The sequence below is a fragment of the Gordonia rubripertincta genome (assembly GCF_038024875.1).
Classification (GTDB): Bacteria; Actinomycetota; Actinomycetes; order Mycobacteriales; family Mycobacteriaceae; genus Gordonia; species Gordonia rubripertincta.
The window spans coordinates 4368738-4426408 of the sequence record NZ_CP136136.1 but is presented as its reverse complement, the minus strand read 5'-3'; the positions used below and the strand labels follow the sequence as shown (position 1 = coordinate 4426408).

General features: G+C 68.8%; 50 protein-coding genes and 2 pseudogenes (2 of these 52 cut by a window edge). 30 read left to right on the top strand and 22 right to left on the bottom strand.

The window, feature by feature from the left end:
• On the bottom strand, positions 1 to 445 hold the beginning of the coding sequence (locus RVF83_RS20090) for an alkaline phosphatase D family protein (RefSeq protein ID WP_005197426.1). The gene continues 1220 nt to the left of window position 1, outside the view; the window shows 445 of its 1665 coding nt (coding positions 1-445); the start codon lies at positions 443 to 445; its stop codon lies beyond the left edge, outside the window.
• A gap of 104 nt (positions 446 to 549) precedes the next feature.
• Here RVF83_RS20090 and thyX point away from each other — a divergent pair, with 104 nt between their 5' ends.
• The 6 genes from thyX (at position 550) to RVF83_RS20060 (ending at position 9243) form a co-directional block, all read left to right on the top strand.
• Positions 550 to 1302 (top strand): FAD-dependent thymidylate synthase, encoded by a 753-nt coding sequence (thyX, locus tag RVF83_RS20085; protein ID WP_005197423.1) that lies wholly within the window; start codon positions 550 to 552, stop codon positions 1300 to 1302.
• Positions 1303 to 1340: 38 nt separating this feature from the next.
• Positions 1341 to 2246, top strand: a complete 906-nt coding sequence (gene dapA, locus RVF83_RS20080; protein WP_005197420.1) for a 4-hydroxy-tetrahydrodipicolinate synthase — start codon at positions 1341 to 1343, stop codon at positions 2244 to 2246.
• A 424-nt stretch (positions 2247 to 2670) separates the two neighbouring features.
• Positions 2671 to 4269, top strand: coding sequence for a ribonuclease J (locus RVF83_RS20075; protein ID WP_341261972.1), 1599 nt, complete (start codon positions 2671 to 2673; stop codon positions 4267 to 4269).
• A 21-nt stretch (positions 4270 to 4290) separates the two neighbouring features.
• On the top strand, positions 4291 to 4923 hold the full coding sequence (locus RVF83_RS20070) for a TIGR03085 family metal-binding protein (RefSeq protein ID WP_039880274.1): 633 nt from the start codon (positions 4291 to 4293) through the stop codon (positions 4921 to 4923).
• Positions 4924 to 5021: 98 nt separating this feature from the next.
• Positions 5022 to 8027, top strand: a complete 3006-nt coding sequence (locus RVF83_RS20065; RefSeq protein WP_168432558.1) for a DNA translocase FtsK — start codon at positions 5022 to 5024, stop codon at positions 8025 to 8027.
• 220 nt (positions 8028 to 8247) lie between these two features.
• Positions 8248 to 9243 (top strand): TerC family protein, encoded by a 996-nt coding sequence (locus RVF83_RS20060; RefSeq protein WP_039880261.1) that lies wholly within the window; start codon positions 8248 to 8250, stop codon positions 9241 to 9243.
• Between the two features lie 9 nt (positions 9244 to 9252).
• Here RVF83_RS20060 and RVF83_RS20055 read toward each other — a convergent pair whose 3' ends face one another.
• Both RVF83_RS20055 and RVF83_RS20050 read right to left on the bottom strand, forming a co-directional pair.
• On the bottom strand, positions 9253 to 9531 hold the full coding sequence (locus RVF83_RS20055) for a YciI family protein (protein ID WP_005197407.1): 279 nt from the start codon (positions 9529 to 9531) through the stop codon (positions 9253 to 9255).
• Positions 9532 to 9535: 4 nt separating this feature from the next.
• A complete protein-coding gene (locus RVF83_RS20050; RefSeq protein ID WP_005197405.1) occupies positions 9536 to 10111 on the bottom strand; it encodes an amino-acid N-acetyltransferase in 576 nt (191 codons plus the stop codon).
• A gap of 170 nt (positions 10112 to 10281) precedes the next feature.
• Between RVF83_RS20050 and pgsA the strand changes: the two are divergent.
• The 7 genes and pseudogenes from pgsA (at position 10282) to RVF83_RS20015 (ending at position 15576) form a co-directional block, all read left to right on the top strand.
• Positions 10282 to 10993, top strand: a pseudogene (gene pgsA / locus RVF83_RS20045) (CDP-diacylglycerol--glycerol-3-phosphate 3-phosphatidyltransferase).
• Positions 10994 to 11081: 88 nt separating this feature from the next.
• A complete protein-coding gene (locus RVF83_RS20040) occupies positions 11082 to 11420 on the top strand; it encodes a helix-turn-helix domain-containing protein (RefSeq protein WP_005197401.1) in 339 nt (112 codons plus the stop codon).
• 110 nt (positions 11421 to 11530) lie between these two features.
• Positions 11531 to 12352 carry a phage shock protein PspA gene (gene pspA / locus RVF83_RS20035; RefSeq protein ID WP_005197400.1) on the top strand — a complete coding sequence of 274 codons (822 nt, stop codon included), beginning with the start codon at positions 11531 to 11533 and terminating at the stop codon, positions 12350 to 12352.
• Positions 12353 to 12362: 10 nt separating this feature from the next.
• Positions 12363 to 13556: a glycosyltransferase gene (locus RVF83_RS20030; RefSeq protein WP_005197397.1), complete on the top strand. Its 1194-nt coding sequence runs from the start codon at positions 12363 to 12365 to the stop codon at positions 13554 to 13556.
• A complete protein-coding gene (locus RVF83_RS20025; protein WP_005197392.1) occupies positions 13547 to 13741 on the top strand; it encodes a DUF3046 domain-containing protein in 195 nt (64 codons plus the stop codon). Before RVF83_RS20030 ends, RVF83_RS20025 begins: the two co-directional genes overlap by 10 nt.
• A 231-nt stretch (positions 13742 to 13972) precedes the next feature.
• Positions 13973 to 15016: a recombinase RecA gene (gene recA / locus RVF83_RS20020; RefSeq protein WP_005197385.1), complete on the top strand. Its 1044-nt coding sequence runs from the start codon at positions 13973 to 13975 to the stop codon at positions 15014 to 15016.
• A gap of 20 nt (positions 15017 to 15036) precedes the next feature.
• The gene (locus RVF83_RS20015) at positions 15037 to 15576 is read left to right on the top strand and encodes a regulatory protein RecX (protein ID WP_005197383.1); all 540 of its coding nucleotides are present in this window, start codon (positions 15037 to 15039) and stop codon (positions 15574 to 15576) included.
• A gap of 27 nt (positions 15577 to 15603) precedes the next feature.
• Here the strand turns inward: RVF83_RS20015 and RVF83_RS20010 are convergent.
• From RVF83_RS20010 to RVF83_RS19995, 4 genes and pseudogenes are all read right to left on the bottom strand, one after another.
• Positions 15604 to 16483, bottom strand: a pseudogene (locus RVF83_RS20010) (ABC transporter permease subunit).
• Positions 16480 to 17157, bottom strand: coding sequence for an amino acid ABC transporter permease (locus RVF83_RS20005; RefSeq protein ID WP_005197381.1), 678 nt, complete (start codon positions 17155 to 17157; stop codon positions 16480 to 16482). Before RVF83_RS20005 ends, RVF83_RS20010 begins: the two are co-directional and overlap by 4 nt.
• A gap of 12 nt (positions 17158 to 17169) precedes the next feature.
• A complete protein-coding gene (locus RVF83_RS20000) occupies positions 17170 to 18201 on the bottom strand; it encodes a glutamate ABC transporter substrate-binding protein (RefSeq protein ID WP_005197380.1) in 1032 nt (343 codons plus the stop codon).
• Between the two features lies 1 nt (position 18202).
• Entirely contained in the window at positions 18203 to 18931 is a 729-nt protein-coding gene (locus tag RVF83_RS19995) for an amino acid ABC transporter ATP-binding protein (protein ID WP_174351882.1), read from the bottom strand.
• A 143-nt stretch (positions 18932 to 19074) separates the two neighbouring features.
• Here RVF83_RS19995 and miaB point away from each other — a divergent pair, with 143 nt between their 5' ends.
• Positions 19075 to 20619 (top strand): tRNA (N6-isopentenyl adenosine(37)-C2)-methylthiotransferase MiaB, encoded by a 1545-nt coding sequence (gene miaB, locus RVF83_RS19990; protein ID WP_005197374.1) that lies wholly within the window; start codon positions 19075 to 19077, stop codon positions 20617 to 20619.
• 43 nt (positions 20620 to 20662) lie between these two features.
• Entirely contained in the window at positions 20663 to 21280 is a 618-nt protein-coding gene (locus tag RVF83_RS19985; RefSeq protein WP_005197373.1) for a hypothetical protein, read from the top strand.
• 45 nt (positions 21281 to 21325) lie between these two features.
• Here the strand turns inward: RVF83_RS19985 and RVF83_RS19980 are convergent, their stop codons facing one another.
• The gene (locus RVF83_RS19980; protein ID WP_005197371.1) at positions 21326 to 22696 is read right to left on the bottom strand and encodes a DUF349 domain-containing protein; all 1371 of its coding nucleotides are present in this window, start codon (positions 22694 to 22696) and stop codon (positions 21326 to 21328) included.
• Between the two features lie 214 nt (positions 22697 to 22910).
• On the opposite strand from RVF83_RS19980, the gene RVF83_RS19975 reads away from it, so the two are divergent.
• The 4 genes from RVF83_RS19975 to hflX are packed head-to-tail and all read left to right on the top strand — an operon-like array spanning position 22911 to position 26987.
• Entirely contained in the window at positions 22911 to 23645 is a 735-nt protein-coding gene (locus tag RVF83_RS19975) for a hypothetical protein (RefSeq protein WP_005197370.1), read from the top strand.
• Entirely contained in the window at positions 23642 to 24553 is a 912-nt protein-coding gene (miaA, locus tag RVF83_RS19970; protein WP_005197368.1) for a tRNA (adenosine(37)-N6)-dimethylallyltransferase MiaA, read from the top strand. Before RVF83_RS19975 ends, miaA begins: the two co-directional genes overlap by 4 nt.
• 22 nt (positions 24554 to 24575) lie before the next feature.
• Positions 24576 to 25478: a diaminopimelate epimerase gene (gene dapF, locus RVF83_RS19965; RefSeq protein WP_005197367.1), complete on the top strand. Its 903-nt coding sequence runs from the start codon at positions 24576 to 24578 to the stop codon at positions 25476 to 25478.
• Between the two features lie 51 nt (positions 25479 to 25529).
• Positions 25530 to 26987, top strand: a complete 1458-nt coding sequence (gene hflX, locus RVF83_RS19960) for a GTPase HflX (protein WP_005197366.1) — start codon at positions 25530 to 25532, stop codon at positions 26985 to 26987.
• A gap of 6 nt (positions 26988 to 26993) precedes the next feature.
• On the opposite strand, the gene RVF83_RS19955 is transcribed toward hflX, so the two are convergent.
• From RVF83_RS19955 to RVF83_RS19940, 4 genes are all read right to left on the bottom strand, one after another.
• On the bottom strand, positions 26994 to 27254 hold the full coding sequence (locus tag RVF83_RS19955) for an HPr family phosphocarrier protein (RefSeq protein ID WP_005197364.1): 261 nt from the start codon (positions 27252 to 27254) through the stop codon (positions 26994 to 26996).
• 77 nt (positions 27255 to 27331) lie between these two features.
• Entirely contained in the window at positions 27332 to 29401 is a 2070-nt protein-coding gene (locus RVF83_RS19950) for a PTS fructose transporter subunit IIABC (protein WP_005197363.1), read from the bottom strand.
• A gap of 69 nt (positions 29402 to 29470) precedes the next feature.
• A complete protein-coding gene (pfkB, locus tag RVF83_RS19945; protein WP_005197361.1) occupies positions 29471 to 30430 on the bottom strand; it encodes a 1-phosphofructokinase in 960 nt (319 codons plus the stop codon).
• Positions 30427 to 31197 carry a DeoR/GlpR family DNA-binding transcription regulator gene (locus RVF83_RS19940; protein WP_005197359.1) on the bottom strand — a complete coding sequence of 257 codons (771 nt, stop codon included), beginning with the start codon at positions 31195 to 31197 and terminating at the stop codon, positions 30427 to 30429. The genes pfkB and RVF83_RS19940 overlap by 4 nt, the downstream gene beginning before the upstream one ends.
• Positions 31198 to 31346: 149 nt before the next feature.
• Here RVF83_RS19940 and RVF83_RS19935 point away from each other — a divergent pair, with 149 nt between their 5' ends.
• Entirely contained in the window at positions 31347 to 33047 is a 1701-nt protein-coding gene (locus tag RVF83_RS19935; protein ID WP_005197357.1) for a phosphoenolpyruvate--protein phosphotransferase, read from the top strand.
• Here the strand turns inward: RVF83_RS19935 and lexA are convergent.
• Complete coding sequence (gene lexA / locus RVF83_RS19930) at positions 33025 to 33732, bottom strand: transcriptional repressor LexA (protein ID WP_005197355.1); 708 nt, start codon at positions 33730 to 33732, stop codon at positions 33025 to 33027. The two genes, RVF83_RS19935 and lexA, sit on opposite strands and share 23 nt — an antisense overlap.
• Positions 33733 to 33971: 239 nt before the next feature.
• Here lexA and RVF83_RS19925 point away from each other — a divergent pair, with 239 nt between their 5' ends.
• Positions 33972 to 34508 carry a LysM peptidoglycan-binding domain-containing protein gene (locus tag RVF83_RS19925; RefSeq protein ID WP_005197353.1) on the top strand — a complete coding sequence of 179 codons (537 nt, stop codon included), beginning with the start codon at positions 33972 to 33974 and terminating at the stop codon, positions 34506 to 34508.
• Between the two features lie 99 nt (positions 34509 to 34607).
• Positions 34608 to 35075 (top strand): transcriptional regulator NrdR, encoded by a 468-nt coding sequence (gene nrdR, locus RVF83_RS19920; RefSeq protein ID WP_035754175.1) that lies wholly within the window; start codon positions 34608 to 34610, stop codon positions 35073 to 35075.
• Here the strand turns inward: nrdR and hrpA are convergent.
• Positions 35049 to 39035, bottom strand: a complete 3987-nt coding sequence (gene hrpA, locus RVF83_RS19915) for an ATP-dependent RNA helicase HrpA (RefSeq protein WP_005197345.1) — start codon at positions 39033 to 39035, stop codon at positions 35049 to 35051. The genes nrdR and hrpA overlap by 27 nt on opposite strands.
• Positions 39036 to 39057: 22 nt before the next feature.
• Here hrpA and RVF83_RS19910 point away from each other — a divergent pair, with 22 nt between their 5' ends.
• Positions 39058 to 40335 carry an aspartate aminotransferase family protein gene (locus RVF83_RS19910; RefSeq protein ID WP_005197339.1) on the top strand — a complete coding sequence of 426 codons (1278 nt, stop codon included), beginning with the start codon at positions 39058 to 39060 and terminating at the stop codon, positions 40333 to 40335.
• Positions 40336 to 40410: 75 nt separating this feature from the next.
• Here RVF83_RS19910 and RVF83_RS19905 read toward each other — a convergent pair whose 3' ends face one another.
• Together RVF83_RS19905 and RVF83_RS19900 are read right to left on the bottom strand one after the other, a co-directional pair.
• Positions 40411 to 40944 (bottom strand): alkyl hydroperoxide reductase, encoded by a 534-nt coding sequence (locus tag RVF83_RS19905; protein WP_005197338.1) that lies wholly within the window; start codon positions 40942 to 40944, stop codon positions 40411 to 40413.
• Positions 40945 to 40958: 14 nt separating this feature from the next.
• Complete coding sequence (locus tag RVF83_RS19900) at positions 40959 to 41546, bottom strand: peroxiredoxin (RefSeq protein WP_005197337.1); 588 nt, start codon at positions 41544 to 41546, stop codon at positions 40959 to 40961.
• Between the two features lie 127 nt (positions 41547 to 41673).
• On the opposite strand from RVF83_RS19900, the gene RVF83_RS19895 reads away from it, so the two are divergent.
• Entirely contained in the window at positions 41674 to 42606 is a 933-nt protein-coding gene (locus RVF83_RS19895; protein WP_005197336.1) for a hydrogen peroxide-inducible genes activator, read from the top strand.
• Between the two features lie 4 nt (positions 42607 to 42610).
• Here the strand turns inward: RVF83_RS19895 and RVF83_RS19890 are convergent, their stop codons facing one another.
• Entirely contained in the window at positions 42611 to 44692 is a 2082-nt protein-coding gene (locus tag RVF83_RS19890; RefSeq protein WP_005197334.1) for a DEAD/DEAH box helicase, read from the bottom strand.
• Between the two features lie 20 nt (positions 44693 to 44712).
• Positions 44713 to 45690: a proteasome assembly chaperone family protein gene (locus RVF83_RS19885; protein WP_005197333.1), complete on the bottom strand. Its 978-nt coding sequence runs from the start codon at positions 45688 to 45690 to the stop codon at positions 44713 to 44715.
• A gap of 254 nt (positions 45691 to 45944) precedes the next feature.
• On the opposite strand from RVF83_RS19885, the gene RVF83_RS19880 reads away from it, so the two are divergent.
• Both RVF83_RS19880 and RVF83_RS19875 read left to right on the top strand, forming a co-directional pair.
• Complete coding sequence (locus RVF83_RS19880) at positions 45945 to 46610, top strand: hypothetical protein (RefSeq protein ID WP_005197324.1); 666 nt, start codon at positions 45945 to 45947, stop codon at positions 46608 to 46610.
• A gap of 91 nt (positions 46611 to 46701) precedes the next feature.
• Positions 46702 to 47796 carry a DUF4192 domain-containing protein gene (locus tag RVF83_RS19875; protein WP_005197312.1) on the top strand — a complete coding sequence of 365 codons (1095 nt, stop codon included), beginning with the start codon at positions 46702 to 46704 and terminating at the stop codon, positions 47794 to 47796.
• Between the two features lie 36 nt (positions 47797 to 47832).
• On the opposite strand, the gene RVF83_RS19870 is transcribed toward RVF83_RS19875, so the two are convergent.
• Positions 47833 to 48543, bottom strand: coding sequence for a metal-dependent transcriptional regulator (locus RVF83_RS19870; RefSeq protein ID WP_005197304.1), 711 nt, complete (start codon positions 48541 to 48543; stop codon positions 47833 to 47835).
• A 161-nt stretch (positions 48544 to 48704) separates the two neighbouring features.
• Between RVF83_RS19870 and RVF83_RS19865 the strand changes: the two genes are divergently transcribed.
• On the top strand, positions 48705 to 49961 hold the full coding sequence (locus tag RVF83_RS19865; protein WP_005197302.1) for an acetoin utilization protein AcuC: 1257 nt from the start codon (positions 48705 to 48707) through the stop codon (positions 49959 to 49961).
• Positions 49954 to 52812, top strand: a complete 2859-nt coding sequence (locus RVF83_RS19860; protein WP_005197299.1) for a bifunctional GNAT family N-acetyltransferase/acetate--CoA ligase family protein — start codon at positions 49954 to 49956, stop codon at positions 52810 to 52812. The genes RVF83_RS19865 and RVF83_RS19860 overlap by 8 nt, the downstream gene beginning before the upstream one ends.
• A 43-nt stretch (positions 52813 to 52855) precedes the next feature.
• On the opposite strand, the gene RVF83_RS19855 is transcribed toward RVF83_RS19860, so the two are convergent.
• Both RVF83_RS19855 and RVF83_RS19850 read right to left on the bottom strand, forming a co-directional pair.
• Positions 52856 to 53794 carry a sigma-70 family RNA polymerase sigma factor gene (locus RVF83_RS19855; protein WP_174310882.1) on the bottom strand — a complete coding sequence of 313 codons (939 nt, stop codon included), beginning with the start codon at positions 53792 to 53794 and terminating at the stop codon, positions 52856 to 52858.
• A 285-nt stretch (positions 53795 to 54079) separates the two neighbouring features.
• Positions 54080 to 54517, bottom strand: coding sequence for a DUF3099 domain-containing protein (locus RVF83_RS19850; RefSeq protein WP_005197295.1), 438 nt, complete (start codon positions 54515 to 54517; stop codon positions 54080 to 54082).
• Between the two features lie 111 nt (positions 54518 to 54628).
• Here RVF83_RS19850 and RVF83_RS19845 point away from each other — a divergent pair, with 111 nt between their 5' ends.
• A complete protein-coding gene (locus RVF83_RS19845; protein ID WP_005197294.1) occupies positions 54629 to 54901 on the top strand; it encodes a DUF3039 domain-containing protein in 273 nt (90 codons plus the stop codon).
• A 20-nt stretch (positions 54902 to 54921) separates the two neighbouring features.
• Here the strand turns inward: RVF83_RS19845 and RVF83_RS19840 are convergent, their stop codons facing one another.
• The gene (locus RVF83_RS19840; RefSeq protein WP_005197293.1) at positions 54922 to 56208 is read right to left on the bottom strand and encodes a YihY/virulence factor BrkB family protein; all 1287 of its coding nucleotides are present in this window, start codon (positions 56206 to 56208) and stop codon (positions 54922 to 54924) included.
• 268 nt (positions 56209 to 56476) lie between these two features.
• Here RVF83_RS19840 and RVF83_RS19835 point away from each other — a divergent pair, with 268 nt between their 5' ends.
• Positions 56477 to 57671, top strand: the 5' portion of a protein-coding gene (locus RVF83_RS19835; protein WP_005197292.1) for a DEAD/DEAH box helicase. 560 nt of this gene lie beyond the right edge of the window; only the first 1195 of its 1755 coding nucleotides appear in the window; its start codon is at positions 56477 to 56479; the stop codon falls past the right edge of the window.

Below are 57671 nucleotides of genomic sequence, written 5' to 3'. Positions count from 1 at the left end.
CGGGAGCGGTGCGGGTGGTGCCGACCGGCGAGGTGGCCCCGGCGGCCGGTCCCGACGTCACGGTGAACCGGTAGTGGTACGTCGTCCGCGGACTCAGCCCGGTGGCGTCGACCTTGACGGTGAAGTCCTTTTCGGCCGATGTCTGCTCGACCCCGGAACCGACGATCGCACCGAAACCCGCGTCCCGGGCGATCTCCCAACGGACCGAACACGTTTGTCCCACACCGGAACCCGGCGTCGACGCAGGGGACTGGGTGATGCGGGTCCACAGGATGACCGCGTCGGGCAGCGGATCGCCGGAGGCGATGCCGTGGACGAAGACGTTCCGCGGGGCGGCCTGCGCCGGGCCGGGTTCGGCGAGGGTGGGCAAGGTGAGGGCGGCGCCGGTGACGACCGCACCGGTTCGCAGGAAAGTCCGTCGGGTGGACTCATGCCGAGTGGACACATAGGGACCTTACCCACCGCGGACCGCGACTTCAGGCCGAATCCGAGCCCGGCGGAGCGGTGGGGGACAATCAGGTCACACAAACGTCGAACGGAGGGGACTGCGTGTCCGAGTTGGTGCCGCTGAAGGTGCAGATGGTCGCCATGACCCAGTTCACCCCGCCCGAGGACGTGCCGTGGAGCACGGACGCCGAGGGCGGTGAGGCGCTCGTCGAGTTCGCGGGCCGCGCCTGCTACCAGAGCTGGGACAAGCCCAACCCCCGCACCGCCACCAACGCCGGCTACCTCCGGCACATCCTCGAGGTCGGGCACCTGTCGCTGCTCGAGCACGCCTCGGTGACCTTCTACATCTCCGGGATCTCGCGCTCGTGCACCCATGAGCTGATCCGCCACCGGCACTTCTCCTACTCGCAGCTCTCGCAGCGCTTCGTGCCCGAACACGACTCCAATGTCGTCGCGCCGCCCGCGATCGTCGGCGACGAGCACCTCGAGGAGCTCTTCACCGCCGCCACCGACGCGAGCCGTGCGGCGTACACCGAACTCCTCGACGCGCTGGAGGCGAAGTTCGCCGACGTCCCGAACGCGATCCTGCGCCGCAAGCAGGCACGTCAGGCGGCGCGATCGGTGCTCCCGAACGCCACCGAGACCAAGATCGTCGTGACCGGCAACTACCGGGCGTGGCGGCACTTCGTCGGCATGCGCGCCACCGAGCACGCCGACGTCGAGATCCGCCAGCTCGCCGTCGAATGCCTGCGGCAATTGATGCAGGTGGCGCCCACTGTGTTCGGAGATTTCGAGATCGGCACGCTCGCCGACGGCACCGAGGTCGCGACCTCACCGTTCGTGCTGGAAGGGTGAGACCCGTCACGGATACGGAGGCGGTAGCCTTTAGCACCATGAACGCAGTCCAGGAACCGCTGCACGAGCATCCCTTCGGGACGAACGTGGTGGCGATGGTGACCCCCTTCCGTCCCGACGGAAGTCTCGATCTGGACAAGGCCGCCGTCCTGGCCGACCACCTCGTGTCCAAGGGTTGTGACGGGCTGGTCGTGTCCGGAACCACCGGCGAGTCGCCGACCACCACCGTGCCCGAGAAGCTCGACCTGCTGCGTGTCGTGCTGGACGCCGTCGGCGACCGCGCCCGCATCACCCAGGGTGCCGGTAGCTATGACACCGCCGAGAGCGTGCGGTTCGCCATCGAATCGGAGAAGATCGGCGCCCACGGTCTGCTCGTGGTGACCCCGTACTACTCCAAGCCGCCGCAGGCCGGCCTCCTCGCGCACTTCCGGACCGTCGCCGACGCGACCGCACTTCCCGTGCTGCTCTACGACATCCCGCCGCGCTCGGTCGTGCCCATCGCCAACGAGACGATGCTGGCCCTCGCCGAACACCCGAACATCCGCGGCGTCAAGGACGCCAAGGGCGACCTGCACTCGGCCGCCGGCCTCATCGCCACCACCAAGCTCGAATACCTCTCGGGCGAGGACGCACTCAACCTGCCGTGGCTGTCGATCGGCGCCACCGGATTCGTCAGCGTGATCGGGCACCTCGTGCCGGATCGCCTGCGCGAGATGCAGATCGCGGTGGAGAAGGGGGATCTCGCCACGGCCCGGACCCTCAACACGTCGATGCTCCCGCTCGTCAACGCCATGGGACGCCTCGGAGGTGTCACGATGGTGAAGGCCGCGCTGCGCATTCTCGGACTCGAGGTGGGCGATCCGCGCCTGCCGCAGGTGCCCGCTTCCGGGCCTCAGATCGAGGAGCTGATCGTGGACCTACGTGCGGCAGGTGTTCTCGCCTGATGACCGACAACACCGGCAGCGACACCAACGGTCCCGAAACGCGGACGCCGCGCACCCGACGCCGCGCCGCCTCCCGTAAGGCCGGACCCCCCGTCACACCGCCGGTGGAGGCCGTGCCGGTGGATCCGGTACCGGCCACGACCGCGCCCGACGCTCCTGCCGCACGGAAATCTGGGAACGCACCCCAAGGCCGAGACTGCGCCGAAGGCTGAAACCGCACCCCAAACACGCCGCCAAGCAGAAGTCCGGTTCGTCGTCCGGTGGTCGGCGCGGCCGCCACGAACGCGGCGGCGACCCCCGCGGGGGCCGTCGCAACGAGCAGGCGACCCCGGCTCCCGTCGATCGCCTCGGCACCCCGCGCCGCCTGCCCAAGGGTGGACTGAGGATCGTCGCGCTCGGCGGTATCGGCGAGATCGGCCGCAACATGACCGTCTTCGAGTACGACGGCCGTCTCCTGATCGTCGACTGCGGCGTGCTGTTCCCCGAGGATCAGCAGCCCGGCGTCGACCTGATCCTGCCGGACTTCCGCTACATCGAAGACCGCATGGACGACGTCGACGCGGTGATCCTCACCCACGGCCACGAAGACCACATCGGCGCGATCCCGTTCCTGCTGCGGCTGCGAAGTGACATCCCCGTCGTCGGGTCGAAGTTCACACTCGCGCTCGTCGACGCCAAGTGCCGCGAACACCGCCTCCGGCCGAAGCTCGTCCAGGTCACCGAGGGGGAGACGACCAGTCACGGTCCGTTCGACTGTGAGTACTTCGCGGTCAACCACTCGATCCCCGACGCCATCGCCGTCGCGATCCGCACACCCGCGGGCGTCGTACTGCACACCGGCGACATCAAACTCGACCAGCTGCCGCTCGATGGTCGCCTGACCGACCTCGCCGGCTTCAGCCGCCTCGGCGACGAGGGCGTGGACCTGTTCCTCGTCGACTCGACCAACGCCGAGGTCCCCGGCTTCGTCACCCCCGAACGCGAGATCGGCGGGGTGCTCGACCAGGTGATCGGCAAGGCCAGGCAGCGCGTCATCGTCGCGTCCTTCGCCAGCCACGTACACCGCATCCAGCAGATCATCGACGTCGCGCACACCCACAACCGGCGCGTCTGCTTCGTGGGCCGGTCGATGGTGCGGAACATGCAGATCGCGCAGGACCTCGGTTACCTGTCGATGCCCGACGGGGTGGTCGTCGACATCGACACCGCCGCAACGCTTCCCGACCATCGCGTGGTGCTGATCTCCACCGGTTCGCAGGGTGAGCCGCTGTCGGCGCTGTCGCGGATGGCACGCGGCGAGCACCGCCAGATCAACATCCGCGCCGACGACCTCGTCGTGCTGGCGTCCTCGCTGATCCCGGGTAACGAGAACTCGGTCTTCGCCGTGGTGAACGGCCTGGCCAAGCGCGGTGCCACCGTGATCACGCAGCAGAGCGCCAAGGTCCACGTGTCCGGTCACGCCTCGGCCGGCGAGCTGCTCTACCTGTACAACGCGGTGCGGCCGTCGAACGTGATGCCGGTGCACGGCGAATGGCGCCATCTGCGCGCCAACGCGGCACTCGCCGTCGCGACCGGTGTGCCCGAGGACCGCGTCGTGCTGGCCGAGGACGGTGTCGTGGTCGACCTCGTCGACGGACGCGCCGAGATCGTCGGACGCGTTCCGGTCGGGCACGTCTACGTCGACGGACTGTCCGTCGGTGACGTCGGCGAGTCGACCCTGTCCGAGCGCCTCGTGCTCGGCGAGGGCGGTTTCATCGCGATCACCGTCGCCATCGATGCGACGACGGGTCGCGCGGTCAGCTCGCCGGAGGTCTCCGGCCGCGGCTTCTCCGACGACCCGGACGCGCTCAAGTCGGCCGCCGACCTGGTCAACCAGGTTCTCGACTCGCTGGCCGCCGAGGGTGTCAGCGACGCGCACCGCATCGCGCAGGGAATCCGGCGCGCCGTGGGCCGTTGGGTCTCCGACACCTACCGCCGGCGCCCGATGATCGTGCCGACGGTGCTCGCGGTCGGCGCCGACTAGTTTCTCGCTACTGTGGGCCGGGTGACCGGTGCACAGGAGGAACGAGCGGCTCTCGTCGAGACCATGAAGAAGGTGGGCCCGGACGCGCCCACCCTCTGTGAGGGCTGGACCACCCGCGATCTGTTGGCTCATCTCGTCGTCCGCGAACGACGCCCCGACACCGGGCCCGGCATCGTGATCCCGGCCTTCGCCGGGTACACCGAGAAGGTGCGGGCCGGGGCCGCCCGGCGAGACTTCGACGAGTTGCTCGCCGAACTCGCCTCCGGACCGCCGATCTACTCGCCGTTCAAACTGGTCGACCGGTTCGCCAACCTCGCCGAGATGTTCGTCCACCACGAGGACGTGCTGCGCGGGGGAGCGGATCCGGAGGGTCGCTGGACGCCGCGCACGTTGTCGCCCGAACTCGAGGCCGAGCTGCGCGGTCCGGTCACCTCGATGGCGAAGATGACCCTGAAGAAGATCCCCGCACGCGTCACCCTGCGCACGACCACCGGCGAGGACCTCGTCACCGTCGGCTCCGGCAAGGACGTCGTCGTCACGGGATCGATCGGCGAACTCGTCCTCTTCGCGTTCGGACGCCGCCCCGTGGCGGTCACCTTCGACGGCGATCCGGACGCGATCGCCGCGGTTCGTGAGAGTTCTCACGGCCTGTAGGGCGTGTCGGCGATGCGGGCGGGTAACAACTTCGACACGTCGCCGTTATCAGTGTTGCCCGTGTGACTGAAGTGAACACTGCCGACTAGTCTGTCGGTATGGCTTCGAAGGCAAGCACGGGTACGCGCACGTCCGCGTCTGGGGCGAGGACATCCGGCACACGGTCGGGTGGCAAGAGCACCGGACGGTCCGCCGGGTCGGCTGCACGCTCGGGCGCGAGCCGGTCGGGCAAGGGGACCGCGAGCAAGTCGTCGACCCGAACCGGTTCCACGCGCTCCGGTACGGGCAAATCCGGGTCGTCGCGCGCGTCGAGCCGTTCCGCGAGCACCGGGTCCCGATCCCGGCAGTCCGCCACCGCGACGCCGCGCCGCCGGAACACCGCTGCCTCGGCCGAGCCGGTCGATCTGCACCGGCGTTCCGTGGCCGCCGCCGGCGCTTCTGCGGTGGGGAAGGGGATCGGCGCGGGCTGGTCGCTGTTCGCCCGCGGTGTCGGCAGCGCGGCTCGCGTGGGTTCCGGCGTCGGCCGTGGACCGCGCACCGAGTCGCGTCCGTTCGACGACGACTTCGACCTCGACGCCGTCGACGCGGACGACGACCACGACGACGACTTCGACGCCGATGGTGCGCCCGGTTCGCGGGGACAGGCCTCACGGGGGCAGGGTCACAGTCATCGCCGGGACGGCGTGGCGCTGGGCCTTCTCGCGCTGGGTCTGCTGTTCGCAGCCAGTGTCTGGTTCGGTGCCGCCGGACCCGTCGGCGCCTTCATCGAGGCGCTGATCCGCGCGATCGTCGGCTCTGCGGCGGTCATCGTGCCGGTGGCGCTCGTCGTGGTCGCGATCATGCTGATGCGACGTCCCCCGGCACCCGAGCGCCGTGGTCGCTACCTCGGCGGCGGTGCCCTGGTGGTGCTGCCGTTGCTGGGCATCATGCATCTCATCGCCGGTTCACCGCTGGATCTGCCGGGCCGTTCGTCGGCGGCGGGTTTCGTCGGTTTCGCCATCGGCACGCCGCTCACCACAGGCGTCACCGCCTGGGTGTCGGTGCCGATCCTGTTGCTGTGCATCGCTTTCGGAGTCCTGATCCTCAGTGGACGGACGGTACGTGAGGTCGTCGACGCTGCCGCCGGATACCTCGGACTGGGTGTTCCCGGCGCCGACGACGCGCCGTGGGAGAGCGACCTCGACTGGGATGAGGACGCCGAGAACTACGAGGATCCCGACTTCGGCGATCCCGCGGCGGACGCCGACGACGATGACGCCTTCGGCTCCCGCGCGAACCGTCGCTCGTACTCGCCGAACCCCTACGACAACTACCCGCCCGACGAGACCCCGTCGCGGCCGGTGAGCCGGTCGCGCCGCAAGCCGGCCAAGGTCGCCGAGGAGCCGATCGAGGAAGCGGTCACCGAGAACTTCGCCGACGCCTACACCGAACCGTTCGGCGACAATGCCGCCGACGACCAGACGACCGAGGTCATCGAACCGCCGGCCCGCCCGGCAGCTGCGCGGCGTACGACGCCGGCCGCGCGCCCGGCTCCGAAGCCGGCACCCGTCCCCGATCCGGAACCCGAGCTCGACGACGAGGCGTTCGCACCGTCGGAGCCGGCCGGCGAGGGCGACTACATCCTGCCGCCCCCGCACCTGCTGCTCGAGGGTGATCCGCCGAAGGCCGGCACCAGCGCCAACGACGAGATGATCGACCGGATGACCGGTGTCCTCGAGCAGTTCAAGATCGATGCGGCGGTCACCGGTTATACCCGCGGACCGACGGTCACCCGCTACGAGGTCGAGCTCGGGCCGGGCGTGAAGGTGGAGAAGATCACCGCGCTGCAGCGCAACATCGCCTACGCCGCGGCGACCGACAACGTCCGCCTGCTCGCGCCGATCCCCGGCAAGTCCGCGGTCGGTATCGAGGTGCCCAACGCCGACCGTGAGATGGTCCGTCTGGCCGACGTCCTCAGTGCGTCGTCGACCCGGAAGGACAAGCATCCGCTCGTCATCGGTCTCGGCAAGGACATCGAGGGCGACTTCGTGAGTGCGAACCTCGCGAAGATGCCGCACCTGCTCGTTGCCGGTTCGACCGGTTCGGGTAAGTCGAGCTTCGTCAACTCGATGCTGGTGTCGCTGCTCAGCCGTGCCACCCCCGACCAGGTCCGCATGATCCTCATCGACCCGAAGATGGTGGAGCTCACCCCGTACGAGGGCATCCCGCACCTGATCACCCCCATCATCACGCAGCCCAAGAAGGCTGCCGCCGCCCTTGCGTGGCTGGTGGAGGAGATGGAGCAGCGCTACCAGGACATGAAGGCCTCGCGGGTGCGTCACATCGACGACTTCAACGCGAAGGTGCGGTCCGGCGAGATCACCACCCCGTTGGGCAGCGAGCGGGTGTACAAGCCGTACCCGTACATCCTCGCCATCGTCGACGAGCTCGCCGACCTGATGATGACCGCACCGCGCGACGTCGAAGAGGCGATCGTGCGCATCACGCAGAAGGCGCGTGCCGCGGGCATCCACCTGGTGCTCGCGACGCAGCGCCCGTCGGTCGACGTCGTCACCGGTCTGATCAAGACCAACGTGCCCTCGCGCCTGGCGTTCGCCACGTCGTCGCTGACCGACTCGCGCGTCATCCTCGACCAGCCGGGTGCGGAGAAGCTCATCGGCATGGGTGACGGTCTGTTTCTGCCGATGGGCGCCAACAAGCCCATCCGCATGCAGGGCGCCTACATCTCCGACGAGGAGATCGCGGCGGTCGTCGACTTCACCAAGGAGCAGGCCGAACCCGAGTACACCGAGGGTGTCACCGCGGCGAAGGCCGGCGAGAAGAAGGACATCGACAGCGACATCGGCAACGACCTCGACGACCTGCTGCAGGCGATCGAACTTGTCGTCTCGAGCCAGTTCGGTTCGACGTCGATGCTCCAGCGGAAGTTGCGCGTCGGCTTCGCCAAGGCCGGTCGTCTCATGGACCTCATGGAGACGCGTGGGGTCGTCGGACCGAGCGAGGGCTCCAAGGCGCGCGAGGTGCTCGTGAAGCCCGAGGACCTCGCCGGGGTCATCGCCTCCATCACCGGCGGCGGCGGAGACGACGACTCAGCCGAGGACTGACGGGCCTCTGACCTGGGATCTCGGCGGCCGCCCACCGGCATCCGGTAAGGTGGCCGCCAGATCCATGAGGGGAGTATCCCCGACGCGGCGTCTCCGTCAGTACGGTGCCGATCCGCGGTGATGCCGATCATCACCGCCTCGGTGACCCGGAGCGTCGGCCTCCGATTCCGGTGGGAGAGACCTCTGGCTCGTCAGCTGAAGCTGCCTGCTGGAGGAAACTGTGGATGTATCTGTATCCGTGTGGCTGATCACCGTTGCGGTGATCCTCGGATTGTTCGTGTTCGACTTCTTCTCCCACGTACGCGTACCCCATGCGCCGTCACTGCGGGAATCGGCCGTCTGGTCGACGATCTACATCTCGATCGCCGTCGTCTTCGGCGTGTTCGTGTGGTGGAAGTGGGGCGGCACCTTCGGCGGGGAGTACTTCGCCGGCTACGTCACCGAGAAGGCGCTCTCGGTGGACAACCTCTTCGTGTTCGTCATCATCATGGCGCGCTTCGCCGTCCCACCGGAGTATCAGCAGAAGGTGTTGCTGCTCGGCATCGTGATGGCGCTGGGTATGCGCGGCATCTTCATCGCCGTCGGCGCGGCCGCGATCAACGCCTACAGCTGGGTGTTCTACCTCTTCGGCGCGTTCCTGATCTTCACCGCGGTCAAGCTGATCCGCGAGAGCGACGACCCCGTCGAACACGAGGTGGAGCGGGAGAGCCGGCTCGAACGGTTCGTCAAGCGATTCCTGCGCACCCATGACACCTACGACGGCGACAAGCTGTTCACCCGGGTCAACGGCAGGCGGCTCGCGACCCCGATGCTGATGGTGCTCATCGTCATCGGTTTCACGGACGTGTTGTTCGCCCTCGACTCCATCCCCGCGATCTACGGCCTGACCTCGGAGCCGTACCTGGTGTTCACCGCGAACGCGTTCGCGCTGATGGGTCTGCGTCAGCTCTACTTCCTGCTCGGCGGCCTGCTCGACCGACTCGTGTACCTCTCGGTCGGCCTGTCGATCATCCTCGCGTTCATCGGTACCAAGCTGGTGCTGCACGCCCTGCACGAGAACACGCTGCCGTTCGTGAACGGCGGCGAGCATGTGAGCGTCCCGGAGATCTCGACACCGGTGTCGTTGTCGGTGATCATCGGGGTCCTCGTGATCACGACCGTCGCGAGCCTGGTGAAGAGCAGGTCGGCGGCCGCGAAGAATCAGGCGCAGACCTGACGCGATCCGTCAGAACGGTCCGAAGACCTGGTTCCACTCGTCGATCCGCACGGCGTCGACGGCCTGGTGCGCCTGGAACGGGTCGTTGGCGAGGAAGGCCTCGGCGGCCTCGAGGTCGGCCGCGCTGATGATGATCAGCGCGCCCGACCCGTCCGGGTACGGGCCGGCAATGAGCACGTTGCCCGCCTTGTTCTCCTCGCCGAGCCACTCCCGGTGTAGCCGCCGGTGCTGGTCGCGGAGTGCGGCCTTGGCCGGACGGTAGGTGTACTGGACGGCGAAATAGGGCATCTGCTCACTCCTGCTCGATGGTGGCCAGCATCCTGGTGTTCCCCAGGGTGTTGGGTTTGACATAACTCAGGTCGAGGAACTCGGCGACGCCGGTGTCGTAGGAGCGGCACATCTCCTCGAACACCTCCCGCGTGACCGGGGTGCCCTGGATCTCGCTGAAGCCGTGCCGGGCGAAGAAGCTCGTCTCGAAGGTCAGCACGAACACGCGGGACAGTTCGAGTTCGCGGGCGATCTCCATCAGCCGGCCGACGATCTTGTGACCGATCCCGCGTCCGGAGAACGTGGGGTCGACCGCGACCGTGCGGACCTCGCCGAGATCGGCCCACAGCACGTGGAGCGCCCCGCAGCCGACGACCTGCCCGTCGAGTTCGCCGACCCAGAACTCCTGCACGGACTCGTAGAGGGTGACGAGGTTCTTCTCCAGGAGGATCCTGCCCGCGTACTTGTCGATCAGTTCCTTGATGCGCGGCACATCCGAGGTACGCGCGCGTCGCACCACGACATCGCCAGTAGTCGGTTCGGGCGCAACGGGATCCGCCGCAGATTCGGGTTCGGCGGGCTCCGGGGAGACGGGGGACATGGGAGATCACCTTAGTCCTCCTCCGGCGCGCGCGTCCTGGCGACATGGGGACGCGTGCCCCGCGCAAAGGCCCGGTTCACCTTCTGCACGGCGCGGGCCGATACCCTGTTGAGCGTGCGTATGAGAATTCCCGTGTATCGCGGAACACGTCCGCGCCCGGGGGTGTGCTCATGACCGATCGCATTCGGCGGGCCGTCGACGAAAAAGGTATCGCAAATGTGGGCCGCGGGCCGGACCACATCACCGATCCCGTCGACCCGGTCCCGGTGGTCAACATCGCGAACGCACTCACCGTCTTCCGGATCGTCCTGGTCCCGGTGTTCCTGGCTGCCCTGTTCATCGAGTCCGGTGAGTCCACGGTGTGGCGCACGGTCGCCACGGTCGTCTTCGCGGTCGCCGCTTTGACCGATCGGTACGACGGGCGCATCGCCCGCCGGCGGGGTCTGATCACCGACTTCGGCAAGATGGCCGACCCGATCGCCGACAAGGCCCTCATCGGTGGTGCGCTGGTCGGACTCTCGATCCTCGGCATCCTGCCGTGGTGGGTCACCGCGGTGATCATCGCGCGCGAATTGTGGGTCACGGCGCTGCGCTTCTGGGGTGCTGCGACACAAGGTGATCCCCGCCAGCCGCGGCGGGAAACTGAAGACCCTGCTGCAGGCGGTCGCCATCGGTCTGTACCTGGCGCCCCTCGGTGGGGGATGGCAGATCGCCGCCGGCATCCTGATGGGTCTCGCGGTGATCGTGACCATCTACACCGGGCTCGATTACACCTGGCAGGCGGTCAAGGTGCGCTCCGGCGGGTCCGCCACCGACACCCCCGATCCGGCCCCGGCGCCGCAGACGCGACGGGCCGTCGGAGGAACCGGCGCGGGCCGCTGAGTTCGACTACTGTCGGGGGAATCGCGGCCGGGGAACGATCCGGCCGCGTGAGGCGTTGGCTGAGGAGTGAACAGGGAGAGGAGACTCGATGGCGATGCTCTTACGTGAGGCGCTCGGCGACAGCCTTCGTCGGGTCCGCACGCAGCAAGGTCGGACCCTGCGTGAGGTGTCCACCGGTGCACGCGTGAGTCTCGGTTACCTCTCCGAGGTCGAGCGCGGTCAGAAGGAGGCCTCGAGCGAACTGCTCGCGGCGATCTGTGACGCACTCGATGTGGAGATCGCCGACCTCCTCCTCGACGTCGGACACGCGATGCGTCCCGCCGAGACCGTGGCCCCGGAGGTCGCCGAGGCCGGGCTCACCGCGACCAAGGTGGTCATCCCCGCACCTGCCGGACGCCGCGACGCGACAGCACTGGCCGCTGCCTGATCCCCAGATCGTCCGAATGACCATTCGGCGTGCTGTGGCCCAAACGGGAACGCGCAGCCACTAGATTGGTCTGCACAGTTCTCAAACCCTTGAATGGAGTGACGTAGAGCATGGCGAACCCGTTCGTGAAGTTGTGGCGCTACCTGACGGCACTCGGTAACGCGAAGATCGACGAACACGCCGACCCGAAGGTCCAGATCCAGCAGGCGATCGAAGATGCTCAGCGTCAGCATCAGGCGCTGTCGCAGCAGGCCGCCTCGGTCATCGGCAACCAGCGACAGCTCGAGATGAAGCTCAACCGGCAGCTCGAGGACATCGAACGCCTGCAGGCGAACACCCGCCAGGCACTGACGCTCGCCGATCAGGCCGCAGCCGCCGGGGACACCCAGAAGGCCACCGAGTACACGAACGCCGCCGAGGCCTTCGCGGCCCAGCTGGTGACCGCCGAGCAGAGCGTCGAAGACCTCAAATCACTGCACGACCAGTCGCTGCAGGCCGCCGACCAGGCCAAGAAGGCCGTCGAGCGGAACGCGATGATCCTCCAGCAGAAGCTCGCCGAGCGCTCCAAGCTGCTCAGCCAGCTCGAGCAGGCGAAGATGCAGGAGCAGGTCAGCGCATCGCTCAACCAGATGAGCGAGCTGTCGGTGCCCGGCAACACCCCGAGCCTCGACCAGGTACGCGACAAGATCGAGCGCCGCTACGCCAATGCCCTCGGTTCGGCCGAGCTGGCGAAGAACTCTGTCCAGGGCCGTATGCAGGAGGTCGAGCAGGCCGGCATCCAGATGGCCGGCCACTCGCGCCTCGAGCAGATCCGCGCCAGCATGCGCGGCGACGCCCTGCCGTCCGCCGGTGCCACCGCACCGCCGCTGCAGAAGGGCCAGCCGGCGACGCAGGCCACCCCGCCGACCACCGAGCCGCCCGCGCAGAACTGATCCCCGGCGCGTGCATGTCGCACTTGTCGCGGGTTCTGATGCAGGACATGCCTTTCCGGCCTTCGCCCTCGCCGAGCGGTTCGTCGCGGCGGGGCACCGGGCAACGGTCTACACCGGACTGAACTGGTCGGCGGCCGCGCGTCGCCGCGGTATGGACATCGCCGAACTCCCGGGCCTCGTGGCCACGGATGTCGACGACGACGCCGACGCCGGGGACAAGCTCAGTGCCCGTGCGGCGCGGATGGCGCAACTGCTGGCACCCGTGCTGTCCGAGGCCGGCGCCGATCTCGTCGTCTCCGACGTCATCACCGTGTGCGGGGGATGGGCGGCGCAGCTCAACGGCCTGCCGTGGATCGAGTTGTCGCCCCACCCGCTGTACCTGCCGTCGCGTGGGCTTCCGCCGATCGGGTCGGGTCTCGCTCCCGGAACCGAACTCCGCGGTCGCCTCCGGGATGCGCTGATGCGTGCTGCAACCGCGACCTCCATCCGCAAGGGCGAACGGCAGCGCGCCGCCGCACGGGTGTCGATCGGTCTACCTGCCGTCGATGACGGCCCGTCCGCGCGGTTCGTGGCCACTCTGCCCGGTCTCGAGGTGGCGCGCCCCGACTGGCCCGTCGACACCCACCTGGTCGGCCCCCTGCTGTGGGAGCCCACCGACGACGTCTTCGACCGCCCCGACGGTGACGAACCGCTGGTGGTGCTCGCACCGTCGACGGCCGAGACCGGCGCCGCGGACATGGTCGGTGGGGTGCTCGAGGCGTTGTCCGAACGGGTACTGGGCCGTCGCGTCCGTGTCGTGGTCTCCGGGCTGCACCGCCCGTCGGCCGACGACCTCGCCCGCTTCGGTGGGGACGCGCCCGCCCCGATCACCGCGGGACTGGGACGGCAGGACGAGGTGCTGGCCCACGCCCGGGTACTCATCTGCGGCTCCGGACACGGGATTCTCGCGAAGGCGATGACCGCCGGGGTGCCGGTGGTCGCGGTACCCGGTGGCGGCGATCAGTGGGAACTGGCCAACCGCCTCCAGCGTGCGGGTGCCGGCCGGTGGGTACGCCCGCTCACGGTCTCCGGCGTCGCCGAGGCCGTCCGCGCGGTCCTCGACGACCCCGGCCACACCCGGTGCGCCGAACGAATCGGAGCGAGTGGCGCCGACACCGTGGATCCCGTTGCGGTCGCCGAACGTAGGGTGGGGCTGTGCGCCTGACCGAGTTCAACGAACTGATGACCACCGAATTCGGTGTGACCCGGGCGGATTCGATCCTCGTCGACCACGTGCTCACCGAGTTCGCCGGCCGCACCGGTGCGCAGGCGATCGACGAGGGCGTCGACCCGCGCGACGTCTGGGTCGCCATCTGCCGCGACTTCGACGTGCCGCGTCCGCGGTGGTGACACACCCCGCGTGTCACACTTGCCATCGAACACCTGTTCGTTCATTCTGGTGACCAGACGGAACCGTACGGACCGCCGCCGCGTCTGAGATATCGGGATCGACGAGCAACATCACCGACGCCGGGAGCGCCGGAAGGACTTGTCGGACCCACGCGATACCTTGCAGACATGAACGCCCGGACCGCACCGACCACCCGCCGGAAATCCGGCTCACAACCGAGGAGAACTCCCATGGCACCTGCGCCTCAAGACCGTGAGAAGGCCCTCGATCTGGCTCTCGCGCAGATCGACAAGAACTTCGGTAAGGGCTCGGTGATGCGCCTGGGCGAGGAGACCCGCCAGCCGATCGAGATCATCCCGACCGGTTCGATCGCACTCGACGTCGCCCTCGGTATCGGTGGTCTGCCCCGCGGCCGCGTCGTCGAGATCTACGGTCCGGAGTCCTCGGGTAAGACGACGGTGGCGCTGCACGCCGTCGCCAACGCCCAGGCCCAGGGCGGTATCGCCGCGTTCATCGACGCCGAGCACGCGCTCGACCCCGACTACGCCGCCAAGCTCGGTGTCGACACCGACGCCCTGCTCGTGTCGCAGCCCGACACCGGTGAGCAGGCGCTCGAGATCGCCGACATGCTGATCCGGTCCGGCGCGCTCGACATCCTGGTCATCGACTCGGTGGCCGCACTCGTGCCCAAGGCCGAGATCGAGGGCGAGATGGGCGACAGCCACGTCGGTCTGCAGGCCCGCCTGATGAGCCAGGCGCTGCGGAAGATGACCTCCGCGCTGAGCCAGTCGAAGACCACCGCGATCTTCATCAACCAGCTGCGCGAGAAGATCGGCGTGATGTTCGGTTCCCCCGAGACCACCACGGGCGGTAAGGCTCTCAAGTTCTACTCGTCGGTGCGCCTGGACGTCCGCCGTATCGAGACCCTCAAGGACGGCACCGACGCGGTCGGCAACCGTACCCGCGTGAAGGTCGTCAAGAACAAGGTCGCGCCGCCGTTCAAGCAGGCCGAGTTCGACATCCTCTACGGCCAGGGCATCAGCAAGGAGGGCTCGCTGATCGACATGGGTGTCGCCGAGGGCTTCATCCGCAAGTCCGGCTCGTGGTTCACCTACGAGGGTGATCAGCTCGGCCAGGGCAAGGAGAACGCCCGCAAGTTCCTGCTCGAGAACGTCGACATCCGCGACGAGATCGAGAAGAAGATCAAAGAGAAGCTCGGTATCGGCGCCACTGTCGACGCCGACGACGTCGCCCCGGCACCGGTCGAATTCTGATCGGTCCCGCCTGATCCGATATGAACGAGGCATCAAGCCCCGAACGAACGGACCCCGACCGGACGCAGAAAAAGGGACCCAGCGCATGGGACTCCGCACTGCGGCTGCTCGGGGTCCGTGCGCGTTCACGGCACGAAATGCGGGAGCGGTTGACCCGCAAGGGATTCGACACCGACACCGTCGACGAGGTGATGGCGCGGCTCGACAAGCACCAGTTGCTCGACGACACCGACTTCGCCGCGGAATGGGTGCGTTCCCGTTCTCTGAACTCCGGTAAGGGACGCGTGGCGCTCCGTCACGAACTGCGCACCAAGGGGATTTCGGAGTCGATCATCGCCGAGACCCTCGCCGACATCGACCCCGACGACGAACGCGAGATCGCCGCCGGGCTCGTCGAGCGGAAACTGACGCCGGCGGTCGTCGAACGCGTCGTCGCCGATCGTGCCGAACGCGAGAAGACCCTGCGCCGCCTGGCCGGATTCCTTGTGCGGCGCGGCTATTCGCAGTCGCTGGCGTTCGACGTGGTGGGGGAGGCGCTCGGCGCGTTGGACGATGCCTGACGCCTCCCCGTCACGGGATCGCCCGGATCAGAGGAGGTTCTCCGACGCGGCCTGCTCGGTTTTCTCCGGGTCCACGGGTTCGGAGGCCCGACGCCCCTGACGCAGCCGCCGTTCGACGTAGGTCGCCAGGTTCGACAGCCCGAAGTTGATGAGGATCATGATGATCGCCACCACGATCAGCGCCGGGATGTAGTTGCCGTAGCGCGAGGCCGACAGCAGGCCGCTGCGCACGACCTCCGAGTAGCCGATGATGTAGCCCAGCGCGCTGTCCTTCAGTGCCACCACCATTTGCGAGATCAGTGCCGGCATCATCGCGGTGATCGCCTGGGGGAGCAGCACGATCCGCATCATCTGGCTCTTTCGCAGACCCAGCGCCATCGACGCCTCGGTCTGGCCCTTCGGCAGCGAGTTGATACCCGAGCGCAGGATCTCGGCCATCACCGACCCGTTGTAGAGCGTCAGGCCGGTGACGACGGCGGCGAACGCCAGCATCGACGACGGGAAGATCCCGTAGATGGCGAACAGGAACCAGGTGAACACCATCAGGATCAGCACCGGGATCGCGCGGAACACCTCGACGAACACGCCCGACACGGCACGCACCCCAGAGGTGATCCGACAACCGCCCGATGCCGAGCAGGGCACCGAGGATGAGCGAGAGCACGATCGAGACGGCCGCCGCCGCGAGGGTGCGCCACAGGCCGGGCAGGATGTATCCGGTCCAGGTGGACCAGGTGACGAACGGGCTCCACTTCTCGCCGGTGAACTGCTCGTTCGCGGCGAGCACGGCGATCACGTAGATCGCGATCGCCGCGAGGACCGCGATGAACAGGATCGCCGTCAGGCGGTTCCGGGTTCGTGCGCGTGGGCCGGGTGCGTCGTACAGGACAGTCGATTCGGCGCTCATCGTTTCACCGCCAGTCGCTTGGCGAGGTAGCCGAAGACGGCTCCCTCGGTGAGGGTGATGATCATGAAGCCCACGGCGATGACGCCGAAGATCACGAACAGCTGGTCGGAGAAGGTCTCGATCTCGGTCTTCATCAGGGCCGCGGCCTCCGCGACGCCGATGACCGAGGCAACCGTGGTGTTCTTCGTCAGCGCGATGAGCACGCTGCCCATCGGGCCGATGACCGACCGGATGGCCTGTGGCAACACGATGATCCCGAACACCTGGGTGAACGGCATGCCCAACGACCGGGCCGCTTCCGCCTGCCCGAGGGGCACCGTGTTGAAGCCCGAGCGGAGCGTCTCACAGACGAACGTCGACGTGTAGAGGACGAACGCGAGGACCGCGAGCCAAAAGTTGTTGGACTTGATCGTCGGCGCGAAGGTCAGCCCCAGGTTCTGGTACAGACCGATCGCACAGAACAGCACGACGAGCGTCAACGGGGTGTTGCGGACGACGTTCACGTAGACGCTCGCGAAGCCGCGCATCACCGGAACGGGGGAGACCCGCATCGCGGCGAGGATCGTGCCCCAGACCAGTGAGCCGATCGCCGAATAGAAGGTCAACTGGATGGTCACCCAGAAGGCAGGCCACAGCTGGGGGCCCATGCTCTCCCACAGAGAGGCGTCATTCATCGATTACTCCTCTCACTCGAGTCCGGGCGGGCACGGCGTGGACGGTGAGTCGAGGAACTCGAGGTCACCGGGGTCCGGCAGATAGGGGAACTTGGAGTCGGGACGGTCCGCGCGCGCGATGATCTCGTCCACGTACTCGTTGCCGAGAGCCTCGCGCAGGTCGGCGTTCCACGCTGACTCCGCACCCTTGACCGGCTTCAGCATGGCGTCGAGGGCCTTGTTGATCGCATCGACCGCGGCCGTGTCGTTGAGCGCGACACCGACGCCGTAGCGTTCGGTGGAGAACGGGCTGCCCGCCGTTTTCAGCGCGTCCTTGACACAGGCGTCTTTGAGATAGGTCATCTCGACGAGCTTGAACTCGTCCTTCCAGAAGTTGGCGTAGCCGGCCAGGATCGCCTCGTCGGTCGTCAGCGCGTCGACTTTGCCGCGACGGAGTGCCTCGACGCAGGCGGAGTAGGAGTCGTACTCCTGGAGCTGCACCGTCGGCAGCTGAGCCTTCACGTTCTGCGCCGACGTCGAGCCGGTCACCGAACAGAGCTTCTTGCCCTTGTCTAGGTCGGTGAGCTCGTCGATCGAGTTGTCGTCGGCACGCACCATCAGGCCCTGGTAGGTCTGCAGGTACGGTCCGCCGAACGAGACCTTCTTGGAACGGCTGGCGTTGATCGAGTAGGTGGCGGCGATCAGGTCGACCTCGCCGTTGTCGATCATCGCCTCGCGACGGGCCGACGGCGTCTCGCGCCAGGTGATCTCCGGGTGGTCGACCCCCAGGTCGTCGGCGATGGCGTTGACCACGTAGGTGGCCACCGACGCGTCGAAGCCGGTGACGTTACCGTCCGGCTCGTACAGGCCCAGGCCGGGCTGGTCGAACTTGACGCCGAGGACGACCGATCCCTCACGGATCGAGCTCAGCAGGTTGCGGGGTTCGGTGCTGCCGCAACCCGACAGGAGTCCGGCGAGCAGGGCGACGACGGCTACGACCAGTCCGGCGCTGCGCCATCGGGATACCTGCGGGTGCGCGTGGTGTGTTTCCTGACTCATCCGCATCTCAGTGCCCCAGGATCTTGCCGAGGAAGTCGCGTGCCCGGTCGGTCTTGGGGTCGGTGAAGAAGGTGTCGGGTTCGGCGTCCTCGATGATCGCGCCGTCGGCCATGAAGATCACCCGGTCGGCGGCCTTGCGGGCGAAGCCCATCTCGTGGGTGACCACGAGCATCGTCATGCCCTCCTTGGCCAGGGAGACCATGACGTCGAGGACCTCGTTGACCATCTCGGGGTCGAGTGCGGAGGTCGGCTCGTCGAACAGCATGACCTTCGGGTCCATGGCGAGGGAGCGGGCGATGGCGACGCGCTGCTGCTGGCCGCCGGACAGCTGGGCGGGGTATTTGTCCTTCTGGCTGGCGATGCCGACCCGCTCGAGCAGTTCCAGCGCGCGCTTGTTGGCGTCGGCCTTGGACTTCTTGCGCACCTTTGTCGGTGCGAGGGTGACGTTCTCGAGGATCGTCTTGTGGGAGAACAGATTGAAGGACTGGAACACCATGCCGACGTCGGCGCGCAGGCGGGCGAGGTCCTTGCCCTCGGCCGGCAGGAGCTGACCCTCGACACGGATCTCACCCTCGTCGATCGGTTCGAGGCGGTTGATGGTCCGGCAGAGGGTGGACTTGCCCGATCCGGACGGACCGAGGACCACGACCACCTGACCGGCGGGAACCTCGAAGTCGATGTCTTTGAGGACGTGCAGCGAACCGAAGTGCTTCTGCACCCCGCGCATCGCGATCATCGGCTGGGACCCGGGGTCCGCGGACTTGCTCGGCGAAACGGTCATTGAAGAACCCTAACCAAGTTCGTGCCGATCAGCGGTACCGGTTGCGCCGAGTCGGCGATTTGCGTCGGCACCGTACCCTGGTAGGAGTGAGTATCGAGTTGTCGGATCGGCCTGACGAGGCTGCATCAGCCCAGTCAGCCCGCAGCTACCAGGTTCGCACCTACGGCTGCCAGATGAACGTTCACGACTCCGAACGCATCTCGGGCCTCCTCGAGGACGCGGGATATGTGCGTGCCGGTGAGAACGACGACGCCGATCTGGTCGTCTTCAACACCTGTGCCATCCGCGAGAACGCCGACAACAAGCTCTACGGCAACCTGTCGCACCTCGCGCCGGTGAAGTCCCAGCGCCCAGGCATGCAGATCGCCGTCGGCGGCTGCCTCGCGCAGAAGGACAAGGACACCGTCATCGCCAAGGCGCCGTGGGTCGACGTCGTCTTCGGCACCCACAACATCGGGTCGCTCCCGGCGCTGCTTGACCGCGCCCGCCACAACGAGGAGGCGCAGGTCGAGATCCTCGACTCCCTCGAGCGCTTCCCGTCGACGCTGCCCGCCAAGCGCGACTCGGCCTACTCCGGCTGGGTGTCGGTGTCGGTGGGCTGCAACAACACGTGCACCTTCTGCATCGTGCCGTCGCTGCGCGGCAAGGAGGTCGACCGCCGCCCCGGTGACGTGCTCGCCGAGGTCAAGGCGCTCGTCGACCAGGGCGTCGTCGAGGTGACGCTGCTCGGACAGAACGTCAACGCCTACGGCATGTCCTTCGCCGATCCCGACCAGCCGCGCAACCGCGGAGCCTTCGCCGAACTGCTGCGTGCCTGCGGTGACATCGAAGGGCTCGAACGGGTTCGGTTCACCTCACCGCATCCCGCCGAGTTCACCGACGACGTCATCGAGGCGATGGCCGAGACCCCCAACGTGTGCCCGCAGCTGCACATGCCGCTGCAGTCCGGCTCCGACCGCATCCTGAAGGCGATGCGACGCAGCTACCGTCAGACCAGGTTCCTCGGCATCCTCGACAAGGTCCGCGCGGCGATGCCGCATGCCGCGATCACCACCGACATCATCGTCGGGTTCCCGGGGGAGACCGAGGAGGACTTCCAGGCGACCCTCGACGTCGTGGAACACGCTCAGTTCTCCAGCGCCTTCACCTTCCAGTACTCGCCGCGCCCCGGAACCCCGGCCGCGACGATGCCCGACCAGGTGCCCGCCGACGTCGTCGGCGAGCGCTACCAGCGTCTCATCGCGCTGCAGGAACGAATCTGCCTGTCGGAGAACGAATCCCTGACCGGCACCGAGGTGGAGCTGCTCGTCGTCGCCGACGAGGGACGCAAGTCCGCCGAGACCCGGCGCATGACCGGTCGCGCGCGTGACGGGCGCCTCGTGCACTTCGCGCCCGGCGGCACCGCGGGCATCCGCCCCGGCGACGTGGTCCACACCGTGGTCACCGCCGCGGCGCCGCACCACCTGATCGCCGACGCCGGGGTGCTCTCGCACCGCCGTACGCGCGCCGGCGACGCCTACGAGCAGAGCCGCACGCCCACGACCGCCCCCGTCGGCGTCGGGCTCGGCCTTCCGACCATTGGTCCCCCCGTACCCACCCTTGCCTCGGCGTCTGCCGACGCCGGATGCGGTTCCTGCGGTTAGGGCGCGCGCCACACAGACCCCACTCGTGAGAAGAGGCGATCACATGTCCGAGAATCCGGACCGCACACCCGGCGCTTCCGAGAAGGACGCCTTCAAGGAGTACGAACAGGACCTGAGGAAGGCCGAGCGCAAGGTCGCCGGCGAAATCGACCCCGGTGCACGCGCGGTCGTCGTGGCCATCGCCGTCCTGCTGGCCATGGTGTCGCTGGTCCTGCCGCACACCGGCTCGGTGACCGGCCTCGAGGTGCTGTCCTTCGCGCCGGAGGCCGCGGCCGAACGGGTCACCATCGTGTCGAAGATCTTCGTCTATCTGGTCGCGATCTTCGGCATCGTGATCTCGATGCTCGCGCTGCTGACCCGCCGCTGGATTCTGGCGTGGATCGCGCTGTGCGGCTGCGCCATCGCCTGTGTGGCCGGCATGCTCGCCTGGTGGTCGCGCAACACCCCCGGCGTCGGTGGCGTGGAGCCCCCGTCGGGAGTGGGCATCGGTCTGGTGCTCGGCTGGGTCTCGGTCTTCGTCCTGACGTTCCACTGGTCACGCGTGGTGTGGGCGCGCTCGTCGTACCACCTGGCGATGGAGGCCGAGCGTCGCCGCCAGGCCGCCGAACAGGAAGCGTACGCCTCGGCGCTCTACCACAAGGACCCCGAACAGCCGACGTAGTCGGCGGCCCGGGGTCCTCGGGTGGTCGGTTTGGGGTGGGTTCGCTCAGCGGTCGGTGACGGCGCTGTGCGCGGCCTCGGCCCATTCGCGCCACTGCGCGGCCTGTTCGCGCAGCGACGCCGCCTCGCGGTCCTTGCCCTTCTCGGCGGCCTTGCGGGCCTGCTCCTCGAACTGCGCGGCGCGGTCGGCGAACTGGGCCGCTCGCGCCTGGGCCTCCGGGTCGGTGCGTTGCCACTGCGCGTCCTCGGCATCGCGGATGCGCTTCTCGATGGCCCGTGCGCGTGCTTCCAGCGAATGCATCTGGTCGCGTGGGACCTTGCCGATCTCGTCCCACTTGTCGCGGAACGACCGGAACTCGCGACGCGCCGCGTCGAGGTCGGCGGCCGGGTCGATGGCCTTCTCGGCGGCCTCGAGCAGCGCGATCTTGGCGGTCGCGTTGGCCGCGAACTCGGCGTCACGTTCGGAGGTCGCGGCGTTGCGAGCGTTGAAGAAGACGTCCTGGGCTGCCTTGAACCGCTGCCACAGGGCCTCGTCGGTGTCGCGGGGCGCACGACCGGCGGCCTTCCACTCACCCAGCAGTTCGCGGAACCTGGCCGAGGTGGGACCCCAGTCGGTGGACGACGACAGTTCCTCGGCGCGGGCGATCAGCGCTTCCTTGCGTTCCTTCGCCCCGGCGCGCTCGCGGTCGAGTTCGGCGAAATGGGCGCCCCGGCGGCGGTTGAAGGCATCGCGGGCCTTCGCGTAGCGCTTCCACAGGGCGTCATCGGTCTTGCGATCGATGCCCTTGATGGTCTTCCACTCGTCGAGGATCTCGCGGAGTCGATCGCCGGCGCCCTTCCAGTTGGTGGCTTCGGCGCCGATCTGCTCGGCCTCGCCGGCAAGCGTCTCCTTGCGGGCGATGGCGGTGGCGCGGGTCTTCTCGCGCTCGGCGCGCAGCGACTCGGCGACCTCGTCGGCGGAGCCGACGATGGCCTCCAGGCGCTGCTGTAGCGCGGCGACATCGCCGATGACGTGGGCGTTCGGCAGGTCGTCGAGCAGGTGCTTGGCGGCGGCCTGGGCCTTGCGCGGGTCACCGGACCGTGCGCTGAGGCGTTCCTCGAGGATCTCGACCTCGGTGGCGAGGTCGTCGAAGCGGCGCGCGAAGTGGGCGAGACCCTCTTCGATGGTGCCGGCCTGCCACTGGCCGATCTCGCGTTCGCCGTCGGCGGTCTTGAGCCACACCACACCCGAGGAGTCGATGCGTCCGTAGCGGTGCGGATCGCCGGCACTGATGTGCGTGATGACGGGTTCGTGCGGTCCCGGACGCGGGCCCGGCTTGGGGCGCGGACCGGGTTTGGGGCCGGGCGTCGGCGTCGGGACCGGAGTGCTCGTCTGCGGCGCCTCGGTGGCCGTGGAGGGGTCGGTCGGGTGGGTCATCTGCACATGTCCTGCCGCTCAGTGGTGCCGCGCGTCACGGCTGCCGGTCGCTGGGTCGGTTCTCGCGGGGCATCGTAACGTCCCGGCGACAGCCGACAGTACGGATCCATTCAAGCAGTTCAGGCGCGTGTATGTGGCGTGCGCGGCGACTTACCGGGATCCGTGTCGGGGTTCGGGCGTGGGGCACGATGTCTGGTTCGACTAGCGTCGTGGTGTGCTTGCGGCCGTCGTCTTCGTACCGAGTGCCCCGTTGCTGGTACCCGAATTGGCCGGTCCGTCGGCGTTCGACACCGAACCCGTGCGATCGGCGGTGCGGGATGCGCTCGCCGACGTGGCGTCGACCGGGATCGATCGCTGGGTCGTGGTCGGCGCCTCCGACGCCCCGGTGGAGGGTCCGGTGGAGGAGTCGGGGTCGGGCAGTTTCGCCCGGTTCGGGGTCGATGTCCGGGTGGTTGTGAGCGATCGGACCGGCCCCAGGATGAGCCTGTCCGCCCTGATCGGGGCCTGGCTGCGGCAGTGGGCGTCGCTGGGGCAGACGAGCACGTGGATCGTCGGCCGGGAGACCTCGCCCGCCGAGTGCGCGGCCATCGGTGCGGATCTCGCCGCGCGCCTGGGGGAGTCCGCGGAGCGGATCGGACTCCTCGTCGTCGGCGACGGCTCGACCGCGTTGACCCCCAAGGCCCCGGGCGGTGGCCGCCGGGACTCCGCGGTCGCCCTCAACGACTCGATCGTCGCGGCGATCGGCGCTGCCGACATCGCGGCGCTCCTGGACCTCGAAGCCGCTCCCTGCAACACCGAGGGTGTCGGCGGCCGGGTCGCGTGGCAGGTTGCCGCCGCCGCGGTGGAGAGTTGCGGCTCCGGCGTCGTCGCGAAGACGAGCTACGCCGACGCCCCGTTCGGGGTCGGCTACGTCGTCGCCACGTGGACCGTTTCCGGTGACCGGTCATGAGCGACCATCCGGAATTTCGACCGATCATGGTCGTCGGCCCGACTGCGTGCGGGAAATCCGACCTCGCCCTCGATCTCGCCGAGCGGCTCGGCGGGGAGATCGTCAACATCGACGCGATGCAGCAGTACCGCGGTATGGACATCGGGACCGCCAAGGTGCCGTTCGATGAACGCCGTGGCATCCCGCACCATCAGATCGACGTCCTCGACGTGACCGAGGTGGCGACCGTCGCCCGGTACCAGCAGGCCGCGACCGCCGACGTGGAGCGACTCCTCGACGCAGGCCGGATCCCGGTCATCGTCGGCGGCTCGATGATGTACATCCAGGGGTTGCTCGACAACTGGCAGTTCCCGGCGACCGATCCCGAGGTCCGCGGCCGGTACGAGGAGATGCTCGCCGAACGCGGCGTCGCCGAGATGCACCGGCTGCTGGCATCGGTCGATCCCGCCGCGGCCGCAACGATTCTCGACACCGACGGCCGGCGCATCGTCCGCGCGCTGGAGGTCGTCGAACTGACCGGGCAGCCGTTCGCGGCGTCCCAACCGACGATCGGTGAGCCCCGGTGGGGAACCGTGATCCTCGCGCTCGACCGGGAGACCGCCGAACTCGACGACCGGATCGCGCGTCGTACCCGCTTGATGTTCTCCACGGGGCTCGTCGACGAAGTCGAGGCACTGTGTGCGGTCGGACTGCGGGAGGGCCGCACGGCTTCGCAGGCGATCGGCTACAAGCAGGTGCTGGGCGCCCTCGACGGTGAATACGACATGGCCCGGGCCGAGGAACTCACCTTCATCGGCACCCGCCGGTACGTGCGCAGGCAGCGGTCGTGGTTTCGCCGCGATCACCGTGCCGTCTGGCTCGACGCCGCCGCCCCCGACCTCGCCGACCGTGCTCTGGCCGCTGTCTGAGGTCTGAGCGAGAAGTAGTCTGGTGCGCGTGAGTTCACCACAGACCGGTCTGCGCTTCGTCAAGGGTCACGGCACCCAGAACGATTTCGTCGTGCTCGCCGACCCGGCCGCCGAACTGTCGCTCGACGCCGAGATGGTCGCGGCTCTGTGCGACCGGCAGCGGGGCATCGGGGCCGACGGCCTGCTGCGCGTCGCGCGAGCGGGTGCGCTCGTCGAACGCGGTGTTCTCGACGCCCTGCCGGACGGTGTCGCGGCCGACGACTGGTTCATGGACTACCGCAACGGTGACGGCTCGATCGCCGAGATGTGCGGCAACGGCGTGCGCGTCTTCGCCCACTTCGTCCGCGCGACCGGACTCACCGACACGGACACCTTCACGGTGGGCTCGCGCGCCGGGGCCCGGCCGGTGATCATCCACTCCTTCGACGACGTGCATGCCGAGGTCACGGTGGAGATGGGCATCGCCCGCCTCGACGGCACCTCGGTCGTGCGCATCGGCGACGACATCTACCCGGGTGCGAAGGTCGACGTCGGGAACCCGCACCTGGCGTGTGTGGTGGCCGATCTCACCGCCGACGCCCTCGCGGCCGTCGACTTCACCGCGGGCGTGGTCATCGAGGCCGACGACTTCCCGAACGGAGCCAACGTCGAGCTGCTCACCCCGCCGGCCGAGGACGTCGACGGACGTCTGTACGCGCGGATGCGGGTCTTCGAACGCGGCGTCGGAGAGACCCGCAGCTGCGGAACAGGACTGGTCGCAGCCACGCGCGCCGCTCTCGACGCGCGCGGGCAGGACACCGGTGAGCTGCGCATCGGCATCCCGGGCGGCGAGGTCACGGTGACCATTCGGACCGACGGCTCGACCCTGCGCGGCCCGTCGATGCTGGTCGCCGACGGCGTCCTGCGACCCGGCTGGGACCGCTGAGCCGATAATCACGTGCTCGGCACGGGCGGGTCGTGAGACCATGGATCCCGTATGACCGAATCATCAGCACAGATCCTGTCCGACGCGGACCTCGACGATCGCTCCGGTGACCTCCACCGTGACGACGATCCGACCGTCGGCGAACTCCAACTCTCCGAGCGCGCGTCGCTGCAGCGCGTCGCCGGACTCTCCACCGAACTCACCGACGTCACCGAAGTCGAGTACCGGCAGCTCCGCCTCGAGAAGGTGGTCCTCGTCGGTGTCTGGACCGAGGGCAGCGCCGCCTCGGCCGAAGCGAACATGGCCGAGCTCGCCGCGCTGGCGGAGACCGCCGGTTCGCAGGTCCTCGACGCGCTGATCCAGCGCCGGTCCAAACCGGACTCCGCCACCTACATCGGTAGCGGCAAGGCCGAGGAACTCCGCGAGATCGTCCTGGCGACCGGGGCCGACACCGTCATCTGCGACGGTGAGCTCACACCCGCCCAGCTGACCGCGCTGGAGAAGGTCGTCAAGGTCAAGGTCATCGACCGGACCGCACTCATCCTCGACATCTTCGCCCAGCACGCCACGTCCCGCGAGGGCAAGGCGCAGGTCTCGCTGGCGCAGATGGAGTACATGCTCCCGCGTCTGCGTGGTTGGGGTGAGTCGATGTCCCGGCAGGCCGGTGGCCGGGCCGGAAGCAACGGCGGTGTGGGTCTGCGTGGTCCCGGTGAGACCAAGATCGAGACCGACCGCCGGCGCATCCGTGAGCGGATGGCCAAGTTGCGCCGCGAGATCCGCGACATGAAGAAGGCGCGCACCACCAAGCGTGCCGCCCGCAACCGTTCGGCGATCCCGTCGATCACCGTCGCCGGCTACACCAACGCCGGCAAGTCGAGTCTGGTCAACGCGATGACCGGCGCCGGTGTCCTGGTGCAGGACGCGCTGTTCGCGACCCTGGACCCGACGACCCGGCGGGCCACGCTCGACGACGGCCGGGCCGTGGTCTTCACCGACACCGTCGGTTTCGTGCGCCACCTGCCCACCCAGCTCGTCGAGGCGTTCCGGTCGACTCTGGAAGAGGTCGTCGACGCCGACCTGCTCCTGCACGTCGTAGACGGATCGGATCCCTTCCCGATGGAACAGATCTCGGCGGTGCGTCAGGTCATCAGCGAGATCGTCGCCGAGGAGAAGGCGGAGGCGCCGCCGGAACTGTTGGTGATCAACAAGATCGACGCGATCGACGGGAACCGGCTCACCGAACTGCGCGGTGCGGTCGGCGCCGACGCGGTGTTCGTCTCGGCACGCACCGGCGAGGGATTGCCCGAACTGTTCGACCGCGTCCGCGAGTTCGTGGGTCGCGAAGACGTCGAGCTCACCATCGAGGTGCCGTTCTCCCGCGGCGACATCGTCTCCCGCATCCACAGCGAGGGCGAGGTCCTCGCCTCCGAGCACACCGAGTCGGGTACGACGATGAAGGTCCGCGTCCCGGCCGCTTTCGCGGGCGAGATCGCGGACCTCACGGTCTAGATCCGGTCAGTCCGCGTCGAGATCGGTCTCGACGAGGGTGGCGATCTTGTCCAGGGCGGCCTGGTCCTCGGCGGTCACCACGACCTTGGTGCCCTTCTCGGCGCCGAGCGTCATGATCATCAGTGCGGAACCGGCGTCGACCGGGTCGCCGCCCTCGAGCGCGAGGGTCACGGTGCTGCCGGTGTCGGCGACGGCCTCGGCGATGATCGTGGCCGGGCGGGCGTGCAGGCCGACGGCCGATCCGACGGTGGCGGTGGTGCTGGGCATGGTGCCTCCTGTGTTGGTTGTTGCGCGTGTGTTGGTGGTTGTTCGTCGGGGTGTGGGTGTTCGGCGGGGTCCGGACTTCAGGCTGCCACGGCCTCGAGGTCGGCCGCCGCGATCTCGCGGGTCCGGCCGAACTGCTTCGCCGCGATCACCACGACCGCACTCAGGACGGTGCCGGCCAGCAGGGCCACGAGGAACAGCCCCCAGTTGTTCATGGCGAAGAAGACGAAGATGCCGCCGTGCGGGGCGCGGAGTTCGACACCGAATGCCATGATCAGCGCGCCGGACAGGGCGCCGCCGGCCATCATCGACGGGATGACGCGGAACGGGTCGGCCGCGGCGAACGGGATGGCGCCCTCGGAGATGAACGACGCGCCGAGAAGCCATGCGGCCTTGCCGTTCTCGCGTTCGGGTTCGGTGAACAGGCCGGGCCGGAGCACTGTGGCGAGCGCGAGGGCGAGCGGTGGGACCATGCCGGCGCACATGACCGCGGCCATGATCTGGAACTGTGCGGGGCCTGCGGTCGCGGCGTCGGCGATACCGGCGGTGGCGAACAGGTAGGCGGTCTTGTTGACCGGGCCGCCGAGGTCGAAGCACATCATCAGGCCGAGCACGATGCCCAGGACGACGGCCGATCCGCCGGACATGCTCTCGAGTCCGGAGTTCATCTGTTCGGTCAGCCAGGCGAGCGGCTTGCCGAGAACCAGGTAGAGCAGGCCGCCGACGATCAGGCTGCCGAACAACGGGATGATCACGACCGGCATCAGGCCCCGGGCCCACTGCGGAACCGGGAGTCGCGAGATCCACAGGCACGCGGCGCCGGCGATCAGGCCGCCGATGAGTGCGCCGATGAAGCTCGCACCGACGGCGAGGGACACGATGCCCGCGACGAAACCGGGTGCGATGCCGGGACGGTCGGCGATCGCGAAGGAGATGTATCCGGCGAGGACCGGGACGGCGAGCCCCATCACCCCCGATCCGATTGCGAAACTCACCGCGCCGAGGTACTGGAGGAGACCCCCGGAGGGGAGATCCCAGAGGCTGTTGTTCAGGGCGATGAAGGCGGCGTCGTTGAGGGAACCGCCGGCATCGAGGGTGCTGTTGGCGATCTCGTAGCCAGCGAGCAGGAAGCCCAGTGCGATGAGCAGACCGCCCGCCGCGACGAACGGGATCATGTAGCTGACACCGGTCATGAGTGCCTGCCGGGTGCGACCGGCCAGTCCGACACCCGACGACGATCCGGACGAGGCGGCGTCGGTGCCTCCGTCGTCGGTTACCCGCGGCGCATCCGGATTCTGCCCGGCGGCAACGGCTTCGGCGATCATCGTGTCGGGTTCGTTGATGGCGCGTTTGACGCCCGAGGCGATCACCGGCTTGCCGTGGAAGCGGCCCTTGCCCTTCACTCCGATGTCGGTCGCGAAGATGACGGCGTCCGCGGATGCGATGACGTCGGGATCGAACGGTGTGGTGGCCGAAGAGCCCTGCGTCTCCACCGCGAAGTCGACCCCGGCCCGTTCGGCGGCGTACTTGAGGGCGTCCGCGGCCATGTAGGTGTGTGCGATCCCGGTGGGGCAGGCGGTGATGGCGAGGATGCGCGGCCGCCTCTCGTCGGACTTCCCGGCGGTCGACTCGGCGCCGCCCGGGGTCTCGGTCGTCGCCGGAGCCGCCGGGGGAGTGGACACCGTCTTCTTGGCGTCGGGGTCGATGGCCTCGGTGACCAGTTCGATGACGCGGTCGTCGGTCTCGGCCTCGCGGAGGGCCGCCACGAAATCGGGGCGGACGAGCGAGCGCGCCAGCGAACTCAGCAGTTTCATGTGCGCGGCCGCACCGCCCTCGGGGGCGGCGATGAGGAAGACGAGATCGGCCGGACCGTCGGGTGCGCCGAAGTCGACCTTGCGGGACAGGCGCGCCATGGCGAGGCTCGCCGACGTCACCGACGCGGTGCGCGCATGCGGGATCGCGATGCCTCCGGGAAGCCCGGTGGCGGACTTGGCCTCTCGTTCGAGTGCCGCTCGGGCCAGGTCGGCCGGATCGGTGGTCCGTCCGGCCGCGGCCAGAGCATCGGCGAGGGTGGTGATGACGGCGGCGGGGTCGGCGCCGGCGTCGACGTCGAGACTCACCGTCTGTGCGGTGATGATCTGCTCGGTCATGGGTTGTCCTTAGGCAGTGGAGGGTTGGTGTGGGGTGGGTACTGGTGCGGGGGTGCGATCGGGGTCATCTCATCGGCCGGCCCCGGAGAGTTCCGTGACCGTGACCCCGGACAGGTCGAGGTGCTCCGGGGTGGGGGAGGCGGTGCCGGCCAGCGCCGCAGCCGCTGCTCCGTAGGCGACGGCCGATCGGAGGCACGCCGGAGCCGAGGCACCGCGCGTCTGGGCGATGAGAAAACCGGCCAGGGACGAGTCGCCGGCCCCGACGGTGCTGCGCGGGACGATCGGTGGTGGGGTCGCGCACCAGGTGCCCGCCGGGGTCACGAGGACGGCGCCCCGTGCACCGAGGGTGGCCAGGACACTACCGCCGATCTGTTCCACGAGGACCCGCGACGCGGCAACGACGGGCCGGAGGTCGTTGCGGGACAGGGAATCACGTAGCTCGGCGGCGTCGGCGCCGGTGAGTTCGGCGAGTTCGTCCTCGTTGGGTTTGACGAGGTCGACACGTCCGCCTGCCACGGCGCGCAACGGCGCCCCCGAGGTGTCCACGGCTACCCGGCATCCGGCGGTGACGAGCGCGTCGGCGATACTCCGGTACCAGTCGTCCGGCACACCGGGCGGAAGCGATCCGCACAGCGTGACCCAGTCCGCGCCGTTCGCGTGGGTGCGGATCAGAGCGGACAGGGACTCGAGCTGAGCCGCGGTCAGGGCCACGCCCGGGGCGTTGACCTTGGTGGTGGTGCCGTCGGATTCGGCGATGGTGATGTTGGAGCGGACCTCGCCGTCGACGGGGACGGCGTCGTAGGGGAGTGCGAGGTCGTCGAGAGCGGCGAGCAGGGGGTCGCCGGCGCGAGCGGGCAGGAGGGCCAGGGTCGAGAGGCCGGCGGCGGCAACGGTGCGGGCGACGTTGACGCCCTTGCCGCCCGGTTCGGCGCGGACGACGCCGGCCCGCTGGACTTCGCCGCGTCGCAGCGGCGTGGCGAGTTCGAGGGTCCGGTCGACGCTCGGATTTGCGGTGACGGTGAGGATCACGCGATCACGACCTCGACGCCGCGGGCGGACAATGCGGCGGAGAACCGCGGATCGATGCCGGAGTCCGTGATGAGGACATCGATGTCGTCGATGCCGGCGAATCCGGATAGTTCCTCGCGCTCCATCTTCGAACTGTCGGCGAGGACGACCACGCGTCGTGCCGCGGCGACCATCGCTGCCTTCACCGCCGCCTCGTCGGGATCGGGGGTGGACAGTCCGTGTGCCTCGCTCAGTCCGTTGGTGCCGATGAACGCGGTCGTCACGCGGAGACGTCCCAGGGCGGCGACGGTCTCGGCGCCGACCGTCGCCTGGGTGAGCCCGCGGACGCGACCGCCGAGGGCGTGGAGACCGTCGGCGTGGTGTCCGGCGAGCAGCCCGGCGATCGGGAGGCTGTTGGTGATCACCGTGAGGCCGCGGTCGCGCGGCATGGCCTCGGCGGCCCGGAAGGTGGTGGTACCTGCGTCGAACAGAACCGATCCGCCGTCCGGCGGGAGGAAGCGGAGAGCGGCACGGCCGATGGCCGCCTTCTCCTCGGTCTGTTCCGTCTCGCGTTCGGCGATGCCGAGTTCGCCGATCACGCGCAGGACCTCGGGGCGGACGGCACCGCCGTGGACGCGCTGCAGGAGCCCGCCGCGTTCGAGGACCGCGAGGTCGCGGCGGACGGTCTCACTGGTCACGTCGAATTTCGCGGCGAGCTCGGCGACCGAGGCGCGCCCTGCGACGCGAACCTCCTCGGCGATGGCCTGCTGTCTCTCCTCGGCGTACACACCGGCTCCGTTCTGATCGTTCCCGCGGCTTGTTCCCGAGGCCCTGGTCGGGCCGGCGAATGTGGGAACATGTGGCTTTGCGTGTTGTAGTTACTGTGTTTACGCCTGTTTGTGTTGACAAGTCAAGAAGAATTTGTAACCGTGGTCACATGACGCAGATTCTGACGGGGACGCCGGTCGTCGGTGGTGTGGCTCTCGGGCCCGCACTCTGGCCGGGCCGCCGACCCGACCACTCCGCAGAGGCGCTGGGCGCAGGCATCGAGATCGCCGAAGACCTCCGCGCCGACGAGGCCGAACGGTTCACCGCCGCCGCGGCGGCGGTCGCCGCGCGCCTGCGTGAACGTGCATCGCAGAACACCGGCGTCGCCGCCGAGGTACTCGCCGCCACCGCCGGGCTCGCCGAGGACCGCGGGTGGATCGGTGCCGCCTCGGGACTCATCGCCAAGGGGGCCTCGGCGCCGTCGGCCGCTGTCGCCGCCACCGAACAGTTCGCCGCCGTGTTCACCAAGCTCGGTGGACTCATGGCCGAGCGCGTCACCGACCTCAACGATGTCCGCGACCGCGTCCTCGCCGAACTGTTGGGCCTGCCCGAACCCGGCGTGCCCACGCCGGACGTGCCCTCGGTCCTCCTCGCCGACGACCTCGCGCCCGCCGACACCGCGGGTCTCGATCCCGCCACCACCATCGCACTGGTCACCCGCTTGGGCGGGCCGACCAGCCACACCGCGATCATCGCCCGGCAGCTCGGCATCCCGTGTGTCGTCGCGGTCCCCGATCTCGCCGGGATCAGTTCGGGCACAGTGATACTCGTGGACGGAACGACCGGTGAGATCGTCGTGGAACCCGACGACGCCACAGCCCGCGCCCGTGTCGACGAGCACACGCGTCAGGCGGCCCTGGTCGCCGGCTGGTCGGGTCCGGGCCGCACCGCCGACGGCGTGGAGGTGGCGATCCTGGCCAACGTCGCCGACGGGTCGTCGGCCCGCGCGGCCACCGACCATCCGGTGGAGGGCGTCGGACTGTTCCGCACCGAACTGGCCTTCCTCGAACGGGCCGACGAACCGTCGGTGGAGGAGCAGGCGGACATCTACCGCGAGGTGCTCGACGCGTTCGGTGGCCGCAAGGTCGTCATCCGCACCCTCGACGCCGGCTCGGACAAGCCGCTGCGCTTCGTCAACCAGCCCGAGGAGCCCAATCCGGCGCTGGGCGTACGGGGCGACCGGATCGCCTTGGCGCACCCCGAGATCCGCGCCCACCAGCTCGACGCGATCGCGCGCGCCGCCGACGGCTCCGAGACGAGCCCCTGGGTCATGGCACCGATGATCGCGTCACCGTCCGAGGCGGCCGCTTTCGCCGCACAGGTGCGCGAACGGGGGCTGACCGCCGGGGTGATGATCGAGGTCCCCGCCGCCGCGATCCTCGCACCCGCGATCCTGGCCGAGGTCGACTTCGTCTCGATCGGCACCAACGACCTCACGCAGTACACGATGGCCGCCGACCGGATGTCGGCCGATCTCGCTTCGCTGACCGATCCGTGGCAGCCGGCCGTCCTGCATCTCATCGCGACGGTTGCGCGGGCCGGACGGGATCAGGGGAAACCGGTCGGCGTGTGCGGCGAGGCCGCGGCGGACCCGATCCTCGCCTGTGTACTGGTCGGGCTCGGGGTGACCTCGTTGTCGAGTGCTCCGGTGGCGGCCGCTGCGGTCGGCGCCCGGCTCGCCGGTGTGTCGCGCGCGACCTGCGAAAACGCGGCCGCAGCCGCGCTCGCCACCGCCGATCCGGCTGCGGCTCGCGCGGCGGCCGCCGCGGTTCTCGAGAACGAAGAGGTCAGATCCGCCGCATCACGGTGACGACCTTGCCGAGGATGACGGCCTCGTCGCCCGGGATCGGGTCGAACAGCTCGTTGTGCGGCATCAGCCAGACATGACCCTTCTGGCGCTTGAAGGTCTTCACCGTGGCCTCGCCGTCGATCATCGCGGCCACGATGTCACCGTTGTCGGCCACGTTCTGCTGGCGGACCACCACCCAGTCGCCGTCGCAGATCGCGGCGTCGATCATCGACTCGCCGACGACCTTCAGCAGGAACAACGAGCCCTCGCCGACCAGCTCGCGGGGGAGCGGGAACACGTCCTCGACTGCTTCTTCCGCGAGGATCGGGCCGCCGGCGGCGATCCGGCCGAGGACCGGCACGAAGGTGGGCTCGGGTAGCGCACCACCGGTCGGCGAGGTGGGCGTCGGCGGCTCACTCGGCGCGATGTTGACCGCGCGCGGACGATTCGCGTCGCGCTTGAGCAGGCCCTTGCGTTCGAGGGTCCGTAGCTGATGGGCGACGGAGGAGGTCGAGGTGAGACCCACCTCGTCGCCGATCTCGCGGATGCTGGGCGGGTAACCGCGTTCGCGCACGGATTTGCGGATCACCTCGAGAACTCCGCGCTGCCGCGGCGTCAGCGAGGCCTCGGCCGCCGCCATGTCTGCCGGGGTGACGGGCTCGTCGGCGCCCCGCGCTCCGGTGCGCTTACCGCCGTCATCGCTCATGATCGGGCTTCCTCTCGATTTCCGAACGTGCTGGTAGATCGCTTGTCTGCCGACGACCCTAGCCCAGAATGCCGGCCGCATCAAACATTTGTTCGACGTGTCGCGAGACAATTGTCGGAGTGCCGTGCTACAAATCGAACATCAGTTCATCGAACAGGTGATCGACACTCGAACAGTTCGAACGCCGACGACGCAGTCGGACGCCCGGACGGAGTTCGACCGGAAACACGGAGGGCACCATGCGCACCGCCACTCTCATCGACCCCGTCCGCTCCACCGATCCGGCCCGCGGTGACGTCCTGGAACGTCCGCGCCCGATGCGCCGCGGCGATGGCCGCCGCCCCGTCGACGGCCGTCCGGTGCCGGAGTCGGCGGTCCGGGTCCGTCGGGTCGCCTCCACCCAGTGCGCCTCGCCGGTCGGTATGCGCGGCCGTGCACCGGTCGTGCCGGTGTCGCGCCCCGCGCAGCCCGCACCCTCGGCCGTCATCCGGCGGCGGCGACGCACGGCGACGGCCATCCTCGCCGGCGTCGGACTCGCGCTGGCCGTGTGGGTCATCGCGGTCGTCGGGCAGAACTACGCCGCAACGGTCACACCGTCCTCGGTCGGCACCGAGGTCGTGCACGTGCGCTCGGGCGACTCGCTGAGCACCATCGCGTCGCGCGTGGCTCCGGAGATGCCGCGTGAGGCAGTCGTCGACGAGATCATCCAGCTGAACGACCTCCCGTCGAGCGGCCTGCGCGTCGGCCAGCCGCTCCTCGCCCCCCGGTACCACTGAGCGCGGGCGGTATCCTCGATGTCACAGGGACCGGCCGACTACCGGCCTGGCATGCGGCCCGGCTGCATCAGAGTGTCCCGTGACCTGCGTGAGGATACGATGCGCTGCCCCTTCTGCAAGAACGACGACACCAAGGTCATCGACTCGCGTGTCGCTGATGAGGGGCAGGCCATCCGGCGCCGCCGCTCCTGCGTGGAGTGTGGGCGACGCTTCTCGACCGTGGAGAGCGCTGTGCTCGCGGTGGTCAAACGCAACGGCGTGACCGAACCGTTCAGTCGCGAGAAGGTGATGAGGGGAGTCCGGCGCGCATGCCAGGGACGCCACGTCGCCGAGGACGCACTGGCCCAGCTGGCCCAGCAGGTCGAGGACACGGTACGTGCCAGCGGGTCGGCCGAGATCCCCAGCAACGAGGTCGGACTCGCGATCCTCAAACCGCTGCGCGACCTCGACGAGGTCGCATACCTGCGTTTCGCGTCGGTGTACCGCTCGTTCGACTCGGTCGAGGACTTCCAGCGCGAGATCGACGACCTCCGAGCCGCCTCAGCCGAGTCGGTCAAGAGTTCGTAGAACCCGCTTCTCCGACACCGGGTAGGCGGTGCCGAGCCGCTCGGCGAACAATCCCACCCGCAGCTCCTCGACGAGCCACTGTGCCTCGTCGTTGACGGCCGCCTTCCGGTGCTCGGGAACCTGAGTCAGTCTCTGCGCCCACCGCTCGGTCACCCGGTCGACGACGGCGACTCCCGCCTGATCCCGGGCCGCGGAGGCCGGCAGTGCCGTCAGCCGGGCTTCGGCCGCCGCGAGATAACGCGGCACGTTCTCCAGATGTCGCCGGGCGGTGGCGGCGACGAATCCGTCGAAGACGAGATTTTCCAGCTGTTCGGCGACGTCGTCGGCCGCGAGCGAACCGGCGTGACGGTCGATCGCGGCGCGTACCGGCGCCACCCAACCAAAGGATTCGACCGCGAGCGAGAAGTATTCCGGCGCCGCTTCGGAGATCCGCGGCCGCAACTTCTCCGTAAGCGCGCTGAATGCCTCGGGTGAACGCACCGCGGACAGAGTTGCGGCGTCGAGGCCCGCGACGACATCGCGGATGGCACGGCGTGTGCAGTCGGCCAGCAACGCATCGAGGTCCGAGTAGGGGCTCTGACTCAACGCGAGTCGGCCCGCCGCCCCCAGCGAGCCGGCGACGCGTCGGTGCAGGGGTGGGATCGCGAGGTCGAGCAGTGCGACGATCCCTCTCTCCGCCAATCGATCACGGGTCTGCTCCGACGCGGCGTCGATCACGACCACCCCGCGGGTCCGCCCGGCCTCGTCGGTGATCGCGTCGATGGTCGGGTAGCGGGTGAGTCGTTGACCGGCGATGTCGACTGTCCGTTGTGCGGCGAGGGTCCCGATTCCGTCGTCGGTCCAGGTGCGATACAAGGTGCGCTTCACCGTCTTCGTGGCGGCAGGGGTGCCCGCACGCTGGAGCTCGGCGATGGAATCGGCCCGCGCGGTGATGTTCCCGGCGTCATCGACCACGGCGAAATGCATCTTGAGGTGGGCCGGAATCCGGTCGACGTCGAAATCGGCTGCGGTGACCGTCATCTGAGTGATCGTGGAGAGTTCGCGCGCGAGTCCGACCGTGAGTGGCTCGCTGCGCGGCGTCAGACGGGCCAGGGCCAACTCGGCGAAACGCTGTGCCGGGGACATGGACTTGCGCAGCCGTTTGGGCAGCGACTTCACCAGTGCCGTGGCCAGTTCCGTCCGCATGCCGGGCACCGACCAGTCGAATCCCGCCGAGCGCACGTGGGGGAGCAGTGCGCGCGGGATGATCACGGTGACACCGTCATCGGGTGCACCGGGTTCGAACCGGTAGCGGAGTTCGAGTCGGGTGTCGCCCTGTTGCCAGGCACCCGGGTAGTCGGTGGGCGCGGCCTCGGTGCTCGCCGCCACGTCCTCGGGCTTGAGGTCGAGCAGAGCCTCGTCGGAGCGTCGGGCCTTCTTCCACCACGTGTCGAAGTGCCGAGCGGAGGTGACCTCGGTTCCGACGCGCTTGGCGTAGAACTCGAACAGCTGATCCTCGGTGATCACCAGTCCACGTGTGCGCATGCGGTTCTCGACGTCGGAGGCGGCGTCGAGCAGGGCGCGGTTGCGTTCGAAGAACGGGTGCTGCGTACGCCAGTCGCCCTCGACGAGGGCATGGCGGATGAACAGTTCGCGGGAGACGACCGGGTCGATCGGCCCGTAGTCGACGCGACGACGCGCGACGAGGGTCACGCCGTACAGCGTGACCCGTTCGTAGGCCATCGCGGCACCGCGCTTCGACGACCAGTGCGGCTCGCTGTGCGTGCGCTTGACCAGATCGCCGGCGAGCTTCTCCGCCCACAGCGGATCGATCCCGGCGACGGTGTGTGCGAACAGTCGCGAGGTCTCGAGGACCTCCGCGGCCATGATGAACGGCGGCGGCTTCTTGGCGAGCGGCGACGCCGGGAAGATCATCAGCGTCGTGTTTCGCGCCCCGGTGAACTCGCGGCCCTCGGTGTTGCGCGCGGCGATGTTCGACAGCAGGCCCGAGAGGATCGCGCGGTGGACCGCGTCGGCGTCGACCTCGGGGAGGTCGGAACCGGCCGGGTTCACCGGCCAGTCGAGATCCTTGACGATCTCGGTGAGCTGCCGGTGCAGGTCCCGCCACTCCCGGATGCGCAGGAAGTGCAGGAACTCCCGTTCGCACATCCGCCGGAACCTGCTGCCGGACAACTCCTTGCGCTGTTCCTCGAGGTAGCGCCACAGCTCGACATAGGACAGGAAGTCCGACTGCGGCACGACGAAGCGACGGTGGGAGGCATCCGCGGCCTCGCGGTGTTCGGCGGGACGTTCGCGGGGATCGGGGAGGGACATCGCGGAGGCGATGACGAGCAGGTGGTCGAGGCAGCCGAGCTCGCGGCCGGCGATCAGCATCCGCGCGACCCGCGGATCGACGGGGATGCGGGACATCGAGCGCCCGACGGGGGTGAGGCGCGGCGGGCCGCCCTCCCGGCTCACGGTGATCGCGCCGAGCTCGGTCAGCACGCCCATGCCGTCGCGGATCGCGCGCTCGTCGGGTGGCTGGACGAACGGGAAGTCCGCGATCTCACCGAGTTTCAGTGAGGTCATCTGGAGGATGACGGCGGCGAGGTTGGTGCGCAGGATCTCCGGATCGGTGAACGCGGGGCGGGCGTCGAAGTCGTTCTCGCTGTAGAGCCGGATGCACACACCGGGGGCGACGCGACCGCATCGGCCGGCGCGCTGTCGGGCGCTGGCCTGCGAAACGGGTTCGATGGGAAGCCGATTGACCTTGGTGCGGGTCGAGTACCGGCTGATGCGGGCCGTGCCGGTGTCGATGACGTAGCGGATGCCGGGAACGGTGACCGAGGTCTCGGCGACGTTGGTGGCCAGCACGATCCGGTGACCGTTCGACGGGGCGAAGACCTTCTGCTGGTCGGCGATCGAAAGCCGCGCGAACAGCGGGACGATCTCCGCACCGCCGTTGCGTCCCGTTCCCGTGCGCCGCTTCAACGCATCCGCGGTCTCGCGGATGTCGCGCTCGGTGGGTAGGAACACCAGGATGTCGCCGCGGCCACCGGCCCACAGCTCGTCGATCGCGGCGTCGATGCCCTGGATCTGGTCGAGGTCGGCGTGCTCGCCGCCACCGGTGTCGTCGCCGCTGTCCGGGCGCTCCTGCAGACTCAGCGGCCGGTACCGGATCTCCACGGGGTAGGTACGACCGGACACCTCGATGACCGGAACCGACGTCTCCGGCGTGCTGAAATGCCGTGCGAAACGGGCGGGTTCGATCGTCGCCGAGGTGATGATCACCTTCAGATCCGGTCGTTGCGACAGCAGTCGACGCAGATAGCCGAGGATGAAGTCGATGTTGAGGCTGCGCTCGTGGGCCTCGTCGATGATGAGGGTGTCGTAGCGGCGCAGCATCGGATCGGTGGCGATCTCGCGGAGCAGGATTCCGTCGGTCATCACGCGAATCAGGGTGTCGGCGCCCGAGCGGTCGGTGAACCGGACCGAATAGCCGACCGCGTCACCGAGTTCGGTGTCGGTCTCATCGGCGATGCGTTTGGCCACCGAGCTCGCCGCGATTCGACGCGGCTGGGTGTGCCCGATCGTGCCGCGGATGCCGCGGCCGAGTTCGAGACAGATCTTCGGCAGCTGCGTGGTCTTACCGGAACCGGTCTCGCCGGCGACCACCACGACCTGGTGGTCCCGGATCGCGTCGGCGATCTCCTCGCGGGCGGCCGAGACGGGGAGTTCGTCGGGGAAGCGCAGCGCCGGCACGGTGGCCCGTCGACGGTCGACGCGGCGTCGCGCCTTCTCGACATCGGCGACGAGTTGTTCCCATTTCCGTGGGTCGGGGGTGCGGCCGAGTCTGTCGACGCGGCGACGCAGACGGTGGGCGTCGAGGATCGCGACCTCGTCGAGCGAACGGAGCAGTTCGGGACGGGAGATGCCGGGCTGAGGATCTCGCGGGGCTGGATCTGGGGACTCGACCGACATGATGACTCCAGGATATGGGTCGATGCGGGGAGCACTCACCTCGCCCGGCATCATGGGGGGCATGTCTGAAAATTCTGGTGCTCTGTGGCACGGCTTCGCCGACATGGGTGCGGTGACCGCGAGTGGCCCCTTCGTCGTGACCAAGGGCGAGGGGACCCGTATCTGGGACCGCGACGGCAAGGAATACATCGACGCGACCGCCGGTCTCTGGTTCACCAACGTGGGCCACGGCCGCACCGAGATCGCCGACGCGGTCTCGCGCCAGCTCGGCACCATCGCGCACTACTCCAACTTCGGTGACATCGCGAGCGACGTCACGCTGCAGCTCGCCGACGAGCTGGCGGCCATCGCACCGGTGCCCGGGTCGAAGATCTTCTTCACCTCGGGCGGCAGCGACTCGATCGACACCGCGGTCAAGCTGGCCCGTCGCTACTGGGTCGAGCAGGGCAAACCCGCCAAGCGCGTCGTCGTCAGCCGCACCAAGGCCTACCACGGCATGCACGCCGCGGGTACGTCGCTGGCGGGCATCCCGCTCAACCACGACGGCTACGGCGAGCTCATGCACGACGTGCAGAACGTCGACTGGGACGACGCGAAGAGCCTGCTCGGTCTCGTCGAGCGGGTCGGCGCGGAGAACATCGCCGCCTTTTTCTGCGAGCCGATCATCGGCGCCGGTGGCATCTACCTGCCGCCGGACGGATACCTCGACGAGGTCCGCGCGATCTGCCGCGACCACGACATCCTGTTCGTCGTCGACGAGGTCGTCACCGGCTTCGGCCGTATCGCCGGCGACTCGTGGTTCGCCTCGGCGCGCTTCGACCTGCAGCCGGACATGATCACCACCGCCAAGGGCCTCACCTCCGGCTACGTGCCGATGGGTGCGGTGTTCATCGCCCCGCGCGTCGCCGAGCCGTTCTTCGCCGGCGGCGTCTGGTGGCGTCACGGCTACACCTACGGCGGTCACGCGGCAGCCGCGGCGGCCGCCCTGGCCAACCTGGAGATCATCCGCCGGGAGAATCTTCTCGCCGAGGCATCACGCCTCGAGGGCGACCTGGCGACGGCGCTGGCCCCGCTGGCCGACCTCGACGCGGTCGCCGAGGTGCGCACCGGCCTCGGTGCCGTCACCGCGGTCCAGCTCGCCGACCCGGCCACCGCCCCGGCCGCGGTCCTGAAGCTGCGCGAGCACGGTGTCAGCACCCGTGCCGCTGGCCAGGGCGCGCTGCAGATCTCGCCCTCGTTCGTCATGACGACCGACGAGGTCGGCGAGATGGCCGACCGCATCCGTGCCGCTCTGAGCTGACGAGCCGAACACTGTCGAACACGACGAAGCCCGGCTGCCGAGAGGCAGCCGGGTTTCGTCATATGTGTTGCGCGATCAGGCGTTCGCGAGCACCTCGGTGGTGGCGATGGCCTGGGCAACGCCGGTCACGATCGAGGCGACCTTGAGGGCCTCGAAGATGGCCTCGCGCTCGACGCCGGCCTCACGCAGGGTGTTCTCGTGGGCGGCGACGCAGTGGCCACAGCCGTTGATCGAGGACACGGCGAACGACCACAGCTCGAACGCGGCCTTGTCGACACCGGGGTTGCCGATGATGTTCATCCGCAGGCCGGGACGCAGGTCGTCGTACTTGCCGTCGAGGAAACCGCGACCGCGATAGAACACGTTGTTCATGCCCATGATCGACGCGGCGCCGAGTGCGGCGTTGTAGGCCTCGGCCGACAGGATGTCAGCGGCCTCGTCGGCGATCTCGGAGAGCACCTTGGCACTCTTGGTGGCGGCTGCGGTCGACAGCAGGGTCCCCCACAGCTGCTCCTCGTTCAGCGCGGTGGTGCGGCTGATCGAACCGAGGTTGAGCTTGAGGTCCTTCGCGTACTCCGGAAGGGCTTCCTTGAGATTGTCGATGCTCATCGTGATCTCCTTCTCTAGACGCCCGAGGTCATGAGCTCGCCGGCGTTGATCGTCGGGTCGCCCTTCTTCCAGTTGCAGGCGCACAGCTCGTCGGACTGCAGGGCGTCGAGGACGCGCAGCACCTCGTCGACGTTGCGGCCAACGGAGCCTGCGGTGACCGAGACGAACTGGATCTCGTTGTTCGGGTCGATGATGAAGGTGGCGCGGTCGGCGACCCCATCGGCGTTGAGAACGCCAGCGGCGGTGGCCAGCTCGCGCTTCAGGTCGCTCATCATCGGGAACGGCAGGGTCTTCAGGTCCTCGTGCTGTGCACGCCACTGGAAGTGGACGAACTCGTTGTCGACCGAGGCGCCGAGCACCTGGGTGTCACGATCGGCGAACTCGTCGTTCAGCTTGCCAAAGGCGGCGATCTCCGTCGGGCACACGAAGGTGAAGTCCTTCGGCCAGAAGAAGACGACGCGCCACTGACCGGGGTGGTCGTCGGAGGTGACGGTGGTGAAGTAGTCGTCGGGCTGCTGGGCGTTGACCTTGCTGAGGTCGCCACCGATCACGGCGGTGAGGTTGTAGGCGGGGAACTGGTCACCGATGGTGAGCAGGGCCATGTATCGCTCCTTCAGCTGAGGGGGATGTACCGAAATTGCGCGCGAAAGACTTTCGCGACGTACGAGTACTATCGTGCCGGAAAATCGGCAAAAGCGAAACGTGATTAGTAGCACTACACTGATAACCATGCCCGATAAAACTTATCAGCCCACCATCGCCGGTCTGCGCGCGTTCGTGGCACTTGCCCAGCGCAGGCATTTCGGGTCCGCCGCGGCGGACCTGGGAGTGAGCCAGCCGTCGCTGTCGCAGGCCCTGTCGGCGCTGGAGACCGGTCTCGGCGTCACGCTCGTCGAGCGGACGACGCGTCGGGTCCTGCTGACCCAGGACGGCGAGGAACTGCTGCAGCGAGCGATGGCGGCAGTGGATGCCGTCGACGAGTTCACCGCCGCGGCCGCGGGTGCCGGCCAGCCGCTGCACGGTGCGATCCGGCTCGGGGTCATCCCGACGGTCGCGCCGTACGTGCTGCCCGCGGTGCTGCGCGGACTCGCCGAGCAGCTGCCGGACCTGCGACCCCGCGTCGTCGAGGAACAGACCGGGCGGCTCGTCGAACAGCTGCGGGGCGGCACCCTCGACGTGGCACTCCTGGCACTGCCGCTCGACGTGCCCGGGATCGCCGAAGTTCCGCTCTACCGTGAGGATTTCGTCCTCGCTCTGCCGGCCGGGCACGCTCTCGCCGGCAAGCGGCGGGTGGACCCGAGCGCACTGGCCGACCTGCCGCTGCTGCTCCTCGACGAGGGTCACTGCCTGCGGGATCAGGCGCTGGAGGTGTGCGCGCTCGCCGGGGTCCGGCCCGACCTGGGGCAGACGCGCGCGGCGTCGCTGACGACGGCCGTGCACTGCGTCGTCGGTGGGCTCGGGGTGACCCTGATCCCGCAGACCGCAGTCGCCTCGGAGACGGCGTCGGGGGACCTGGCGATCGCCACGTTCGCTTCGCCGCGGCCGGGCCGTCAGATCGGGGTCGTCTTCCGCCGCTCCGCGCGTCACGACGAGGCGTATCGGCAGCTCGCGGCTCTCATCTCGGAGATCGTCGCCGACACCGGCGCGGTGACGCCGGTGTGAGGGCTCAGACCTCCGCCGCCTGGGCGGCGAGTGCCTCCCACTCGTCGACGAGGCTCGAGTCGACCTCGCGGACCATGGTGCCGAGATCGGCCACGATCTGTTCGATCTCCGGCGTCACCGCACTGGTCGGAACGCCTTGGCGCAGAACCCGATAGCAGTCGGACAGGTACCGCAGCACCACACCCTCGCTGCGGGCGAGACCGTAGGCGGAGATCAGCTCGGTGAAGGTCATCGCCTTCTCCAGCATCTCGCGGAGCACCGACTTCGGGTTGGGCGGGAACGACGCCACCCAGGGGTGGCCGCGCCGGTAGATCTCGAAGGCGCCGAAGATCTCCTCGAAGAGCGGCTGCGGCCAGGTGATGTCCTCGAGCCGCGTCATCCGTTCCTCGTACTCGATGCCGTCGGCCTTCATCTCGGCGATCGCCGCATCCCGGGCGACCTTGCGCTGGGCGAGCAGCAACGGCCGCGGGTTCTCCAGCGTCGACTCGAGAATCGAGATGACATCGAGGGCGTAGGTGGACGATTCGGGGTCGAGGATCTCGAAGGTGGCCATCGCGAACGCCGACAGCGGGTTGGTCAGCGCGAAGTTCTCCGGCATGTCCACGCTGAGGGCGATGTGCCGGCCGGTCTCGTCGGGCTCGTCGAGCTGTACGACGATCCCGGCGTCGCGCAGGCCGCGGTAGAGCTCGATGGTGTGTTTGATGTGGCGTAACTGCCGATCGCGCGGTTCGTGGTTGTCCTCGAGCAGGTGCCGGATGGCGGCGAAACAGTCTCCGGGACGGCCGAGCACCTCGAGCAGCATCGCGGTGGTCATCTGGAAATGCGACCGCAGCGGCTCGTCGGGCGCGTCGATCAGTTGGGTGAAGGTCTTCTCGCCCCACGACACGAAACCCTCGGGAGGCTTGCGACGCACGAGTTTTCGCAGCTTCTTCGGATCGTCGCCGGCCTTGGCGACGGCTCGGGCGTTCTCCACGTCGTGCTCGGGCGCCTGGGCGACCACGTAGCCGACGGTGTCGAACCCGGCCCGGCCGGCGCGACCTGCGATCTGGTGGAACTCACGCGCCCGCAGGCGACGGACGCGGCGGCCGTCGTACTTGCTCAACCCGGCGAACAGCACCGTGCGGATCGGCACGTTGATGCCCACGCCGAGGGTGTCGGTGCCGGCGATCACCTTCAGGAGTCCTTGCTGCGCAAGGCGTTCGACGAGGCGACGATAGCGGGGGAGCATCCCGGCGTGGTGGACGCCGATGCCCGAACGCAGCAGCTTCGACAGGGTGTTGCCGAAGCCGGTGGAGAAGCGGAAGTCGCCGATCGCCTCGGCGATCGCGGCCTTCTCCTCCTTGTCGCAGATCTTCACGCTCAGCAGTGCCTGGGCTCGTTCGACGGCGGCGGCCTGGGTGAAGTGCACGACGTAGATCGGTGCGCGACCACGGTCGACGAGGTCGGCGATCGTCTCGTGGATCGGGGTCATCGAGTAGTCGTGGACAAGGGGCACGGGCCGCTGGGCGCCGGTGACCTCGACCGTGTCCCGGCCGGTGCGGCGCGCGAGGTCGTCGACGAAGAACGAGACGTCGCCGAGGGTCGCCGACATCAGCAGGAACTGTGTGGAGGGCAGTTCGATGAGCGGGACCTGCCATGCCCAGCCGCGGTCGGGTTCGCCGTAGTAGTGGAACTCGTCGGCCACCAGCGTGCCGATGTCGCTGCCGCCGCCGGCCGCGAGGGCGAGGTTCGCCACGATCTCGGCGGTGGCGCAGACGATCGGGGCATCCGGGTTGACCGACGCGTCACCGGTCAGCAGGCCGACCTGATCGGCGCCGAACATCCCGCACAGCTCGAAGAACTTCTCGCTGACGAGGGCCTTGATCGGCGCGGTGTAGAAGGCCCGCTCGCCCCGGCAGCGCGCGAAATACAGTGCGCCGGCGGCCACGAGCGACTTCCCCGAACCGGTCGGGGTCGCCAGGATGACGTGGCTGCCGGCGAGCAGCTCGAGCAGTGCCTCTTCCTGGTGTTCGTACAGGTCGAGGCCGCGCCCGCTCCACCACTGTGTGTAGGTGTCGAGTGCCTGGTCCTCGTCGTCGACGGGCACCAGGGCCGTCGGGCTCGCGGTCAGATCGACGATTGCGGTCCCTCGTCTCCGGGCTCGTCGTCCTTCGACTGCTCGGCCACCTGCTCGGCCAGGAACCGCTCGAGTTCGGCGCCCAGTTCGTCGCCGCTGGGCAGCGACTCCTCGGCGGCCAGCAACGACGCGCGCTCCTCGGCGGCCTGGGTGAAGGTGTCGTACTGGGTCTCCAGCGCGGCGACGACCGACTCGATCTCGGAGTTGCCCTCGACCTCGGTGTCGACCTGGGCACGCACCTTCTCCGCGGCGCTCTCGAGCGCGGCGAGCGGCAGGTCGAGACCGGCCAGCTCGGCGACCGCGGACAGGAGCCGCGCGGAGGCCGCCGGGTAGTTCGTCTGCGCCAGGTAGTGCGGCACGTGGACCGACAGGCCGGAGGCCCGGTAGTCGTGCTCACCCATCCGCAGTTCGAGCAGCATCGAGGCGCTCGCGGGCAGCTTCATCGCCGAACCCCAGCGGGGGAGGTCGCCGAGGGCGTCGGGGTCGCTGCCGTGCGCGGTGATCGACGGCGGACGCGTGTGCGGCACGGCCATCGGGATCGCGTTGAGTCCGATCACATCGGTGACGCCCAGCCGGTCGGACAGGCGGCGCACCGCGTCGACGAACTGCTCCCACCGCAGATCGGGTTCGGCGCCGGCCAGCAGCAGGAAACCCTTGCCCGAGTTGTCGCGGATCGCGTGCAGGGTCAGCGCCGGCATCTCGACCTCGGTGAAGGTCTCACCGCTGAACGAGATCGTCGGGCGGCGGGAGCGGTAGTCCATCAGCTCGTCGGACGAGAACGTCGCGACCAGTTCCGACTCCAGGCTGTCCCGGAGGTGGGCGGCCGCGAGGGCGACAGCGTGGCCCGCGTCGGCGAACCCCTCCAGGGCATGGATCAGAACCGGACCCGTGCCGTCGGCGCGGGTGACCTGCGGAGCGGGAAAGGCGAGTTCGTACAGCGCGTCGTTCCGCGCAGGTTGCTCGTCCACGTCATCCCTCCTTGTACGTGGCGGCCGTGGCACAGCACGGCCGGATTCTCGTCATATGTCTCATTGTCTCGCACCTCCGGTCGCGGTTGAGCACCGGCGTCCGGCGGGACACCGAATATGCAACGACAACGTCGCGCCAGGGATTCCCTCCTCGGGTGTGTCACCCGCGTGCGCTGACGACGGCGGTGGCACAGTAGATCGCTGTGACCCCGGCAACCTCTGCACCCCGAACGTCCTCCGGACGCCGCCCTCCTGTGCTCGTGCTGGCCGCTGCCTGCGCTGTTCTCGCCGGCGGTGTCCTCTCGGCGTGTTCGATCGTGGGAGACGCCGAGCCGGCGAATCCCGACCTCTCGTCCAGGTCGGTGGCGGCGTCGGACTTCCCGGGCGGTCCGGCGAGCCCGATCCCACCCCAGGCGGTGGGCAGCGCCCTGGCCGACGTGACCGGTGGTCCGGCGCCGGGGCAGGGGGAGAACACCGAGGTCTCTCCACCCGAGTGCGCACCCGCCCCGGTCTCTGCCGACGGCGCCGTCGCCCTCCTCGGTCCGGGCACCGCGGAACGCTCGACCCTGACCACCGTCGTCGCCCACGTCGACACCCCGCTCGCCGAGGTCGTGCAGCGCGCCGAGAAGTGCCCGGAACTGACGACGACCACGTTCGGCGCGTCGTCGACGGTCACCACCGAGGTTCCGCCCGCCCCGCCCGCACGTGACGGCGTCGACACGGCGACAATCCGCCGCACCATCGTCACCGGCGGTGGCACAGCACCCGTCACCACCAGCTCGCTCGCCCTGATCGGCGAGCGTGACGGGGTGCGCGTGTACGCCGAATATCGTTGGCCCGCAGCAGGTCCGGTGCCCGCGGAGGATTCGGCGGCGCTCGACGAGCTGTTCACCAAGGCGGTGTCCGCCGCCTTCGGCTGACACGATCACGTCCTGTGGACGGGCTGCGGCAGTTGTCCACAGGTCATCCCGCGCACCGTCGAGATGGCGTTCCGCGGCCGATGCTTCGTGCATGTCCGCCTTCGCGTCCTCCCGACCCGTCCGTGACCCCATCGACCCGACGACACTTCTGACAGCGATCCCGGCGTTGCTCGGCTTCATTCCGGAGCGTTCGATCATCGTGGTCGCCTTCGCGCCCGACCGGGGGATCTCGGCCACCATGCGCCACGACCTCGCCCTCGGCGACACCGGCGAACCGACCTCCGAGCTGTCGACCGTGCTCGCGGGACTCGGGGCGATCACCCACTCCTACGGCGCCGACGAGGTGGTGGCGGTCATCGCCGACGACCGCTACCCGGCCGACGATCCCCGGTATCGACGGGTACTCGCGATCGCCGACCGCCACTTCGACGCGATCGGGGGTGTCGCCGCCGGATTCGTTCTGTCCGCCTTCGATCCCGGTGCGGCATGGTCGGTGATCTGGTGTCCCGACGGGCAGGCGTGGTCGGTCGACGTGCTCGACGACCGCGAGGGCGTCCTCGACGATCCGCAGACCTGCCCGACCGCCATCGCCGAGGCGGTGAAGTCCGGGCGACGTATCCTGCCGCGCCGGTCGGAGATGCGGGCCATGCTCGAACCCGTTCCCGGCGAATGCAGCACCGCACGACCCTGCCCGGACTGCGACGACCGCGGCGTCGTGCCGCTCGGACACGCGATGTCCGACGCGCACCTGCTGGATCTCACGATCGGATCGGTCGCACACGGCGGGGGACCGCTGGACTGCGCAGAGGTCGCCGTGCTGGAACAGGCCGTCCGACGCCCCCCGGTCCGCGACGCCGTCCTCGCGCTCGCCGTCACCGACCTACGCGAAGACGCCGAATCCGTCTGGCGGGAACTCACCCGGCGCCTCACCGGACCCGGGCGGGCCGGAGCCGCCACCCTTCTGGCGCACCTGCACTACATCGGTGGAGAAGGGGCATACGCCGGGGTCGCCCTCGACGTCGCCCTCGAATCCGACCCCGATGCGAAGCTGGCCGGCCTCCTCGACACCGCCCTGCGGGCCGGCGTCCGGCCGACGATGCTGTGGGAGATGATCGACGGCTCCTACGGAACCGCCCGCGAACTCGGGGTGCAGATGCCAGAGATCACCCGGCGGGCCGCCGGGTGATCTCGGGAACGCTTCCTGTGTCAGTCTCTTGCTGCGTCAGACTTTTGCTGCGTCAGACTTCTCGACGACCTTCTCGACGAAAACCGAATGCGCCATGTCGGCGGAGAGCTCCAGGCCCTCGTGTCCGGGTGTGTTGATCGTGATGGTGCCGGCGACGTTGGTCACCGTCACGCGGGCGTTCGGGACCACACCGGCCTCCCGCAGATGCGAGATGAGACCCACATCGGACTGTGCGTGCTCGGACAGTCGCCGCACGATGACCGCCACGGTGTCGCCCGCGGGCAGATCAGCGATCCGGGTCGCACCGTCGTCGGTCGAGGGAACCTCGACGCCGAGCAGATCAAGGCCCGGGATCGGGTTGCCGTACGGCGAGGTCGTCGGGTACTCGAGCACGGCGAGCAGACGGCGCTCCACGTTCTCGCTCATCACGTGTTCCCAGCGGCAGGCCTCCTCGTGGACCTGATCCCAGGGCATGCCGATGACGTCGACCAGGAGCCGCTCGGCCAGGCGGTGCTTGCGCATGACCGCGACGGCCAGCGAACGGCCGCGCTCGGTCAGTTCGAGATGGCGGTCGCCGGCGACGCGCAGGAGTCCGTCGCGCTCCATCCGGGCGACGGTCTGAGAGACGGTCGGGCCGCTTTGGTCCAGGCGCTCGGCGATACGCGCCCGCAGCGGCACGATTCCCTCTTCTTCGAGGTCGTAGATCGTCCGCAGATACATCTCGGTGGTGTCAACCAGATCGTTCACTGTGCCCAATCCCTTTCGTCCCCGCCAAGATTACCCTGTTCGCCCACGGTGACAGCCCTCTCACGCACCCGCGGACCCTGACGACGACCCCGACCGTACCCACATGTGGTCGAACCGACATCGTGCACCCGCCCGCGAGCTGAACCACTAGCCTGAACCCTGTGACCGACACTTCCACGACGGCCGTCATCTGGAGCGAGGACTTCCTGTCCTACCGGTGGGCCCACACCCACCCGATGAATCCCGTGAGGCTCGCGCTCACGATGACCCTCGCCCAGAGCCTCGGGGTGCTCGACGACGTCGAGACCGTGCCCCCGCAGGCCATCGACGACGACGCCCTCACCGTGGTGCACACCCGGGACTACATCGACGCCGTCCGTGCCGTGGGTTCCGGAACCGCATCGCTGTCGGGACCGCTGCTCGAGCGACTGTTCGGACTGGGCGACGCCGACAACCCCGTGTTCGCCGGGATGCACGAGGCCGCTCGCCTCCTCGTCGGCGGGACGCTGGCCGCCGCGCAGACCGTCGCGTCCGGTGCCGCGACCCGCGCGGTCAACATCGGCGGCGGCATGCACCACGCGATGAAGGCCCGGGCCGCCGGGTTCTGCATCTACAACGACTGCGCGATCGCCATCCGATACCTGTTGGACAAGGGCTTCGACCGGATCGCCTACATCGACGTCGACGCCCACCACGGCGACGGCGTCCAGGTGGAGTTCGCGGCGGATCCGCGCGTGATGACGGTCTCGCTGCACCAGCATCCCGCGACGCTGTGGCCGGGGACGGGCTGGCCGACCGAGGTCGGCGACGGCGACGCGCAGGGGAGTGCGGTCAACCTCGCGCTGATGCCCAACACCGAGGATCGCCTGTGGCTGCGGGCTTTCCACGCCGTCGTGCCGTCGCTCATCGCTGAGTTCAAACCACAGATCATCGTCAGCCAGTGCGGCGCCGACAGTCATCGCGCCGATCCCCTCACCGACCTGTCGCTCACCGTCGAGGGGCAGCGCGCGGCAATGATCGCGATGCGTGATCTTGCCGACAAGTACTGCGAGGGACGGTGGATCGCGGTCGGCGGCGGTGGCTACGGCGTCGTCAACGTGGTGCCCCGCAGTTGGACGCACCTGCTCGGCGTGGCCCTCGACCGGGAGATCGACCCCACCACGACGATCGACGAATCCTGGTGCGCCACAGCCGAACAGATCTCCACCCAGGTGCACTCCGACTACGCGCGGCCGCCGGTCGGGGTGATGGGCGACGGCGGCGACGTGGAGTATCAGCCGTGGGACGGCGATGCGGGGCAGGAGCCCTTCGAGGGGGTGAGTGCAACAGCACAGCGACAGACCGATCGCGCGATCCTCGCGACCCGCCGCGCGGTGTACCCTCTGCACGGTCTCGACCCGGAGGATCCCCGTGACTGATCAGGACGTGTCGTCCAACCCAGAGCAAACCCAGACTGCGGCGGAAACCCAGACTGCGCCGGAGACACTGGCCGATCAGCCCGAGCCCCGTAGTGCCTGGGACTATCCGCGGCACTGGATCGCCGACGTGCTCGCCTCCGACGGTGGGGTGGTCCACCTGCGGCCGATCGTCCCCGACGACGCCGAGCGGATCGTCGCCTTCCATTCCAAGCTCTCCGAACGCACCCGCTACATGCGGTATTTCGGCCCGACGCCCACGCTGCCGCCGCGCGAGGTGGCACGGATGACAACCGTCGACCATCAGCAGCGCGTCGCGATCGTCGCCGTGCTCGGTGGCGAGATCATCGCCGTCGGCATCTACGAGGGACTCGCCTTCGACGGCAAGCCGGAATCGGCCGAGGTGGCCTTCGTCGTCGCCGACGAACACCAGGGACGCGGTCTCGGACCGATCCTGCTCGAACACCTCGCCGGCGCCGCGGCCGAGAACGGTTTCACCCGTTTCGAGGCCGAGGTGCTCAGCGAGAACCCGAACATGGTCGCCGTGTTCCGCGACGCCGGTTACCAGCTCGCACGGAGCTTCGACGGCTCGACGGTGCACGTGGAGTTCCTGATCGACCCGACCGAGGCGCTGCTGTCGGTGCGCAACGCCCGCGAGAACGCGTCCGAGGCCCGCAGCGTCGCGAACCTGCTGCGCCCCACCTCGGTCGCGGTGATCGGTGCGTCGACCGACCCGAACAAGGTCGGAAACGCGTTGCTCGCCAACATCATCGCCGGTGGGTTCACCGGGCCGGTGTTCCCGGTGAACGGGCCCGCCCGCGTCGACGAGGAGCCCGACCGCCCGGGTTCTGAGCGTGTCGGCCGCCCGGCGACCCCGAACCGGCGGCGCACCCGCGAACGGCCGCCGTCGGTCCGCGGCATCCGCGCCTACGAGACGGTCCGCGACATCCCGGACCCGGTCGACCTCGCCGTGGTCGCGGTCCCGGCGTCCCGGGTCGACGACGTCCTCGACGACTGCCTCGTGAAGGGTGTGCGGACGCTCGTCGTCGTGTCGTCCGGATTCGGTGACTCCGGCGAGGAGGAGGGTCTGGAGAACGAGCGTCGCCTCGTCGCGCAGGTCCGGGAACACGGTATGCGTCTCGTCGGCCCGAACGCGCTGGGTGTGGCCAACAACGACGCCGGAATCGCGCTCAACGCCACACTCGCACCGCGCATCCCGGCGGCCGGCCGGGTGGGGTTCTTCTGTCAGTCCGGTGCACTGGGCATCGCGATCCTCGACACCGCGGCACGGCGGCAGATCGGATTGTCGACGTTCGTCTCCGCCGGCAATCGTGCCGACGTCTCCGGCAACGACCTCCTGCAGTACTGGGACAGCGACGCCTCGACCGACGTGATCCTGCTCTATCTCGAGAGCTTCGGTAACCCGCGCAAGTTCTCCCGCATCTCGCGGCGGGTGTCGCGGGCCAAGCCGATCGTCGCGGTGAAGTCGGGCGCCGGCGCGATGAGCCCGGTCCGCGCCGCCCGGTCGACGGCCAACTTCGACGACCAGATCGCACGCATGATGCTCGAACAGGCCGGTGTCATCCAGGTCGACACGATCCCCGAACTCTTCGACTGCGCGGCATTGTTCGCCTATCAACCGCTTCCGCGCGGACCGCGCGTGCGGATCATCGGCAACTCGTCGGTGTTGGGGAGCCTCGCCGCCGACCACGCGCGCAACGGCGGCCTGGAAGTGGTCGACAACATCGATCTCGGCGCGGGCGCGTCGGAGGAACTGTTCGAGGATGCCGTGTCCGCGGCGATGACCGACACCGGTGTCGACGCGATCATCGTCGTCTTCGTCCCGCCGGTGGCCGTGGACGCCGACTGGCACGCCCGCGCGCTCATGGCGGCGGCGAACACGCCCGGCGCGGACGGTGACAAGCCGATCGTCACGACGTTCCTCGCGGTCGACGGCATCCCGCCGGGTCTCACGAAGCCCGGTCCTAACGGTCTGCCCGAACGCGGGTCCATCCCGTCGTACGCCAGCCCGGAACGCGCCGCCGCATCACTGGCGCGCGCCTGGCAGTACGCCAAGTGGAAGATGCGTCCGGAGTCGGTGGTCCATCGGGCCGAGGGCACCGACCCCGAGGCGGCCCGCATGTACGTGCGCGAGGCGATGGCCTCCGACGGGCAGTCGTCGGATCGTCTCCTCGGCCAGGTGGACTCGGCGAAACTGCTGCGCTGGTACGGCATCTCGGTCGTCCCGTTCCGTGAGGTCAGGACGATGCACGAGGCGTCGGCGGCGGCTCGCGAGCTCGGTTTCCCGGTCGCCGTGAAGGCCACCTCGCCCAAATGGCGGGGACGCCTGGATCGTGAGGGCGCCCGGCTGGACCTGCCCGACGCGACCGCGGTCGTGAACGCGTTCGCCGAGCTGAGCGAACTGACCGGCGACCACGTCCTGCACGTGCAGAAGATGGCCCCGAAGGGTGTCGGCACGGTCATCCGCGTCCGCGACGACCAGTCCTTCGGTTCGGTGATCTCTTTCGGACTGTCGGGGCGGACCTTCGACCTGCTCGGCGACCACGGCTACCGGGCGATCCCGCTCACCGAGTTCGACGCCCGTGAGCTGATCGACGAACCGCGTTCGGCGCCGCTCCTCTCCGGCTATCGGGGTGAGGAACCGGCCGACAAGGAGGCGCTCGTCGACCTGCTGCTGCGGATCTCCACCCTCGTCGACGACATCCCCGAGGTGCGTGAGGTGCTCTGCGACCCGATCCTGGTGTCGGTCGACGGCGCGTCGGTGCTCAATGCCCAGATACGCGTCGGCCCGGTGCCCGACAGGCGGGACACCGGACCGAGACGATTGAGCTAAGGGGATTGAGCTAAGGGACGGTGGAGCCGGGAGACCGGGAGCGTCAGCTGGCGTAGGCGCGCAGGCGCTCGGCACGATCGCCGGCGCGGAGCTTGCCCATGACCTCGCGTTCGATCTGACGCACGCGCTCTCGCGACAGTCCGAACATGCGGCCGATCTGATCGAGGGTGCGCGGTTGGCCGTCGTCGAGGCCGTAGCGCATCCGGATGACCTGCTGCTCGCGCTCGTCGAGGGTCGCAAGGACGGCCCGGATGTCGGAGTGCAGCAGACCGGCGATGACGGCGTTCTCGGCCGAGGTGGCCTCGGCGTCTTCGATGAAGTCGCCCAGCGGTGCCTCCTCGTCGCTGCCGACCGGCATGTCGAGGCTCACCGGGTCGCGGCTGTGGTCGAGCAGATCGGCGATCTTCTCGGCCGGGATACCGGACTCGTTGGCGAGTTCCTCGTCTGTTGCCTCGCGGCCGAGCTGCTGGTGGAGCTCGCGCTTGATACGGGCGAGTTTGTTCACCTGCTCGACGAGGTGGACGGGGAGCCGGATCGTGCGGCTCTGATCGGCCATACCGCGGGTGATGGCCTGACGAATCCACCACGTGGCGTACGTCGAGAACTTGAAGCCCTTGGCGTAGTCGAACTTCTCCATGGCGCGGATCAGACCCAGGTTGCCCTCCTGGATGAGATCCAGGAGCGGCATGCCGCGGCCGGTGTAGCGCTTGGCCAGCGAGACGACGAGACGGAGATTCGCCTCGAGCAGATGGGCGCGTGCTGCCTCACCCTCGCGGACGATGGTCGCCAGGTCACGCTTCTTGGTGGCCGAGAGGCGCTTCTTGGTAGCCAGGACGTGCTTGGCGTAGAGGCCGGCCTCGATCTGCTTGGCGAGTTCGACCTCCTGCTCTGCGTTGAGGAGAGCGGTGCGTCCGATCCCGTTGAGGTAGACGCGGACGAGGTCCGCGGCGGGCGACTGGGCATCGAGATCCTGCTCCGTCATCGCCGGGCGGGTGCCCGGGGCAGCGGGATCGGCGAAACCTGTGGTCGGGGTCGAACGTGCAACTGTCGAGCGTGACATGCGGCCTCCTGACTTGAATGCGTTCACTGGGTCCAACGTCCATGTGATGGCGATAGTTCCCGAAAGTGATTCGGCGCAAACCCAAAGGAGGCTTGGTGACCTGCGAAGACTTTCGCCGGTTCGCAGGAGCGGCTGAGAAGTTGCTGAGATGTCGAACGCGGGGGAACCCACTGCGGCGGCGACGGTGGTCGTCGGGTCGACGGTGGCTCAGTCGTCGGGGTCCACGACATGCCCGTCGACGGTGCGATGGGGCAGCTGCTGTTCGGTCCGCGAGAGGGCGGGTGGCCCGATGAGGTGATGATCGGCGCCGTACTTGTAGTGGGGGACCTCGCCGCGCTTGCGGGGCGGGCGGTCGTTGGCGATGAGCACGGCCATCCATGGCAGCGGGATGGAGATGGCGACGATGGCCAGGGCGAGGAGTCCGGAGCCGGTGATCGAGTAGGCGATGCCGGCGACGATCAGCGCGGGGACGCGGAACGCCATCATGATCAGGTACTTGCGGACCCGGGCCTTTTGTTGTGCCTCGAGTGAGTCCTGGGCGTCGGTGATCAGGAAGGTCTCGGCGGGCACGGCCGGGTGATCCGACCTGCCGAATCGTCTCGACTCCTCGTGGGGGTCGTGCGGCTCGCGGCCGGTCGCGCCCATGAAATCCCTTTGTTCGAACACCCTCTCCACTGTCCCACTTTCGGTTGCTCATTGCACTGACGGATTCCGGGCGCGTGTGCTTGCGGTTCCCCGGTGACGCACAATAGAGCAATGGCAACTGAAACCATCGAACGCCCCGATCTCGACGAGTGGACCGACACCGAGACCGACGAGAGGTCCGACGCCGACGCCACCGACAGCAGTGACGACGACCGGCCCAAGTTCTTTCACTACGTCAAGAAGGACAAGATCGCGGAGAGCGCCGTGATGGGCAGCCACGTGGTCGCGCTCTGCGGCGAGACCTTCCCGGTGACCCGTGCGGCCAAGCCGGGTTCGCCGGTGTGCCCCAAGTGCAAGAAGATCTACGCCAAGCTGCGCAAGTAGCGAGCGCTCGCCGGGATCGGTCAGTCGCCCCCGCGGTGGTCGCGCGTGGGGCGTCGGATCGGTCCCGACGACAACCGGTCGGGGATCGTCTTGAGCTGACCGGTGATGTCGGAGGTCTGTGAGTTGACCCAGTGCCGAACCTGGGTCGTCGTGGACGCCTTGGCGGGCCAGAACTGTTGCACCGCGGCGTTGAACTCGGCCCCGATGACGATGCCGAAGCCGAGCGAGAAGGTGAACAGCAGGAAGGCGATCGGCGTTGCCAGCGCCCCGTAGGACACGCCCGCCTCGGTGATTTTTGTCAGGTAGATGCGCAGCACGTAGCTCGCGACCCAGAAGAACACGCCCGCGACGATCGCGCCGCCGATGAGCCGGTGCCACGGCAGCGGATTGGGCAGCGCCAGGTGGTAGAGCGTGGTGAGCACGAACAGCAGCAGCACGGCGACGAACGGGAAGTAACCGTAGTCGATGAGCGTGGTCACGAACGACCCCCACGACTCCGGGACGATCGCCCGCAGATAGTTCGGTCCGAGAGCGACCAGCGGCAGCAGGAACACCGCGACGAACAGGAAACCGACGTAGAGGAACAGCGCAAAGAAGCGCTGCCACACGGGATGCCGCACCTCGTGCTGATCGTGAGCCTTGGCGATGGAGGCGATGAAACACGACATCGCCGACGAGCCGGCCCACAGCGACAGGATGAAGCCGACCGACATGAGTCCGATACGGCCCCGGCCGAGAACGCTGTCCACGGTCGGGGTGATCAGATCGTCGACCACGGTCTCGGTGAAGGTGCGCTGCGCGAACTCGATGATGCGGTCGTACACGATGTCGACGGTGCCGGGTCCGAACCAGCCCGCGACGTAACCGACCGAACCGAGCAGCCCGAGCAGCAGCGGGGGTAGCGAGAGCGCCTGCCAGAAGGCGGCCTGCGCCGCCCAGCCGATGATCCCGTCGTCCCAGGACTTCACGATCGTCCGCCAGACCACCCGATGCATGTTGGGCAGAACGGGGGGACCGGGCTTGTCGTCGGCATCGTCCGAATCGGAGGCTTCCTTCGTGCCGTTCGCCGGGACGGGTTCGTCGACGCCCTCGGGCGTGGCCGGTTCCCTCGTCGTGCGCGCCGGTGGCGGCACGACCGTGACGTCACGCGAGGCGGGTGCGGTGACGCCGGGAACGCCGGTGTCGCCGGCGAGCGGGCTCGGCCGGCGCGGCGTCCGGGTCGAGGTGTCGAGCGGAGCGGTCACCGCGCTCGACGGATTCGGGCGCACCGCAGCCACCGGCGACGTCGCGTCGTCGGTCAGTGGCACCGGGTTCCTCTTTCGCGTTGTGATGAGTTCAATATCCCCGATCGGAGGCCGTGAAGGGTACCCGGGTCACCAGGCGCGTCGTTCGGGGTGACCACACGGCGATGCCCGCGTCGGTGCCGGCGAGCCGCGACAAGGGGGTGTCGCGATGCGGGCGCGGGGGCGGCCCGGCGGTACGATTGCCGGGTCCCCTTCGGCGCGGGTCCTCCCAACGCGAGGGGTCATTTCATGCCCGGTAGGGAATCCGTACGCCGTCAGGAGCAACACACACGTGACGTCCGCCGAACCCTCCACCAGCACCACCAACGCCTCGGGAGCCGCTGCTCCCAACCTCGGATCGCTCCGTGCCTGGCAGCGCCGCGCGCTGACCAAATACCTCACGCGCAAGCCGAAGGACTTCCTCGCGGTGGCGACGCCCGGCGCGGGCAAGACGACGTTCGGCCTGCGTGTCGCCCGTGAACTGCTCGACGATCGCACGGTCGAACAGATCACCGTCGTGGCGCCCACCGAGCACCTCAAGCACCAGTGGGCCGAGGCCGCGGCCCGCGTGGGCATCGCCCTGGACTCGCACTTCTCCAACTCCACCGGTCAGACCAGCTCCGACTACAACGGCGTCGTCCTGACCTACGCGCAGGTCGCCGCGCACCCGACCAAGCATCGCGTCCGCACCGAGAACCGGCGCACCCTGGTCATCCTCGACGAGATCCATCACGGTGGTGACGCCAAGTCGTGGGGTGACGCGATCCGGGAGGCCTTCGACGACGCCGAACGCCGCCTGCTGCTCACCGGTACGCCCTTCCGTTCCGACGACTCGCCGATCCCGTTCGTCGTCTACGAGGCCGAGGCCGGCGGACACCAGCGCTCCAAGGCCGACCACACCTACGGGTACGCCGACGCGCTGAAGGACGGCGTCGTCCGTCCGGTGGTGTTCCTGGCCTATTCCGGCGAGGCGAGCTGGCGGACCAGCGCCGGCGAGGAGTTCACCGCGCGGCTCGGCGAGCCGTTGTCGGCCGAACACACCGCCCGCGCCTGGCGGACCGCCCTCGACCCGCACGGCGACTGGATTCCGGCGGTCCTCACTGCCGCGCACACCCGGCTCGGTCAGCTGCGTGCCAGCGGGATGCCCGATGCCGGCGGCCTGGTCATCGCGACCGACCAGTCGACCGCCCGCGACTACGCCGAACTGCTCACCGCCATCACCGGCAAGCAGCCGACCCTGGTCCTGTCCGACGACCCCAAGTCCTCGTCGCGGATCGCGGAGTTCTCCGCGTCGAAGGACGAGTGGATGATCGCGGTCCGCATGGTGTCCGAGGGTGTCGACGTGCCGCGTCTCGCGGTCGGCGTCTACGCCACCAGCTCGTCGACCCCGCTGTTCTTCGCGCAGGCGATCGGACGCTTCGTGCGATCGCGCCGCCCCGGTGAGACCGCGAGTGTGTTCCTGCCGTCGGTCCCGGTGCTGCTCGACC

Excerpts from the sequence above, each read along its gene's own strand:
- RVF83_RS19905 (WP_005197338.1), bottom strand. The coding sequence starts at position 40,944 with ATGAGCATCGACAATCTCAAGGAAGCCCTTCCGGAGTACGCGAAGGAC.
- RVF83_RS19875 (WP_005197312.1), top strand. The coding sequence starts at position 46,702 with ATGTCCGCCTTCGCGTCCTCCCGACCCGTCCGTGACCCCATCGACCCG.
- RVF83_RS20055 (WP_005197407.1), bottom strand. The coding sequence starts at position 9,531 with ATGCCCTATTTCGCCGTCCAGTACACCTACCGTCCGGCCAAGGCCGCA.
- nrdR (WP_035754175.1), top strand. The coding sequence starts at position 34,608 with ATGCGCTGCCCCTTCTGCAAGAACGACGACACCAAGGTCATCGACTCG.
- pspA (WP_005197400.1), top strand. The coding sequence starts at position 11,531 with ATGGCGAACCCGTTCGTGAAGTTGTGGCGCTACCTGACGGCACTCGGT.
- hrpA (WP_005197345.1), bottom strand. The coding sequence starts at position 39,035 with ATGTCGGTCGAGTCCCCAGATCCAGCCCCGCGAGATCCTCAGCCCGGC.
- RVF83_RS19910 (WP_005197339.1), top strand. The coding sequence starts at position 39,058 with ATGCGGGGAGCACTCACCTCGCCCGGCATCATGGGGGGCATGTCTGAA.
- hflX (WP_005197366.1), top strand. The coding sequence starts at position 25,530 with ATGACCGAATCATCAGCACAGATCCTGTCCGACGCGGACCTCGACGAT.
- lexA (WP_005197355.1), bottom strand. The coding sequence starts at position 33,732 with ATGAGCGATGACGGCGGTAAGCGCACCGGAGCGCGGGGCGCCGACGAG.
- RVF83_RS19980 (WP_005197371.1), bottom strand. The coding sequence starts at position 22,696 with ATGACCCACCCGACCGACCCCTCCACGGCCACCGAGGCGCCGCAGACG.
- RVF83_RS20000 (WP_005197380.1), bottom strand. The coding sequence starts at position 18,201 with ATGCGGATGAGTCAGGAAACACACCACGCGCACCCGCAGGTATCCCGA.
- recA (WP_005197385.1), top strand. The coding sequence starts at position 13,973 with ATGGCACCTGCGCCTCAAGACCGTGAGAAGGCCCTCGATCTGGCTCTC.
- dapA (WP_005197420.1), top strand. The coding sequence starts at position 1,341 with ATGAACGCAGTCCAGGAACCGCTGCACGAGCATCCCTTCGGGACGAAC.
- RVF83_RS19845 (WP_005197294.1), top strand. The coding sequence starts at position 54,629 with ATGGCAACTGAAACCATCGAACGCCCCGATCTCGACGAGTGGACCGAC.
- RVF83_RS19900 (WP_005197337.1), bottom strand. The coding sequence starts at position 41,546 with ATGGCCCTGCTCACCATCGGTGACCAGTTCCCCGCCTACAACCTCACC.
- RVF83_RS20015 (WP_005197383.1), top strand. The coding sequence starts at position 15,037 with ATGAACGAGGCATCAAGCCCCGAACGAACGGACCCCGACCGGACGCAG.
- RVF83_RS20005 (WP_005197381.1), bottom strand. The coding sequence starts at position 17,157 with ATGAATGACGCCTCTCTGTGGGAGAGCATGGGCCCCCAGCTGTGGCCT.
- RVF83_RS20075 (WP_341261972.1), top strand. The coding sequence starts at position 2,671 with ATGACCGTCTTCGAGTACGACGGCCGTCTCCTGATCGTCGACTGCGGC.
- miaA (WP_005197368.1), top strand. The coding sequence starts at position 23,642 with ATGAGCGACCATCCGGAATTTCGACCGATCATGGTCGTCGGCCCGACT.
- RVF83_RS20040 (WP_005197401.1), top strand. The coding sequence starts at position 11,082 with ATGGCGATGCTCTTACGTGAGGCGCTCGGCGACAGCCTTCGTCGGGTC.
- RVF83_RS19995 (WP_174351882.1), bottom strand. The coding sequence starts at position 18,931 with ATGATCGCGATGCGCGGGGTGCAGAAGCACTTCGGTTCGCTGCACGTC.
- RVF83_RS20065 (WP_168432558.1), top strand. The coding sequence starts at position 5,022 with ATGGCTTCGAAGGCAAGCACGGGTACGCGCACGTCCGCGTCTGGGGCG.
- RVF83_RS19855 (WP_174310882.1), bottom strand. The coding sequence starts at position 53,794 with ATGACGGAGCAGGATCTCGATGCCCAGTCGCCCGCCGCGGACCTCGTC.
- RVF83_RS19895 (WP_005197336.1), top strand. The coding sequence starts at position 41,674 with ATGCCCGATAAAACTTATCAGCCCACCATCGCCGGTCTGCGCGCGTTC.
- RVF83_RS19950 (WP_005197363.1), bottom strand. The coding sequence starts at position 29,401 with ATGACCGAGCAGATCATCACCGCACAGACGGTGAGTCTCGACGTCGAC.
- RVF83_RS19985 (WP_005197373.1), top strand. The coding sequence starts at position 20,663 with ATGTCCGAGAATCCGGACCGCACACCCGGCGCTTCCGAGAAGGACGCC.
- RVF83_RS19925 (WP_005197353.1), top strand. The coding sequence starts at position 33,972 with ATGCGCACCGCCACTCTCATCGACCCCGTCCGCTCCACCGATCCGGCC.
- RVF83_RS19955 (WP_005197364.1), bottom strand. The coding sequence starts at position 27,254 with ATGCCCAGCACCACCGCCACCGTCGGATCGGCCGTCGGCCTGCACGCC.
- RVF83_RS19850 (WP_005197295.1), bottom strand. The coding sequence starts at position 54,517 with ATGGGCGCGACCGGCCGCGAGCCGCACGACCCCCACGAGGAGTCGAGA.
- RVF83_RS19935 (WP_005197357.1), top strand. The coding sequence starts at position 31,347 with ATGACGCAGATTCTGACGGGGACGCCGGTCGTCGGTGGTGTGGCTCTC.
- RVF83_RS20050 (WP_005197405.1), bottom strand. The coding sequence starts at position 10,111 with ATGTCCCCCGTCTCCCCGGAGCCCGCCGAACCCGAATCTGCGGCGGAT.